Origin of the sequence: Acinetobacter sp. IK31, from assembly GCF_035615195.1 — a bacterium.
GTDB classification, from domain to species: domain Bacteria; phylum Pseudomonadota; class Gammaproteobacteria; order Pseudomonadales; family Moraxellaceae; genus Acinetobacter; species Acinetobacter calcoaceticus_C.
The window spans coordinates 173,015-230,685 of record NZ_JANBOB010000032.1; the positions used below are offsets into that span (position 1 = coordinate 173,015).

Sequence of the window (57,671 nt, forward strand, 5' to 3'; positions counted from 1 at the left end):
ATGAATTCCCCAGTGTAAAAAGCTATAGGTCATGGCATTTCGGGCAGCTTGAATGGTTCCAGCTTCGCCTTCTGGTGGGCGTAAGAAATGATCAACAGGTTCGGCAACACCATAATAAAGTAGCGCAATACCAATCCCTGCCGAAAACAGCATTGAAGTCCATGCCAGATAACCAAACTCAGGTTTGTCGTCGTCTTTTCCTAACGGAATCTGGCCAACTTTTGAAAAAGCGAGCCAAGCCACAAAACCGAGGCACAGCACAATCACCAGCATGTAATACCACCCAAAAAAGTGATTTACCTGCTCTTGTATATAGGTTAACCAGAACTGGCTCTTTTCAGGAAACAGCACAAAAAGTAGACCAAAAATGCCAATACTGATGGCCGAACTCCAAAATACAAAACGATTTAACCGAATATGGTCTGAAGAATATCTATCACTTTTCAACACCATCTTATTGCTCCTTGCAATCGGTGTATTTTCTCAAAATAACGTGATAAGTACTGTACTTATGCGCATCATCCTATCCTTAAGAATCTTTGATTTTACCTCTTTATTTTCAGAGCTAATCTTCAAAAATTCATTGATTTTTACATATCATACTTGTTATTGATTGAACGTTCAATCAATAACAAGTATGATAAAAAAAGTGCTATGATGCTCTGCAAGTTAACATGCTGAATTTAAAGCACCGCTAAAAGTGCTGATGTGGAAAATCATGACAAAACGCAGAGTAAAACCAGAGCACGTGCGACGTGAAGAAATCATGAACGCTGCACTCGACGTAATTTATGAAGTGGGGTTATCCAATACCACCATTGCACAAATTGCAAAAAAAGCCGAGTTGTCGACTGGCATTGTCAGCCATTATTTTGGTGACAAACAAGGGTTGATCAATACCTGTATGCAAGAAATGCTGAATGTTCTGCGTCATAAAACTGAACAGTACAGAGCAGAAGCAGATACGCATCCAGAGAGCCAGATTAAGGCCATTATCGACTCTAACTTTGACATTAGTCAGGTCAATGAAAAAGCAATGCGGGTCTGGTTAGATTTTTGGTCAGCAAGTTTGCATGTACCAGACTTGAGCCGTTTGCAAAAGATTAATGATCAACGCCTATATTCCAACTTGAAGTTTTATTTTCTCAAGTTAATGGATGAAAAACAGGCCGGTGTTGCCGCCCGAGGTTTGGCAGCATTGATTGATGGATTATGGCTACGCGGCAGTTTAAGCCGTCATAACGAATTTGACAGCGAACTTGCCCGTTCCATTGCTTACGATTATGTACAAACGCAATTGCAATTTGCGAACAAGCCTTTGCAGGAGAGACAAAATGAGTGATGTACAAGTTCATCAACTGTATATCCATGGACGCTACGTTAAAGCAACCAGTGGTAAAACATTTAATAGTATTAACCCTGCCAACGGCGAAGTTATCGCGACTCTTCAACAAGCTTCTGAGCAAGATATAGAAGCTGCTGTGCAAAGTGCACAACAAGGTCAAAAAATCTGGGCAGCCATGACCGCCATGGAACGCTCACGTATTTTACGCCGTGCAGTCGACATTTTACGTGAACGTAATGATGAGCTTGCCCGTCTTGAGACACTAGACACAGGTAAAGCTTTTAGCGAAACATCTACCGTCGACATTGTGACTGGTGCAGATGTATTAGAATATTACGCAGGGCTTGCAACAGCCATTCAAGGTGAACAAGTTCCGCTTCGCGAATCAAGTTTCTTTTATACACGCCGTGAACCTTTAGGCGTGGTTGCAGGTATTGGTGCCTGGAATTATCCAATTCAAATCGCTTTATGGAAATCTGCTCCTGCCCTTGCTGCCGGCAATGCCATGATTTTCAAACCAAGTGAAACGACCCCTCTTACTGCATTTAAACTTGCAGAAATCTATACAGAAGCTGGCTTACCAGACGGTGTATTTAACGTCGTTCAAGGGCCAGGCCGTGAAATTGGTCAATGGTTAACTGAACATCCAGTGATTGAGAAAATCTCATTTACAGGTGGTGTTGAAACTGGCAAAAAAGTCATGGCAAGTGCTGCTGGCTCTACACTTAAAGAAGTGACCATGGAACTTGGCGGTAAATCTCCACTGATTATTTGTGAAGATGCCGACCTTAATCGCGCAGCAGATATTGCTGTCATGGCGAACTTCTTTAGTTCAGGCCAAGTTTGTACCAACGGTACACGTGTTTTTGTTCCAAAATCACTTTTAGCCGATTTTGAAAAAGCTATTGTAGAGCGTGTAAAACGTATTCGCATTGGTGACCCAATGGCTGAAGAAACCAACTTCGGTCCGCTCACCAGCTTCCCTCACATGGAAAAAGTGCTGTCTTTCATTGAGTCAGGCAAACAACAAGGCGCTAAAGTTTTAATTGGTGGTGACCGCGCAACAGAGGGTGACCTTGCTAAAGGCGCTTACGTGCTACCAACGGTATTTAGCGACTGCAACGACCAAATGGCCATTGTTCAAGAAGAAATTTTTGGACCTGTCATGAGCATTTTAAGCTACGAGACTGAAGAAGAAGTGATTCGTCGTGCTAACGACACCACTTTTGGTTTAGCTGCTGGCGTTGTCACTCAAGACATTAGCCGCGCTCATCGCATTATTCACCAAATTGAAGCTGGTATTTGCTGGATTAACACTTGGGGCGAATCGCCTGCAGAGATGCCAGTGGGTGGCTACAAGCAATCTGGCGTGGGCCGTGAAAATGGTCTAACCACGCTTGGGCACTATACCCGTATCAAATCTATTCAAGTTGAACTCGGCGACTATCAAAGCATTTTTTAATGCATCAATTGCCTTAAACACTTCAACCTAAATCACATATGCAGAGCAATCTTTATAGATTGCTCAGGCAAACTGTTAGTAAAAAAAGGATAGTTATGAATATTAAAGAATATGATTACATTATCATTGGCGCAGGATCTGCCGGAAATGTACTTGCTGCACGTCTTACTGAAGACAAAGATACCACCGTTTTATTATTAGAAGCTGGCGGTCCAGATTATCGTTTGGATTTTCGTACCCAAATGCCCGCAGCTTTGGCCTTCCCTCTGCAAGGTCGCCGTTATAACTGGGCTTATTTAACTGACCCTGAACCACACATGAATAACCGCCGTATGGAATGTGGCCGCGGTAAAGGTTTAGGTGGCTCATCTTTAATTAATGGTATGTGCTATATCCGCGGTAACGCGATGGATCTAGAACAATGGGCAACCCATAAAGGCCTAGAAAACTGGTCTTATGCCGATTGTTTGCCATACTACAAAAAAGCAGAAACCCGTGACATTGGTGAAAATGACTACCATGGCGGCAATGGCCCTGTGTCAGTTGCAACACCAAAAAATGGCAATAATGTCTTGTTTCATGCCATGGTTGAAGCTGGTGTACAAGCCGGTTATCCACGTACCGATGACTTAAACGGTTACCAACAAGAAGGCTTTGGTCCAATGGACCGTACAGTTACGCCTAAAGGTCGCCGCTCAAGTACCGCACGTGGTTATCTGGATATGGCAAAAGGTCGTCCTAACCTCACCATTTTGACTCATGCAACCACCAATAAAATCTTGTTTAACCAAAAACAAGCCGTGGGTGTTGAGTACATTATCGGGGCTGATCAAAACAACTTGCAACGCGCCTTGGTTAAACGCGAAGTCTTACTGTGCGCGGGTGCAATTGCTTCTCCACAAATTTTACAGCGCTCAGGTGTAGGTCAAAGTACCTTCTTAAAATCAATGGACATTGATGTTGTTCATGATTTACCGGGTGTAGGTGAAAACCTGCAAGACCACTTGGAAATGTACTTGCAATATAAATGTAAGCAACCTGTTTCTTTATACCCTGCCTTGAAATGGTATAACCAACCTGCCATCGGTGCCGAGTGGTTATTTAACGGTACAGGTGTTGGTGCAAGTAACCAATTTGAAGCAGGCGGATTTATTCGTAGTTCAGATGAGTTCAAATGGCCAAACATTCAGTACCACTTCTTGCCAGTTGCTATTAACTACAATGGTAGTAATGCAGTGAAAGAACATGGTTTTCAGGCACACGTTGGTTCAATGCGTTCGCCTTCACGTGGCCGTATTAGACTTAAATCAAAAGATCCGTTTGAGCATCCAAGCATCTTGTTTAACTATATGTCGAGTGAACAAGACTGGCGTGAGTTCCGTGACGCGATTCGTATCACCCGAGAAATTATGCAGCAACCTGCTCTTGACCCATATCGCGGTGAAGAAATTAGTCCGGGCAAACATTTACAAACAGATGCAGAGCTTGACGACTTTGTTCGTAACCATGCCGAAACAGCTTACCACCCTTCTTGTAGCTGTAAGATGGGTGAAGATGAAATGGCTGTCGTGGATGGTCAAGGCCGAGTCCATGGTATGCAAAGCTTACGTGTGGTTGATGCCTCAATCATGCCGCTGATTATTACCGGTAACTTAAATGCAACCACCATTATGATTGCCGAGAAAATTGCAGACCAAATTCGTGGGCGTGAAGCGTTACCACGTTCAACTGCACCGTTCTATGTAGCGTCATAAAACATCAAAGGGTATATTTCTTATGCAGAGATATACCCTTATTTTATTATCACCAGATGGTCATTAATAAGAACTTTGTATTAGTCCAATCTAGAAAACTAACGACAAATAATAACTTTACTCACTTTTTCTTATTATGTATTTCTTCAACTGGTTCACCTTTAATCAATTTATAATTATATTTTTAAATTCAATAGCATAATCATAAAAATCAACTTAAAACCGTATATTAAAAGCTTAAAATGATTAAATATAAATCACATTTATGAGTTTGATGGGTCCCATTTATTATAAAAATTGTCTTGTCAATGCAAAATTAGTCTAAAATATAGAGTGTTTGCGATAATCCCAAGTAATTTTATTTTTTTATAAGTTCTCAAATTTTGAGAATTTACTTTCGCATTTATATCCATTTTGTCTGGATACGCTGTCTAGGTTTCCTCACACCTTAAGTGACTCAAATAACTTATTTTAAGGTCCCCCTTACATGAAAAAGTTTTTGAAATACCTTCTGGTATTAATCATTCTTATTTTAATTGCAGGAATTGTTTTCTTGTTTAGACCGACTGCGTCAAAACAAGTAGAAACTGCAAAAGATGACCCAGTTGTTGATGCTGTTCTTGTTGGCGGCGGCATCATGAGTGCCACTCTTGGTACTTATCTCACCGAGCTTGAACCGAACTGGCAAATTCGTATGTATGAACGTCTTGACCAAGTTGCTCAAGAAAGTTCAAACGGCTTTAACAATGCCGGAACAGGCCATTCTGGCTTTATGGAAATGAACTATACCGAAGAAAAAAACGGTAAGATGGAAATTGTCAAAGCTGAAAAAGTTGCTTCTCAATTTGAAGTCGCTAAACAGTTTTGGTCATATCAGGTAAAACAAGGCGTTTTAGCTGAACCAAAATCATTCATTAACCCAGTTCCGCACATTGCTTTCGTTTGGGGCGATAACGTTCAATTCTTAGAAAAACGTTATGCTGCCATGATTCAAAGCCCGTTGTTCAAAGGTATGAAATTTACTGAAGACCCAGCTGTAATTAAACAATGGGCACCTTTAGTAATGAACGATCGTGATCCTAGCCAAAAAGTTGCAGCGACCCGTATGGATGTTGGCTCTGACGTAAACTATGGTTCTATCACTAAGCAATTGGTGAATCGTTTAGATCAAAACCCGAATTTCAAATTACAGACTTCAACCGAAGTGTCTGGTATCAGCCAAAATGATGACAAAACTTGGACTGTGTCTTTCAAAAATTTGAAAACTGGTAAAGTAGATCACGTTAAAACACGTTTTGTATTTATTGGTGCAGGTGGTGCAGCAGTTAAATTATTACAACTCACTGGCTTACCAGAAGCGAAACAATATGCAGGCTTCCCTGTCGGTGGTGAGTTCTTAATTACTGACAATCCAAAAATTACTGCAGAACACACAGCAAAAGTTTATGGCCGTGCTGAATTAGGTGCGCCTCCAATGTCTGTGCCGCATATTGATACACGTTATATCGACGGTAAAAAATATGTATTGTTTGGACCATTTGCAACGTATTCAAACAAGTTCCTGAAAAATGGTTCTCAGATGGACTTGCTTGCCTCAACGAACAAAAACAACGTTTTACCAATGACCACTGTTGGTTTGGAAAACCTTGATCTTGTTAAATACTTGGTGAGCCAAGTCATGATGTCAGACAAAGACCGTCTTAATGAACTTCGTAAATACTACCCAGATGCGAAAGCTGAAGACTGGCGTTTAAGCCAAGGTGGTCAACGTGTTCAGATCATCAAAAAAGAACCGGGTAAACCAGCTACACTTCAATTCGGTACAGAAATCTTTGCATCTAAAGATGGTGCTGTAACTGCGTTGTTAGGTGCGTCTCCGGGTGCTTCGACTTCTCCATACATCATGCTCAACTTGCTTGAAAAAGCTTTCCCTGAGCAAACTGAAGGTAAATGGAATCAGAAGCTTCATGAAATTGTTGTTTCGTATAAACAAGACCTAAGCAAAGACCCTGTATTACTCGACAAAGTTCGTCAGTACACAAGTTCTACACTTGGCTTGAACTATACATCTCCGTTTAAAGCTGCAAACGATGAAACTGCTGCTGCGCCAGTTGCAAAAGCAAACTAAGTTTGATGATGTATAAGTAAAATTCCAAAAGGATGAATTTCGATTCGTCCTTTTGTTTTTTAAGACCTCAGTTGAGATATTTAGATTAGCTATGACGCCTTTAAACTCATCATCCCGCCTCTTTACATTTTGTTTTAAGCTCGCGCTTGTTTTGCTACTGGCTTATCTTTTGTTAAGCGGTTTTTATATGTGGATGATTGGCGGTACAGCGATTTATGTAAGTTCAGCCGTGTTACTCGCAATGACCGCTTATGCATTTAAGCTCGGTAAATATCGGAAATTATTTTCAATTTTAAATCTACTGTTAAGTGCTGCTGCATTATATTTTAGTACTGCTCATTTATTTTTCTCTTCTGTTCAATTCTTTATATTTTTACCTGCCCTATTTTTTGTACTGTTAGCTTTTGCTCGCCTAGAAAAAGTTCGTGACTTATCTAAAGTTTTAATATTCATGAGCTTATTGATTTGGTCAGGCATACATTTCAGTCAACTTGAGCAACTTAAAGCCTATTATAAAACTCAGCACACTGGGGAGAGTTGGCAACAATATGGCGCACTTTAAGCTTATTTTTTAGGCTATAGCCCTATATAAATAAGTTTTCTTTTTCACATAAAGTTCATCAGTAAAACTGAACATCATCTACAGAATTTCTTTTAAGAAAAAATATTCATAACAATCTAATTTATTTAGAAATATATCGAGCATATTAGCGATTGAACATGTTTCATGTACCCGCTAGATTAGCTGAATTATTTTTCTCCCTTTGTTTTGTAATTTATGAAAATTTTAGATGGCGGTTTAGGCCGTGAACTTGCTCGTCGTGGTGCCCCATTTCGTCAACCAGAGTGGTCTGCGCTCGCACTCATTGAAGCGCCTGAAACAGTAAAAGAAGTACATCTTGATTTTATCAACGCTGGTTCAGAAGTTATTACCACCAATAACTACGCTGTTGTACCGTTTCATATCGGGCAAGAACGCTTTGAAACTGACGGTGTTCGTTTAATTAGAGTTGCGATCGAACAAGCAAAAAATGCAGTTAAAGAAAGCGGCAAAAATGTCAAAATTGCAGGCTGCTTACCACCTTTATTTGGTTCTTACCGTGCAGATCTATTTCAAGTTGAGCAGGCTAAAGACCTTGCTGAACCCATCATTAATACATTGGCACCAGAGGTGGATTTCTGGTTAGCAGAAACTCAATCGTGCTTAAAAGAAGTCGAAACGGTGCATGCGTTATTACCAAAAGATGGTAAGGACTATTGGGTATCGTTTACGCTTCAAGACGAAATTAAACAAGAGCAAGCGCTACTTCGTTCAGGCGAAAACATGCAACAAGTGGCTGAGTTTATAAAACAGTCAAATGCTAACGCGGTTTTGTTTAACTGCTGTCAGCCTGAAGTGATCTTGCAAGCCATTAATGAAATTAAAGGTCTCATTCCAGAGTCTGTACAGATTGGTGCCTATGCCAATGCGTTTCCACCACAAGATGACAACGCAACTGCAAACGATGGTCTTGATGAAGTTCGTAAAGATCTTGATGCTCCAGCTTATCTTGGTTTTGCCAAGCAGTGGCAGCAAGCAGGCGCAAGTTTAGTCGGTGGTTGCTGTGGTATTGGCCCAGAACACATTGCTGAACTTTCTCAATTTTTTAAAGAATAAATACCATGTCTGCTGCCAAAATCGGATTATTGTCTCTTACAGCGCTGGTCTTTAGTTCTATGGTGGGGTCAGGCGTATTTAGCCTTCCCCAAAATATGGCTCAAGTCGCTAACGGCTCTGCCCTTCTTGTTGCATGGCTCATTACCGGAGTCGGCATTATTTTCTTAGCGCTCACGCTATTACATTTAACTCGCCAACGCCCAGATTTAGACGGCGGTATTTATAACTATGCGCGTGAAGGTTTTGGTGACCTGATCGGGTTTTGCTCGGCTTGGGGCTATTGGTTATGTACCACAATTGGTATTGTTGGTTATGTGGTGATTGCCTTTTCGGGCGTTGGTATGTTTACCGACAGCAAAGACCATATTATTTTTGGTGAAGGTAATACGCTCTACGCACTGATTGGTTCAAGCATTTTTGTATGGCTGGTGCATTGGTTGGTCAGTCGAGGCATTAAAGAAGCGGCTATTGTGAATTTACTGGCGACCATTGCCAAAATTATTCCAATGGTGGTGTTTATATTCTTCACTTTTATTGCCTTTAAGTTTGACCTGTTCAAACTCAACTTAAATGACTTTACTTTAAAAGTTCCACTTTGGCAGCAAGTAAAAGACCTGATGCTGATTACCCTTTGGGTCTTTACCGGCATTGAAGGTGCTGTGGTTTTATCATCGCGTGCAAAAAACCGTTATGACATTGGTAAAGCCACTATTTTAGGCGTGCTACTGGCGTTAAGTTTTTACGTGATGGTCACCGTTTTGGCTTATGGTGTAGTGAGTCGTGAAGCACTTGCAGGCATGCATAACCCATCAATGGCAACCATTTTACAGCAGCTCATCGGTTTGCCGGGCACTATCGTTATTACCATCGGCCTTATTATTTCAGTTTCTTCGTCTTATTTAAGCTGGACTTTATTTGCAACTGAAATTCCATATTTAGCTGCAAAAAATGGCGCATTCCCGAAATTATTTTTAAAGAATAATCAGAATAATGTGCCGATTTCATCACTTTGGCTCACCACTCTGGTCGTGCAAGGTGCATTAATTGCGGTGTATTTTTTCAATAAAAACTACACCCAGCTTTTACTGATTTCTTCGGTAATGATTTTGCTGCCTTATTTTCTGGTGTCTGCTTTTTATCTTAAAGAATCGATTCGTCACAAACGCACGCCACATATTGCCATTGCAAGCGTCGCTTCAATCTATGCGCTCTGGTTGCTCTATGCAGCAGGATTAGATTTATTGCTCCTGTCTGTGGTCTTGTATTTGGTCGGCTTGGTTATTTTTTCAATCAGCTACTTTGAACACAAAAAATCGCTTAAACAAAACGAGCTGAATTAATTATTTCAACCACTGTTGACCCATTTCAACAGTGGTTTTCTAAAAATAAAACGCTCTATTTTGAAGGCTGTGACTGCTTAAGATGCAACCGTAAAATACGACGTAATTCTAAAATCGCCTCTGGCGTTGTTTGAATAGAATGCCCACCTTTAATCATCAGCTCCGATTGCTCACCACCTAAATGTGAACTTTGATAAGGCACAATACCATCACTGCTTTTTAACTTATCAGTCGTCCCATCCACGTTACCCATAATCGAGTGATAGACCACGTTAGACGATGGCTGAATGGCCTGCGTAAGCTGCATAAAGTTTGAAGAACGACTTAAATTACTCGCCCCATTTTCAATTAAGCCTTTTCTGAGTTTCGTGTTTTTCTCATCTCTCATTTCGACCGCAATAAAAAAGTCAGCAGGTAAGCGAATAACACGGCGTGCAATTTGGGTAAACCATCGGTCTGCGTAGTCGGTACCATGATGCGGCGACGAAACAAAAACCACGCGTTTAAAATATGGAAGCGCTTTGAACTGAAAACGCTCTTTAATCACTGGATTTTCTTTTAAACGATTTAACTGCGCGTCATTCATTTTTTGCATGGCTAAATCGGAAACATCGGCATTACTGACTAATAAACGACTAATGACGCCGCCCATACTATGCCCGACCAATACTGCATCGTGTGCAGCATAGCTATCTTTGGCAATGTTTTGAAAAGCCTGATTGAGCAATGAATAAATCTGAAAACGACTTTCAAAAATAGGCATATTGGTTGAATAAAACACCTGCCAAACTTGGTAATTTTGTCTTAATTCGGCATCGCCCATAATGTCATTGGTCAGACTCACCCAAGCTTCTGGGCTACTTGCCAAGCCATGAACAAACACAATGATTTTTTTATTAGGGTTAAAGGGTTCCAGCATATATAAATGCGGCATGATTAAATTGGTTTCTTTATTAATTAAAGACCAATAACCCGCTGCACCTAAATTATATTTTGACAGCCAAAGCCCATAGGGCGCCGAATAGTTGGCTGTGAGCGGATAGTCCACACCTTCAACCTTTACACGGCTTTGTCTGTATGGATCGAACATCGCGATTTCTAACTCTGCCCCAGCAATCACCTGATCGGCTGTTGCTGTTTGTTTAGGATAGGCAATGGCAGTGACCGGAAAGAACCGAGGCAAATGAATATTAGGATTGATCTGATGAGCGTAAAAAGCATCGGGGTCTAAAATGAAGCCATGATTCACATCATTTTCTTTACGCCCGACAATAAACTCTGCCCCTAAACCATCCTTACGGTTGACGGTGTTAAAACCAGAAAAATTCATGTTATAGCTGGAGCGAAAAGTATCGACTTCAATCTTTTGTACATCTACTGCATGATCAAAATTAACATGATATTGATGCCCATCTGCTTTCAGTAGAGACGGAAAATAATGCGTATTTAAATGATTAAAATACGTGGTCATGAGCTTCGACAAAGCGACGTTATAAAAAATACGCACCTGATTTTGCCGATGGTCAAACACTCGATCGAATGGTGACTCTTCAGAGTCAAATAAATAGACATAACTATAGCGCAAGCTTTTATCGAACAAAGCTAACTCTTGCTCAACGCAACTGTTACTTTTATTAATGACATTACACTGATTGCTACGCCCAACATCTAAAGCCTTGGCTAAATAAATTTCACTCAGTGCAGCATAACGCTCTTCTCGGCTCGTATTTTCGGAGAGACTCTGAATTTTATTTAAACAATCATCAAAATTTTGCAGGCAAGACTTTTCATCTTCTTTGACCAAATACAGTAAGTTTTGGGTTTGATGACTTAAAGTGTTGTCGGTCAGAATACTTTCATTCTTACTTTTTAAAGCATTGCTTAAATTACTTTCTTTTAAATGAATGACCTGACAACCGCTGAGCAGACCCATTATTGTTATCATTAAATAATGGCAAGACTTTGTCATTATGCATTCCCTTAGCGAATGTATTTCCCCATCAGGTCATTATGCCTGCAAAGTCATAGCTGAACAATTTGAATACGCATTTTTAGTTGGCAAACTGAAGCCCATAAAAAAGCCCGAACTCAATTTAATTCGGGCCAATTCATCCACTACCTTAATTAAGCTTGGTTAAATTTTTGCTGCGAAGCTAAATAAGAAAAATATAAAATGGGTAAAATAAACGGCGCTACGCTCCAGAAATCAAAATAGACATACAAAATTGCTCCCAAGAAGGCACCAATCACAAACCCGACAACAATACTGGCACTTTTAAGAAAACTTGCCCGATTGGCTGCATTATTGTTTTTCAGCAAGTTAGCAATATCAATACCGAGCTGCGTGGTATTGCCGGTCATCATGGTGCTTGGGCTAATATTTTTAATGAGTGTTTTGCTTGAAGTATTACGAATAGCTAAGGCAATTAAACCCAGCCCACCTGTTAGTGCAACCGTAATTGCATCGGCATTTTTAAACGGTTCGAAGTAAAGTCCTGCAACCATAAAAGCACACAGAAAGATGGCTTCAAATAAAAATAAATAAGACAGCGTTTTATGCTTCACCTGACTACGGTCAATTAGCAGCTTGGTAATCACAACTGTCAAAATAAATAGTGGAATAGCAGCAAGCTTAATCCATAAACCTGCACCGCCTTTAACCATCGCAGCCCCCGCCAACACCAAGTTTCCAGTCACATGTGCGGTAAAAAAGCCAAACAAAGCAATAAAACCAATGGTATCAATTGCCCCACCAACCATGGTCAATAAAACAGGGTCCCGACATATTGCCCATGTACTTTCTGTCTCTTTTTTAATTGGGATATCTGGCATATGACGTGTCCTATGAAAGTAAAATTTTAAAGTGATCGAATTGTTTAAAAATAATTTTACAATTAAAAATGAATAAAATTAAAACGTTTATGAAAGCAAAAAATGATGTAAAAAAATAGGGTGTGTAATGTCGTAACACTGTCTCTAAAATAGCAACAATCAAAATTGTCTATTTTAAGGACAATAAAACAGTGATCATCTTCAAATCAATTTGACCTCTAAAACAGTTCTAACTATGATGAAGCCGCAAGTTGATATCAACTGATTTTGAACCTGAAAAAGTTATGCCAAAATATGGATAATGAAAAACAACAATCATGAGTAGATATATGTCACTTTATAATTATTCAGTTTTTCTAGGCGGATTATTATTTGTATCCGTTGCTTTCGCTGGTCAAAAAAATAATGCTCAACGTGATTTTTATTTAAAATGTATGGCAGCGGGCCATAGCCGTGCAAGTTGTACGTGCATTTATCATCGTTTAGAACGTCAATATTCACCTAAACTGATGCTTAAACTCGGAAGTTTAAGTTTACAAAGCCCTGAAGTACCACGTGATTTTATAAAAACCATGAAGCGTACTATGCAACAGTGCAAATCTTAAATCTTCAATTTTTTAACCACATCCAAATTAATACCCCAGCCATACATAAAATTGCCGGATAGACAAACCACGGATGTGGAATAGTCCAAATCATAAAAATAGCCGCCAAACTCATACTGAATGTCAAGATATATTTTGCCTTTTTAGGAATACGCCGATGTTCTTGCCACTCGCGAATGAGTGGACCAATATAACGATGATTTCGAAACCATTGATGAAGTTTTTCAGAGCCTCGAGCCGCAAAGAAAACAGTCAAAATTATAAAATCAACGGTAGGTAAACCCGGAATAAAAACACCCAATATGCCAAGTGCAATACACAACCAAGCCAAACCAATAAACACCCAACGCGCCCAAACAGAACGGGCAAGCTTACTGACTGGTTGAGCGGGTGCTAACGACTGCTCATGTTTTACGATCACATTTACTTGATTGAGTTTGTCCATATCGGGTTTTCCCTTTATCCACTTTTTATTATTTCAATTCATCAAGCTGATCAAGCGCCTGACCAAAATATCCAAAGGCATCTAAAGCACCTTGTACAACACGATCTTGCTGGGTCCGGTCGAAACCCGTTTCGTCGAGTGCTTGCACAAAACGTTTCCAGACTTTAGCGCGCCCTTCGGGATAGGCTGCTAAATTACGCGCAGCAAACGTTTCCGAAAACCCTAGATGTTTTTGGGCCTCTTTAAATAAAAATGCAGCCCCTAAGGTTGAACCTTCAGACACATAAATCCAGCCTAAAGCTTCGGGTAGCTGTACGTTTTCACTGTGTAATTGCTGTCCGTTAGGTTGAATACCTAAATCATTTAAATCGGCAAGTGCTTGTTTTGAGCGGCCGCGAATATCGAGGTCCGGAATCAGTCCTGCCACGCCCTCTTTTTCAAAAAGATGTTCAATTTCGCGCTGAAAGTAATATTGAGACAACGTAAATTGTGCGTATTTTTCTTTACTTGAAAACACCTTTGCTTGCGACATTAATTGATGCATACGTTCATGTTCAGCAGCGGTTTCTTGTTTCAAACGTAAAGACAAGCTGTTACTAATGATTTGTTCTGTAGATGAGTTCATCATCTTTCTCCTGCAAAATGGATATGGCTCATCGGTTAACGGCCCCGATTGAGTTTGAGTTGGACTGGAAAATCCACAACAATGGTCACGGCCCGACCATTAATTTTGTGGGGTTTAAATCTGGATTTACGTACAGCTTGCATGACCCGTTCATCAAGGCTTTGAATGCCTGAACTTTGACGTACCTGTATGTCAATCGGTTTACCTTTTTCATTAATACGAATACGCACCTCAACCAAACGATTTTGTTGTTTTAACTCGCGGTCATCATAGTCAAGCCCGCCAAAAATCAGCACATCCACACTACTCACCTGAACAACGTCATCGTGTTCAACTTGAGTACTAGGTGCTTTTGAATATTCTTGCTGCGTTGCAGGTGTTTTGATACCGCCACTTTTGGTTATGCTGCTGATGTTTTGTGGCAGGTGCTCACTTTTCGTTTGTGCAATGTCTGTCGAACTCAACTGTTTGTCTGTATGGGCCGCCAGCCCTTCTGCACTCTGCGCTGGTTGGAGTGAAGCTAAACTGTTTAAATTTGCTTTTGATTGTGCTTGCTGTTTGTCACTTAAATTATTTTGCACCACCTCTTTAGAAGCAGTTTTTGACGCTAATGTTTGAACATTTTTAGGCGAGTTTTTTGATTCTTCAGGTATAGAAGATACCGAACTGTTTAACGTAGATTTAGGCGTTAAACTTTTTTCGATAGGCTTACTTTCAGTCTGGTCATTTGATGGCTTTTTAGCAGGTGCCAGCGACACAAAACTTACTTTTAAGGCATCTACTTTTGGCGATGCCTTGAAAGTGTAAGGTTCAATTAAATGGCTCAGCATCCAAACAGCAAACACATGCAGACCAATCACAACAGCTACGGTTAAGCACTTATAAAAATGCTTCGGCCATTGTGTTAAAGGCAGTTTGACCATTGGCTCATGTGTAGGGAATAAAGATTTTGATTTCATGACTTATTCCCTAAAAACGATGCTCAAGCTTGAGGCTAATGTTGTGTTTATCGTAGGAATACAACCAATCGACATTGCTTTTATTTTGGTTATAGCGATAGGTTAAATTAGGCGTCATGCCATAAAACTCAAAGCGCGGCATTTGCACAACAAAGGTATAGTTCTGTTCGAAATCATGACGACGAGCCAAATAACCTACAGCGTATTTATCAAACTGACGCCAACGGTAAGAACTCAATAAAGTAGTGTTAAAACCAGCACTCCAATTTTTGGTTATACCTAACCGCACACCTTGCTGTTCATAGGCAGCTACATATTTTTCTTGTGCAGAATGATCGACTAAATCTAGACCACCAAAAACAGTCCACTGGTCTGGAAAAATCTTCCAGAAGGTGGCAAAAGCTGAATTTTCTATACCACCAAAGCTTTTATATTTCTGATAATTTAAATCTTTTCTTTCAGCTTCAAGCTTAAAGGCTGTATCGGCCGAGATAAAATGCATCCATTCGGCACGTGCTCCCCACGCACTGTAAAGACCATCGTTATCATAACGTTTATGTTCAAAAAGCGGACTCACCCCAATTTGATTTTTTAAGTCAAAGTAGCTGTAGCCTGCATTAATGTTAATGCTAGATTCATTAAATGCCGCGTGGTCGTTATAGGACTGTCCAAAAGCCAGCACACGTAAAGCCACGCCATGATGGCCTTTAATCGCATAGCGTTTTATAAGACTGGCTTCGTAATCCAAACCCGTTGCTGACTCAGCTTTTTGCTTTTTACTAGTAATTTGCTGCCCTCCAGTAATATTACCGTTCTTATCTGTCTGATAAAACATCAAAGTTTTAGTCTGTTTAGATGCACTATTTAAATTACTGACATAGGTATAACCCGCTGAAACCGAGCCTTGCCAAGAGTCTCGTTTTTTTAATGCCTGAACAAAAGTATTTACTGTTGTTAAAACTCCAGACGGGATTACAGCAGGGTCGCTTTGTTTAAGTTTGTCTTGAATGGAAATAAAAAGGCGTGCTGCTTCCTTATTCTTCTGTTGTTCAAACAGCACGCGCGCTAACTCAAGTTCACAAATTAAATTATGAGGTTGTTGTTTTAGGCTGCTTTGAAATTTTTGTTCAGCCAATTTCAGTTGACCCTGAGAACGTGCAACTGCCCCTTCGGCAAAGTCGGTTAAAGCCCGATCGTAGCCAACATATTTCTTATAATGTTCTAGATAAACCGTGGCTTTGAGCCACTGTTTTTGCATGACTGCCAAATATAATGCCTTGGCAAGATCATTCTGGTTTTGCTCAACACTATATTCTTGTCCATTAATTTGAAGTTTTGGTAATTGAATGGTTCCCTGCTCGTGAAACTGGCGCTGTTCTTGTAAAAGCGTTTGGTCCAAGCTTTGATTGAGACGAAGCTGTGTGTCTTCGTCAGCATATAAAAATGGACAACTCAACAATGTCAGACAGCACAAAAGCGTTCGTTTCATAAAACAATAAACCTGAAGCAACCAAGCAAAAAACCAAAAACAAAAGGAATCTACGTGTGTAGATTCCTTTTGCATTCATTAATTTTTAGCACCGCCAAATGCAGTGTTGTAAGACACGTTATCAAACTGGGCAATACCCGCTAAAGCCGAAGCATTTGCACCAAAGAATTGACCTTGAACCACACCAGAGTTGTCTACCCCAGCCGTACCGTTAGCCGTTGCCAAACCTGCAAAGGCAGCAGTACCCGGGTTAAATGCCACACCATCTAGGCTTAATGATGAAACAGCCGTACCCGTTCCTGTAAGCGTCCCTTCAAGTGTGCCCGCGCCATAGTTTGCCGTGAACGTACCACTTAACAGATTGCTTGCAGAGCCATTAATACCTGCAACGGTATAGGTTGCAGTACCCGCGGTTGGGACAGTGGTATTGGTGTTATCACCCGCGTAGTAAACGGTATGGCTCGCGCTTGCCGGCGTGTTGCCCGCTTTCCACCATTCACCAAAATAGACTTCCTGTGTGCCCACCTGACCAAAGTTAAAATTACCTAATGCACTGTGTGAAGGTGGCATTGCAGACACTGGAATATGCGAAATATTAAAGGTTTTGCTGCCAACTGTTACATTGGTGTTGCTCGTTCCCTGAGCAGCAAAAGCCTGAGCCAAACCTTTTAACGAATTAAAACCTGTAAAAGCGTTATAGGGCGCACCCGCAGCTTGAACCGATACTGCTGCTACACCACCCGGATGGCTCGCATTAGCAGCAGCACCGATTTTGATGTTACTTTCATTACTCGAAATACCATCAATACCTGCATAAGCAAATGCAGTTGAACAAGCAACAAGACCCAAGAACAATTGAGAGATTTTCATTTGTTGTTACTCCATTTTTTTAAAACTAAGTTATTGTTTAATTTAAAATAACGTTTTCGCTATTTTTAGTTTATTGAGTAGGCCCAGTTGCAAACCTACTCGGGCTTTTTTGTAAATAATAATCATTCAATTTTATTATTTACCGTTACCTGACTCCCCTTTTATGTATGTGTAGAGGGAATCAAATTCTGTTTAAAATTTTGTGGTCCAACTGATTTTCATTGTTCGGCCCGGTGCGGCCATGGCGCTTCGGGTTAAAGGATCGATATAAAACTGGTTAGAAAGATTACTGCCGACAAACTCAACGGTGTTGTAGTCATCGACCTGATAACGCGCATAGGCATCAAAAATCCACGTGTCATTCCATGCCAAAGGCACATTGAGGTAATAGCCTTTATTGACGCTAGCATCATTGTTTTTGCGTAGTGGGCTTTCATAAGCTTTATAAAATGTTGCACGCGCGCCGAGCTCTAACTTTTCATCTAAAAAGCGTGCGCCAAGCAAACCGTGAAAACTCAGTTCAGGTGTGGCCATTGTCACTAAGTAGCCATTTGGGAAACCGTCATCGACACAGCGCTGATAGGGTTCACGGAACGCAATACCCTGCTCGGTTTGAACTGTGCCGCCTAAAATCATTTTGTTAATGGCACTATTGGTGTCACACACTTCATTTTTTAAGTTATAAGCCACGCTCAAGTCTGTGAAGAAGCCTCCATTATCAAAACGGCTTTGTAGCTCTAAACCTGATAGTTTTTGTTCATCCATATTGGTAAAAATAAGGTTCTGGTCACGTTCAATCACATTTTTGGTTTTGTTGTAGTAATAGGCGAGCTTAATATCGGCATTGCGTGCTGTACTGAACCAATCGCGCATGTCATAGACATAACCCACTTCGTAGTTAAAAGCGTGTTCAGGTTTGATTACTTGATATGGCAACATGGCAGAAAAACCGACAGTGCTTTCAAACAAACTTGGTAAGCGATATTCCTCTGCATAGCGTGCATAGATTCTGCTGTTTGGCGTGAGGTGAATTGAGGCACCTAACTGCGGTGCCCAGCCGCTATCTTTAACTTTGTCGGCAGACTCAACAGGAACTTGGTCTACCACTGACATAAAGTTCCCGCCAGTTACTACGTACTTTTGTCCAGAGGCATTGAGCTGGTTTAAAGGATTATCGGCAAGCGACAATTGCCCATTAGCATCTGCTTTCCAGCTCAGCGTATTTTTCTGTGACCAGATCATGTTATACAAAGTGCTCTCTGATGCAGGCACAGTGTCGAGCTGCCCATCCCAATCAGGATTTTTTGTGGCATAGCGCTGTTTTAAAACATTGATTAAACGCTGCTGAGTCGAGGTGTAACTCTCGGGCATGGTCTGATATTCAAAGGTATATTCTTTAAGCTTCGCTTTTTTGGTAAACAGCGGATTTAAATTCGGGTCAATCTCGCTCTGCAAAGACTTATTTAAAAAATTATCAACAGCCCAATACGAGCGATAACGCATGCCCGCATCAAAACTTAACCAAGACAGTGGTCGATAATTAAAATTAAAGTCGAACGTTTTTTCCTCACGGCGCCCTGCTCGTGGCAGTGCCTGATAGAGCGAATAACTTGGGCCAAATTCGCCATATATATCGTCGGACGTCAGTTTTTCTTTTAAGAAACTTCCACCGAGCGTCAAGTCAAGCTGGTCTAACAAACGGGCTTTATTACTGACCGTAATGCCTTTACGTGTATTGTCAGAATGGCTTATCGCCGTGTTAATAATGGTGTTATCTCGAAAGTCGATTGTGGTTGGCCACCCACCACGTGTATAGGTCTGGCTTTCGGTGTCGGTTTGCCAAATGTTGGCATAAAAATCAATCCAGCGATTATTCTCAGGCTTAAATTTATATTCGAGGCTATAAGCTTTAGAGTGAATATTGCTTAAAGGCCACTGCGGAACACCCAAGTCAGGCGTAATGCCCCACACAATTCGAGACGGCATAATTTCACCAAAAATATTTTTGGTATCTCGGTAAGTTAGTTTAAGGGTCTGATCATCTGTTGGACGATAGGTCCCTTTTAATAACCACGACTCCATGTGACTTGAAGTGTTGGGAACTTCATCGCCCGGTTGATAGGCATAGGCAAAGTAAGGAATAAAGTCGAGGCTACTGTCTGGTGTCGCTCGTTTATAGTAGCCCGCGCCATGTGTGCCCGAAAAATAATTGCCGCGCTCACGTACTGCATAAACTGCCAGTAAATCGAATTTATCTTGCTTAGTTGCAATTGCCAGTCGGCCCGCCAAGTCGTCGCCCGAAAAATTAGAGTTATCACTTCTGGTCCGGTTCTTTTTATAAATATCAGGGTCGTATTTCGCCCCATTCATGTCGATCCAAGGCGTTGTATCATCGTAATTTTGGCCCACTTTACTCATGTCTGGCAAAGACGGATCGATTGAGTTGGTAGAGCCTTCTACTTTTAACTCAGCACCAAAAGACTTACCCGGACGAACAATGTCATCGGCCTCTAGCGTTTTAACCACCACACCACCACCAACAGAAGTTGTGGTATTACGCTCTAAAGATGGGCCTTTAATGACTTCAATACCCGCAATGAGATTGGGGTCGATATAGTTGCGGTTGTTTACCCCGTTGTAACCACGCCATACGGCAATTGACTGTTCAGTACCATCAATGGTTAATGGCACACGGCCGACGCCCTGCACACCACGTACACTTGGGTCAAGTGCGCCACTGTTACGGGCATCGCCGCTATAGACTCCCACCATGCCTTGTAAAATATCAGCTGGGTTGGTTCCTTTAAAACGCTCGACATAGTCTTTGCCCGCATAGACCGAAGAACGGTTTGCATCATAAACTTTGTTATAGCCTTCTGTGTCACGGTCTTGTTTGCCGTACACCACAATTGGGGTGAGTCGTACCGATGCATCTTCTTCGATTACGGCACTACTTGGCGGTAGGCTAGCGGCCTCAACTTTAGATGAAGTGACCTGTGGTGTAGGTTTTTTACTGAGTGTGTAGCCCTGCCCAACTTTTACAGCACTAAAATCGGTTACTTTTAAAAGCTGCTCAAAACCTTGTTCGACTGCAAAGCTGCCTTTTAAGCCAAGACTATGCAGCCCTTGGAATTGCTGGGCATCCATTGCAATTGAAGTACCCGATTGTTCGGCAAACTGATTCAGTACGTTAGCAAGGCGACCGGCAGGAATGTTATAGCTTTTAACTCCGGCTGTTTCTGCATAGGCCTGCTGCATAGGGAGTGTAACTAACCCGCCCATCGACACAGCATGTATGGCAAACGCCAGTGTTGAGAATCGAAAAATCGATCGATTCTGCTTTTGCCCCGTTCCCGCTTTTTTCATTTGCCCGCCCCAGTAAATAGTAATAAGAATCATTCAATACAACAAATTAAAATGATCCATATTTATTGCTTCTACTTACTATGACGAACGACTTTTAAAAAAGTGGAACCTAAAATTGAAAATAAACTTAATTTTTTATTATTTTAAAGAAATCATGACCACAAATGGCGTGATTTGCTTAATTTTCAGATCTGGAAAAACCGTAGCTAAAAGCTTAAGCGATTCTGTGGTTTGGTCTAAAGGCAATACAGCATTGACCCGCACATGTTGCAGTGCCGCATCATTAAAAATAATTTTGCCTTTGTAGTTGCGGTCTAGCTCTTGTAGCACTTGATTCAGCGGCAGGTTTTCTACCATAAGATGATGCTTTTGCCATTTTTGTTGTTCGTTATAAATATTGAGTGCAGGAAGTCTTTGCACGCCGTTTTGGTCCATTTTAATGGCTTGCCCCGCCTCGACAATAGCCTGACGCGTCGCATGCAATTGGGTCTTTTTAACCTGTGTGGCTTCTACTTTTACCTTTGAGTGGACCATTTTGAGTTCGGTTGCCGAAGGTTCATAACTGACGCTAAAAGCTGTGCCGAGTGCCTGAATTTGTCCATGACTGGTTTTGACCAAAAACGGTCTGGTCTTATCTTTGGCAACATCAACATAAATTTGACCTTGCACCAACTCAACCACTCGCTGGTTGGTTTTAAAATCAAGATTGACTGCACTTTTGCCACGTAAAATTAAACGTGAACCATCTGGCAAGGTTTGCGTGGTCCACTGCCCCGATTGCCCTTGAATGTCGGCAGTAACATAGGCCACTGTAGTATCAGTTAAATAAAATAACGCCCCACTCATGGCAACAAACACGACGGCAAAAGCTGTTCCTGCACGTAAATGTTTATAGGCTTTGCCTGAGCTTAGGCCAGCTTTAAGAGCGACTTTAGTAACTTTTTTATGTCCGCTGGTTTGGGAAAGTTTTTGAATTGAACCGATACACTGTTCTATGTCGGCAGCCACTTGGCGATGTTGCTCACTGTTTTTTTTCCACTCTTCAAATTTTTGTTTGGCGGTTTTTCGCAAGCTTTCATCATCCGAACTCAGTTGAACAATCCAATGCGCGGCTTCTTCAACCAGTTGGTGATGTTTGCTTTTATCCATGGCCATTTAAATGCAAGCGTCCATGTCTTGTCGATTTTGGTAGCATTGAATTAAACAGCTCGCCAAATATTTTTGAATCATTTTGGTCGATACATTTAATTGTGAGGCAATTTCTTTATGAGTATAGCCTTCGAGGTAATGCAAAATAAAGGCTTGCTGTGCTTTTTCAGATACACCTTCGAGTGCTTTGCAAAGCTGGTTAATTGCTTGAATAATTTGCATCTGGTCTTCGGGCGAAGCCACCGCTTCAAGCATATATTCCATTTGACTCAAGCCATCTAAATAAGCCTGTTCAATGCGTTTACGGCGCACTTGGTCAATGAGTAGGTTTTTAGCAATCGAAGTTAAATAGGCGCGTGGTTCCTTAATGCCAAATAACTCGTCTCTGGTTTGTAGCAGTTTAATAAATGTGTCCTGAACCAGATCTGCAGCCTGATCAGTATTACCTAATTTTTGTCTCAACCATTGGTGAAGCCAGCTTTGGTGACTTCTATATAACTGATCTACAAGCAAAGAAGTTTTGTTCACAGCAATTGGACTCAAAACAAGGAACCCACAAATGATAATAATTATCATTTAAACAAGTCAAGCAATAATTCAAGTAAAACTTAAATCACTGTTTAATAAATTGAATTAATTGCTCCCTTACTTTGCTGCACTTCTCTTAAAGCAAATGAGCCAAATTTTTAATTTCTTCCATGACCGCCTTACAAGCAGGCGTTAAATAGCCATGCTTAGAAATAGACAAAGAAATATAACGCTTTAACTCGGGACTCATAATTTTTGCCGCTTGAATTGAGGTGTATTGGCTGGCCTTTTTTAAAGCTTGCGGCCCAAGCATGGTGTAAATGCCAGATTCGGAAACCAAATGGGTTTGTAAACTAATCGAGTCAGCTTCAAACACAATATTCAGCTCTACCCCATTTTCATAAGCCATATGGTCTAAAAAGTTTCGCCAGTTACTTGGTCTGCAAAACGTGACCAGCGGTAACTGATTTATTGCTTTAAAGTCGACTTCATTTGCCTGAGTGAGCGTGTCTCCTTCACAGCCGACCAAGTAGGTATCGGCTTCGGTAAGATAGACATCACCATGTTTAGGCGTCGGATTAAACCGATAGAGTATGGCTAAATCGACGCTACCATCTTCGAGCCATTTTTCTAAATGCACCCCTTGCCCTTCACGCACTGACAGTTTAATTAAGGGATATTTTTGTTGAAGCACTTTGTACAAAGTCGATAACAACGGATGTGCAGTAGACGGCAAACTGGCAATGCGAACCGTCCCGATCGGTGTATCGGTCGAGTGCAAAATTTCATTATTGAGTTGGTCGGTGACGTTCAGCCATGAACGAATTTTAGGAAGTAAATGCTGGCCTAAATCGGTAAGTTCGACGCCGCGTCCAGTTCGGTTAAACAAACGACCGCCACATTGCGCTTCAAGCTCGTTCATTTGCCGACTAATTTGCGGCTGGTTGGTGTTATGCAGCATTGCGACTTTGCTTAAGCTACCGAGTTCCACCGCGTCTAAAAATATTTTCCATAAATCATAATTCATCGATTCTTCCTAAATCGTAAACTAGCACTTTTGAGCTATACATTTTCAGTATAACTGAAATTCAAGAATTGGTAATTCCTACATAGCTCACCTATTTCTATACTCCAATCATGTTCTCTACAACACGATTTAAGTCAGATTAAGAACCAGAGAATATTTAATTACACTGTATAGGAAGTACGATTATGAGTTTAGATTTACGTGGATTAACCCCAGCACCTGTGACTCCTTTTACCCGTGACGGACAAGTAGACCATAATGCAATTCAACGTTTAGGTTCATGGTTAGGCAGTATTGATGGTGTGAAAGGCTTGGTTGTTCTTGGGCATGCAGGTGAAGGAACATTCTTGTCACAAAAAGAACAAATGCAGGTCATCGAAAGCTTTGTTAAATCAGTAGATGACAAAATTCCGGTAATCGCAGGGATTACACTCGAAGGTACTTCGGTTGCAGCAGAAGAAGCAAAACGCGCAGTCAGCGCTGGTGCTTCGGCAGGTTTGATTTACCCTTCACATGGCTGGTTGCGTTTTGGCTATCAAAAAGGCGCACCACAAGACCGCTATAAAGCGATTTATGAAGAAAGTGGTTTGCCATCTATTTTATTTCAATATCCAGATGCAACTAAGGCCACTTACGACCTAGACACCCTACTCGATATTTCTGCACAGCCGGGTGTGTTTGCCATGAAAAATGGTGTGCGTAACATGCGCCGTTGGGATGTTGAAATTCCGATTATTCGCCGTGAACGTCCAGACTTACAGATTTTGACGTGCCACGATGAATATTTGCTTCACACCATGTTTGATGTAGACGGTGCTTTGGTGGGCTATGGCAACATTGCCCCTGAACTGTTAATTGAAATGATTAAAGCAGGTAAAGCCAAAGATTACGCTAAAGCTCGTGCACTTCACGATCAATTATTACCAGTGACTCGCAATGTCTATCACCGTGGTTCACACATGGAAGGCACGGTAGCACTTAAACATGCACTGGTTGCTCGCGGAATTTTGGACCATGCCACTGTGCGTTCGCCACTGCTTCCACTCGCAGATGGTGCTGAGCAAGAAATTCATGATGCGATGCGTCAAGCCGGAATTGGCAAGGTCGATTTAACCCAAGCCGTTGCTTAAATTCTATTCGGGCTAGCATGTACGCTAGCCTTTTTTTCCTGTACGCTGCCTGAGGCCAAACATCGGGCATGTCACTTAAAAACAATAATAAAAAGCATGCAAACTGTGGTGAACAGGTAGTGCGAAATAGAACAAAAAAACTACGAGGAATGTAGTCATAAGGAGATAGAAGATGACAAATCTAGCGGATGTAGAACCAATTAGTCATCATCAAAAAAATGCGGAAATTATTGCAAGACTCGAACGGCTACCCGTCACCGGTCGATTGCAATTTATGCGAATTACCATTGGTATAGCGACCTTTTTTGACGCCTATACCGTTCTTGCGATTGCCTTTGCTTTACCCCAACTCATTACCGAATGGCACCTCACCCCCGCCTATGTCGGTGCGATCATTGCCGCGGGCTATGTCGGGCAACTGGTCGGTGCGATCTTTTTTGGTTCTCTTGCCGAAAAAGTCGGTCGCTTAAAAGTACTGTCTTTTACCATTTTACTGTTTGTGGCAATGGACATTTCTTGTCTGTTTGCTTGGAGCGGAATGTCTCTGTTAATTTTCCGTTTCTTACAAGGCATAGGAACAGGTGGCGAAGTACCTGTTGCGAGTGCCTATATTAATGAGTTTATTGGTGCAGAAAAGCGCGGGAAGTTTTTCTTGCTCTATGAAGTTTTATTCCCGATGGGCCTTATGTTTGCAGGCATGGCAGCATTTTTCCTGATGCCAATTTATGGCTGGAAAGTCATGTTTATTGTGGGCTTAGTTCCATCTTTACTGGTGATTCCTTTACGGTTTTTCTTGCCTGAGTCGCCACGTTGGCTTGCCTCAAAAGGTCGTTTTAAAGAAGCCGATAAAGTTGTCAAAAGTTTTGAAGACGGTGCCATCAAAAGCGGTAAAACTTTGCCTGAACCTGTGGTTAAAGACATTAACCCGCAAGGCATGGCAAAAACCGACTGGCGTGAGCTATTCCAAGGCATTTACCGCAAACGTACCTTTACCCTGTGGGGCATGTGGTTTTGCGTCTATATGATTAACAATGCCATGGTGACTTGGCTGCCAACGCTTTACAAACAACACTTTGGTCTGTCGCTTCAAACCAGTTTAGGTTATGGCTGGATTACTTCGGGCGTAGGTGTGATTGCCTCTATTATCTGTGCATTAATGATTGATAAAGTCGGCCGTCGTCCTTGGTACAGTGCAGCATTTTTCTTGGCAATCATTCCACTCATGAGCCTCTCGATTTTAGGTGCAAAATCGGCAATGGAAGTGGTGATTTTAGCAACGCTGAGCTATGCCATTTTACAGACCATTTCATTCTCTTTATACCTTTACGCTGCCGAACTTTACCCAACTCGCCTACGTGCTATGGGCATTGGCTTTAGTACCGCTTGGTTACGTGCCGGTTCTGCAATTGGACCTGTGATGGTCGGTCTGGTTGTTGGTGGCTACGGCATTCAATATGTGTTTAGTGTGCTGGCGGTTGTGGCGCTGATTGGTGGCCTTGTGACCTTCTTGTTTGCCATTGAAACCAAGGGCCAAGTACTCGAAAAACTCTCTCCTTAATTCATCCATTTCATAAAAAGCTTGCCTAACCTCAGCGTTAGGCAAAGGGCTTATTCATGCTTAAAAAAGGAATTTAAAATGAATAAATATTTGCTATGGGGCTGTATTGGTTTAGGCAGTGTGAGCAATGCGTATGCAGAACTTCCTCAAGAATTTGGCAAGTTAGAATTAAAACTTAACACTCGTTACTGGAACGATGAAGGCACTGCCCACCCTACACTTGCCAATCCTTCTCCTTCGTCGAGTGAATATGAACAAAGTGCGTTAGGGCTTGAGTTAAATTATCAGTCACCTTACCTGTGGGACTGGCTTGGGGTAGATGGTTCACTCTATGCAGTCACCCAGTTGTTTGACTCTGGCAAGCCTAGCGCTCAGCTTTTAGAGGTCGAAAATAACGGCAAGCTCGATCAAAACTTTGCAACTTTAGGTCAGCTCTACATCAAAGCAAAACTCGGCGACAAAGGCGAAATTAAATTAGGCCGCCAGTTGCAAGACTCGCTGTTGCTTAAAAGCACCAATAACCGCGCGGTGCCCGACACTTTTTCGGGTGCGCGTGGTCAGTTTCAACTGAATGATCAGCTACAAACTTACATTGCTTACTATGACCGCTGGAAACCACGCAGCATGGATAGTTTTGAAAAACTGGTGACTGAAAATGACGAACGCATTGATTATGTCGGTTTGCTTGGAGCCAAATATCAGTACAAAAACTGGAGCGTGAATGCTGAATATTTAAATAGCAAAGATTATTTAAAAAAGTACGGGGCGATTGCTCAATATAAGTTGCCGATTCAGGGCTTGGTGTGGACATTTAACACAGGTGCTTTTTTCTCACGTGATGATGGCAAGCTGTTTAAATGCGGTGCCGAAACCGAGCTGGACTGTGTCAAAGGCCAGGACATTAACAACCGTGGGAATGGCTATTTTATCGATTTAAATGTAGCTAAGAATAATGTCGAAGCTGGCATTGCCGTTTCAAAGTTTGATGGTTTTTGGATTGAAGATAACTTTGCCGTGCATTCCGCCCGCAACTCGGTTTTAACGCAAGATCACGGTACAAACCCGTTTCCGACCTCTGCTACCATTGGCCCTGACTTTACCAACAACGATGAAACTGCCGTTGCCCTTCGGTTGAAATATAACTGGAAAGACTATGTGAAAGGCTTAAAAACCGAAGCGAAGTATATTTATGGCTTTGGTGCTCACCAAAGTAACATTAGCAGTGATATTGAGGGTAAAGAGCGTTACTTTGACTTTACGGTGAGTTATGCGTTGCCGTGGGTGAAAAACTTAGATGTGCGTTATTCATTTTTGCATTATAGAGATGTGCGTTATTCATTTTTGCATTATGAGTCAAAGTTTGAAAATGCAAACCTAGGCGAAAAAATAAATGGAATGTCTCGTAAAGATTGGGACCAGCACCGTGTATTTATTAATTACCGCTATACATTTTAAGAGCAGGCTAAACGTTTAGTTTAGCTTTATTATCTTTATTAATTTACCACTTTAAATAGATAAACTTTTGAGTTTAATTAAAATATAAATTTATATTTAAAATTTTTATAATATTTTATTTAAATTGAATTGACCTGTTAAAAACTTATGATTATTATGGTCTCGCTGGCACACATTGCCAGTCGGTTTTAGCAGACCGTAGATCCATGGCGGGTTATAGTTCTACTATAAGTCGTTAGACCCTTGCGTCCCTTTTCTTTGCGGTAGGACGAGAGGGGGACGCGCTTGCGCGTGCTGGTTCCTTGGATCCCAGTCTGCTAACCCCTTTTCGTTCTACCACCATAATCAATTGACGGTGATCTTTGGTGGTAGAGCTCCATAAATTCTAGGAGTTGACCATGCCATTTTTTATATTAATTCCCTATCCTCTCTCGTGATTTTATTTATTTAAAATTTAGGCTTTCTCTCACCTAAAATATTTTAAATTTATAAATAATTTTATTTTAAAATTTTAATCATTTTATTTTCCTGTATTTCAGGCGGGTTAACTATTACCTTTAAAAATGATTTTAATACTTTAAATATAAGCGGCTTATTTTTTATTAATAACTTAGTGAAAATTATCACGAGAATAATATGAAACTTTATAAACCTATTTTGGCTCTAAGCCTTTTAATAGGCGATTACGGTGTTTCTGGTTGCGACATTCACACTCAGCAGGATTTTGAAGAAATTTGCCTGTCTGGTGGGCACACCCAAGCCAGTTGCGACTGTATTTACCAACGGCTTGAACAAGTGTATTCGCATAAGCTTATGCAACGTCTAGAACATGTCAGTTTGCAAAGTCCTGCTCTCCCACAGGACTTTGCCCCTACTTTCTTTAACGTGATGCGGCGGTGCGATAAAGAAGACATGGGCTAAGCGTTTGGCTTAGCTCCCTTATCTCTGTGTCGCAATAGTGGATGACTTTAAATCAGCGCAAAAAATTAAAGTTCTGTTGTGGCACAGGGGCCTTGGGGAATGTGTTCGTTCCAAATAAATTAAGATTAAAAAATTACAGTGAACTCATATTTCCATAACCTATAGATTTTTAATAAATTATATTTCATTATTCATTCTACATTTAACCAAGACGAACTATTACAATAGTCTAGAACAAAAAATTAAATTTATAACACACTATTCTATTTATTGCATAAGCTGCTTTTCTTCCCAATCCTTATAACTGATATTAGGCTGCCCCAAGAGCTTCCAAGTAGATGGCCCTGATGTTGGACGGCCAAATAACATGGCGGCAGGTGTCGAAGTACTTGTAAAAGATACATCTTGAGTAAATTCAATTTTATCATCAACTACTCGGATCATACCTTTATCTATCAAAGACTGACGTTGATTTATTATGAAATTATGTTGAGATGAAGTCTGCTGTTCTTTACCAATAGAACCTTGTCTCACATAAAAAACTCCCTCTTTTATATAAGCTTTTCCATCTACTTTTTTATCACGGCTTAAAATAAAAAATTCTGCTTCTATTGCTTCATCTATAGTAGGGGCGAATTGAGTATTTGATTGGCTTGGGATTTTTACAACTGGTGTAAGTATATTGACTCCTAATGCAGGCAAAACAAAACTTAGGTTATCTAAAAATGTATCCATATCGGAAATATCAGCATCTGATAACTTTCCTGCATAGTTTTTTATTTCTTGTTTGTTTTCAATCTCATAAAGAGTATTCTCTTTAATAAATTTATAGGTTTGGTACTCTAAATATGCACAATGAGTTTTAGTTAAGGTCGTATCCTTACATTGAACTAAAATAACAGTATCCCAAAAGTCTTTATTATAATCATGGTGTTGCATTCGTTGTATTCCATTAACGGTTTCTCCAACATACACATTGTATCTACCCTCTAGTTCTTGGGATTTACTAATAAGAAAGTAAATACCTGAACCATGAGCATCTTCTTTTTCAATTAACTGTTTCAAGCTTGCTCTAGGTGCTGCATAGACATAACCTGTCCAATTCATTAGTTCTGCTCTCACAATACCGTTATGCTGTCCATCTACATAAAACAAACGAATTTGGCGTCCACGTTTTTGCATTGCGTACCTTTTAAATTAGTTAAATATAGTAAATTACATCATTTTTAGTAAACAAATCCATAAATTTATATTAATCAATAATTTAAAAATGTTTCTTTTCTTTTTAAGGTAAATTATTTTTTGTTCATTCCAACTTATTTAAACCTTATCTCTTTATCTCTTTATCTCTTATATCTAAAAAAATTTAAATATTTTTTATATAACAAATACAACAACTTAAATTTTTAAAAAGAGGAAAAAGCGATAAACCTCTGCAATAATACTTTACAGTAGGGTTCTACTATATTGAAAAAGCATAACCAGATGTATATAATTCAAATACACCACACAATAGTAGGAACCTACTACACAAGGAGAACAGTATGAAAAACCACACCGCCTCAAGCTTAAAGCTCGATAAATTCTCACTTATGCTCTTTATGAAGCTTATTCTAATGACATTTAGCTTACAATCCTCTATGAATTATGCTTTTGAAGTAAATATGGGGATAGTTGAATTAAAGCATTCATTTTCAATGAGCGTTAATCTGGATAAGGGAGAGTAATCTCCCAATGAGGTTCTATATGTTTGAATCAATAAAATTAAATGATGTAGCAGAAATTAGATTAGGTTTACCATTTAAGAAAGCAATAAATGATGCTGGAGATCAAGGCACATGCTATCTTATTCAAACTAAAGATATAAGTCCTGATGAAGCTATTGATTTTCAGAATCTTCCTAAGGTTATACCAGAAACTAACCCAGTTCAGCACTTTTTATCAAAAGATGACATTTTGTTAAGATTACGTGGCCCTATTTTTTCAGCCGCTATTATTGATAAAAATATAGACTTCCCTATTATTACTAATAATCAGGTGGCAGTCATTCGGTGTAATGAACAGAAGATTGATCCCTATTATTTACATTGGTTTCTCAATTCTCCAGAAGGTCAGAACATACTAAATCAATTTAGTGAAGGTTCTAATATTAGTAAGATAAATCTTAAAAATGTATCTAGCCTTGAGTGGAAAATCCCCCCAATTGAGCAGCAATTAAATATTAGTAATATTCAAAAAAATTGGTCAACTCAAAGAAAGATCTATAAAAGATTAATCGAAATTAATGACTTATTTTTTAATGAATTATGCAAAAAGATTAATTATGGAGAGTTGAATGATTACAGCAAATGATTTAAACCAATATATATTCCATAAAGATTTATCAGAAAACCTAGATCTCGTAAGGGGAATTATTACATTTGATGATTATAAACCTATATTTTTAGTAATGCTTTTTTTCCGCCTTATTAAAACTATCAAAATGGAAAATAATTCAGATTATAAAATAAAAATAATAGCTGAAGAAGATAATAGTGTTTATTTTGATAAACAAAAAATTATTCTTCCAAAAGAATCTGATTTTGATTACTTATTATCCAAAAGCCATCTAAATAATAATAGTAGTCGCTTTGAAGAAGCTATATATCAGTTTATTTCTAAAAACCATACTCTATTCAAAAATAACAATTTTGGCTTATCTAATAATAAAACTAAATACTTGGAAATAAAAGAAAGTGATTTACTATTTAGAAAACTATTTAATATAGTTGAAAAAATTAATAGCAAACTTAGAAAAGATAAAGTTTCCATTGAAGCTGGTAAAATTTTTGAATCCTATATAAGTTATTTTTCACTAATTGATAGTAGAAATTCTGGTCAATCCTACACTCAAAGCTCATTAAATGAGTTACTAGTAAAATTAATACCCCCAAAAAAATCACAAACAATATATGACCCTGCATGTGGTACAGGATCCTTACTATTAAGCTTTAATAATTATTTTATAGAAAATCATAGAGATGAAGATAATTGCCTATTATTTGGCCAAGAAATAAATGCTAGAACACATGCAATTGCAATTTTAAATATGATTTTGCATGACAATTTATCTCATACACTTGAATTAGGTAATACACTTTTAGACCCTAAATTCATCGATCAAAATAGTAATTTAATACAATTTGATATTGCTATATCAAATCCACCATTTACGTTAAATAACTGGGGGTATGATGAATTAATAAATGATAAATTTAAACGTTTTACATTTGGAATGCCGCCCAAATCTAAAGGTGATTTTGCTTTTATCCTACATATGATTAATTCAATTAATGATAATGGACGTATGGCAATTATAGTTCCTAATGGAGTTTTATTCAGAAGTGGATCTGAAGCTGAAATTCGAAAAAATCTAATTAAAAAAAATCTAATTGATGCAGTCATTGGACTACCTGAAAAACTTATTTTCGGTACAACTATCCCTATTGTTGTATTAATATTGAAAAAAAATAAGAATCATAACAATATAAAGTTTATTGATGCTTCTAAAAAATTTGTATTTGACAAGAATTTAAATTCTTTAAGTAAAGAAAATATTGATGAAATTGTAACTTCTTATAAGCAGGATAATATTATAGATGATTTTGTTTATACTGCCGATATAAATGAGATTCGTGACAATGAATATAACTTAAACATTTCAAGATATATTAAGCATAAAAAAATAAATATTAAAGTTAATTTAGATGCAATTCAAGAAGAGCATCATAATCTAAAAAAAGAATTGCATATCCTTGAAAATGAAATGCAAAGTTATTTAAATGAATGGAGATTAAAGGATAAATAGTTATAAGTTTTAACTATCGCCATTCACAATGATCAAAAAAATAGGCTTGGGAAAATGTAAAAAGACTATGTCTATCAAAATCCTGTCAATAAAAAGCCACTTGCGATAAGTGGCTTATTTATTTAAAATTATTTTGGTAGAAATGGCGCATACCAAACTAATTATTATATTTGATGAAATAAAATTTATATTAATAAGCGATACAGACTAGGATAAAATCATTAGTTCTTACTGTCCTATCCTCTATCTTCACCCTATCCAAATTTTAAATAGAATGAAAATCTTACTTAATTTCAACAGATTCAATCACACCTTCTTTTATCAATCCAACATCAGTAAACATCATCCCGAGGGTCAGACTCGAACCGACATGTCATCTCATTGTTTTTAGATAATTATTATTATCCCTTATCTATAATGGATGTCTTCATGGATGTATGAGAAGAAAAGTTGAATTGTTTGAATAAATATAGATCAAACAATACTTTCAACTGTATTTTCTTCTAATTGGGCTAACTCCTCTGCCAACTGCTCAGCTTGCTCCAAAACTGTTTCAGTAGCTAATAAAGCCATATCAGGGGGATAACCATATTTCTTAAGTAATCGTTTAACGATGACTCGTAATTTAGCTCGTGCAGATTCTTTGATTGTCCAATCCAAGGTAACACTTTTACGAATTGATGCTGTTAGTACAACGGCGAGTTCACGCAGAATTTCTTTCTGCATAAGCTCTTTCGCACTTTCATTCTCAGCAACAGCAGAATAGAAAGCATATTCATATTCAGTTAGCTTTAATTCTTCTGCAAGTTTGTCAGACTCCTGAATTGCTTTAGCCAACTTGATCAGCTCATCAATTACTTCTGCCGCAGTAAGAACTTTATTTTGGTAACTCTTAATAGACGAGTTAAGCATATCTATAAGTTTCTTACCTTGGGTAATACTACGTTGCCCGCGCATTTTGATTTCATCATTCAAGAGCTTTTTCAAAGTTTCTAAAGCAATATTCTTATGCTGATAGTCTTTCATCTCTTGCATGAACTCATCAGAAAGAATTGAAATGTCGGGCTTTTGAATACCTGCGGCATCAAAAATATCTACGACTTTCTCTGTTACCAATGCCTCATCAATAGTCTGCTTAACTTTAGCTTCTAATTGAGCATTACTTAGTCCAGAAATTGATCCCGACCCATCACCAAATTTAGTTAAGCGTGCCTTTACTGCCTGAAAGAAAGCCACTACATGCGCTGATTCCATTGCTGTTGGGTGGGGTGTTGCTAAACCAAAAGCTTGAGACATAGCCGTTACTGCATTGAGAAATCTGTTTTTCCCCTGCCCTTGATCTACACCTAAAATATGATCTTCAGCTTCTAAAATGATATTTAGCTTTTGTGAAGTATTTGCTGTGAAGTACTCTCGATAATCATAACCATGCATAATGCCATCTATGACTTCGAGTTTTTCTTGCAAGATTGTTGCTGCTTCATCTTGTATAAGTGCAGGATCACCTTTACCACCTGCTTCAGAATAAAAGGACAAGGCTTCTTTCAGATCAGAAGCAATACCTAAATAATCAACGACCAATCCACCAATCTTATCCTTATGAACTCGGTTTACTCGTGCAATAGCTTGCATGAGACTATGACCTTTCATTGGTTTGTCGATATAAAGTGTATGCATACTTGGCGCATCAAAACCAGTAAGCCACATATCTCTAACGATAACGAGTTTAAGCTTGTCGTCATCATCTTTCATTCGATTTGCTAATGTTTGGCGTTGCTGTTTAGTTGTATGATGCTTAGCAATGTCCTCTCCATCAGATGCAGATGCAGTCATAACAACTTTGATTACACCATCATTTAAATCGTCGCTGTGCCACTCAGGCTTAATTTTGACAATCTCGTTGTAGAGTTCTACTGCGATACGGCGTGACATACTGACAATCATGCCTTTACCTTGAGTAGCATTTGCAATTAGACGCTGTTCAAAATGCTCAACTATATCTTTCGCAATAGCCTTGATGCGATCTTTGCTGCCAATTAATCCCTCTACTCTCGCCCACTTTGCACGCTCTTTCTGAGTCTGGTTTAGATCGTCTTCACTGAACTGTTCATCAAATTGCTGGATTAACTCTTTGCCTTCATCACTGATTGTAATTTTAGCTAAACGGCTCTCATAGAAGATTCGAACAGTTGCGCCATCTTCTACTGCCTGAGAGATGTCATAAATGTCTACATAGTTACCAAAAACAGCAGGTGTATTTACATCTGTTTTCTCAATTGGTGTGCCTGTAAATCCAAGATAGGTTGCTTTAGGGAGAGCATCACGCATGTATTTAGCAAAACCATACACAGTACGTTTACCAATAACTTTGCCATCACTATCTTTAACATCGACTTCTTTTGCATTGAAACCATACTGAGAGCGATGTGCCTCATCAGCGATAACAACAATGTTTGTCCGATCCGATAGTTCCTCGTAAACACTGCCACCATCTTCTGGTTGGAACTTTTGAATGGTGGTAAAGATCACTCCACCAGAACCAACTTTGAGTAATCCTTTAAGCTCTTCTCGTGATTCAGCTTGTTTTGGTGTTTGTCTGAGCAGTTGGCTTGATGCTGCAAATGTCCCAAATAGTTGATCATCTAAATCATTACGATCAGTAATGACTACGATTGTTGGATTATCTAGGGCAAGAACTACTTTCCCAGTGTAGAAAACCATAGATAAAGATTTACCAGAACCCTGAGTATGCCAAACTACACCTGCTTTTCTATCACCTACAGCTTGTTGCTGCACTAGCTCTAATTTACTTCTTCCTTGCTGCTGCAATGCAATTTCTGCTGATTTAGACTCTGTATTTACAGCAGAGGCTCTGATGGTAGATAGTACAGCGGCATTCACTGCATAGTATTGATGGTAAGCAGCCATCTTCTTAATTGTTTTAATTGTAATTAAGCCATTTGCATCTTCTTGTTTACTAGACTCAAATACGATGAAGTGTCGGATCATATCTAGCAATGTAACTGGATTGAGCAATCCTTGAATTAAAACCTCAAGCTGTGCCTGTGTCTTCTTTGCCTTAGTTTGACCATTTGTAGTCTTCCATGCCATGTATCGACTTAGATCTGCAGAAATAGTCCCTGCTTTCGCCTCTAAGCCATCGGAAATGATATTGAAAGCGTTATATGTAAATAGGGATTGAATCTGGCTTTTATAAGTCTGTATTTGCTTATAAGCTCCTTCAACCGTAGCATTATCATTAGTTGCATTTTTAAGCTCAATTACCACTAATGGCAAACCATTTACATAAATGATCATGTCTGGACGACGAGTCCAACGGTCCTCTCTAATTGTAATTTGATTTACAACATGGAATTCATTATTCATCGGATTATTAAAATCAATAAGCCATGCAAGCTCACCTTGAGTATTACCCTCTTTGGTAATCTCAATATTAATTCCTTCTGTTAATAAACGATGAAAATTCTGATTATTAGAAAGTAAATCTGGGGATTGAATATTAGTAATTCTTTTTAATGCTTCAATACATTTTTCATCACTTATCCTGGGATTCAAGCGTTGCAATGCTTCTAGCACTTTAGACTCTAAAATGACTTGCTTATAACTTCTTAGAGGATTATTAGCTTTAGATTCAATATCAGGACCATATAAATAGCTATAACCTAAAGCCTCAAGTTGTTTTATTGCCATCAGCTCTATGTCTGATTCAATCATTTTAGACATACTTCCCCAGTATATTCTTATAAAGTCATATGCTTACATTATCACAATGTGGTTCCGAATTCAGCCTAATAAGACTTAAGGGTGATTGGTTTTCATTTGCACTTATTAAATGCTGTTCTATATAAATCCATGAAACCATTTTCTGAGGCACTGTGGCATAAACTGTCACCTGAGAAAAAGCTATGTAAACATTATCATGGCTATAACTTTATTCCTAACTTAAGAGCTTTTGAGCAAGCTATCTAAATTTAAGGACTATTCATATGTTAATAGTCCTTAAATTTAATCTTTATTTATTCAGAGAGTCATTTTTCAAGTGGCACGACGATCTTATTAATTTTCCAACTTAAACCATCACGAACCATCATTACTTTGACTTCTTTAGCTTTATCCTGATCTTTAACTACGACCTCAAAATCGTTCATTGATGTATAGCGTGAAATATACTCTGGTTTTGTCTTTTCTTTAGCTTCCGACACTTGATGTTCATCTGAACTATTCGATGTACTTTTTAGGTCTTTGCCTTGTAGCATCAAAGTCATTCCCTCTGGTGTAATAAAAGCATCAATCATTTTATCAACCATTGTTGATGCCATCATCGCTCCTAAAGCTTCCCAACCATCAGCTTTTTTAGATGCCATTTCTTTGAACATATAAGCATTCATTTGATCTTTAAAACTCTGGCGAACACTTGGATAGTCAATGTACTTTGATATCTTTTCACTATCTCCTGCTTGTGCAGCATTCTTAATGCTATTGATGGCAAGATAAGGCGAAGCATATAAGTATCCAAGAATCAAAATGCTTAATCCAAAGATTACCCCTAAAACTTTTTTATTCATGATTAACTCGCTAATTATAAAATGGCGAGGTAAAAAGTAACCTCACCTTAAAGTTATTCAGCATCTACTTTTTTATATTCTACCCGAACTTCACCACTCATCAGTTTAGGAAGTAAAGTATCTCGTATTTTTTCGAGTGTTTGGATTTGCTTTGTATTCGTATAAATTTTACTAAACCATGGTTTAGCTAATTTATTAAACTCAGCTATTCTTTCTAAAGGCGGAATTTGAACCGCGGTGCCTAAAGCGAGATTCCTATTCAAACCAGGAACAGCAGAATCACTATTCATGTTAGCAAAGTCCGATGATTTGAGTAAGTAGTATTCAAAAAGCAAGTTACTTTCAGGAATTTTCGTTTTGATAAAATAGCTTGTATCAATAGGATAAAAGCTATCTTCCATAAAGTAAACTTTACCCAGTGTCCCTTTACGACCTATCACGATACCCGGTCCTTCCACCAGATATTCATTATGAAATCCAACAACTCCACTAGAAGCAACAACAGGATAACCCGAACCCGAACGATTCTCTTGCTTCAATGCTTTGCCATACTTTAGGTCAATTAGGTGCTCTAAAGTTCCTAATTTCCAATCCTCTTTTACTTCCTCAATAAACCATTGGCGAAACAGTGTTTCAGCCATCTCTTCTAAAGTTTTGTTCTGACGAAGGAGTAAGTTAATCTTGTCATCGAGTGATAAAAGAACAGAGGCTATGACTTTTTGTTCAGCTAAACATGGTACAGGAACAAGAATTTTCTTTAAAACAGATGCTTTTATACCAAATACAGTTGTACCCGAAGCACGCGCATCTAACTCATATTGACCATATTCAGATTGAAACCAATACTTTAAGAATCTATTATCCAATCTATCCTTATAGCCTCTTAAAGTGATGATCCTTTGAGCAAGTGCAACATTTTTATCTTTGATCAAAGCAACCTCTCCCAAGGGAGCTTCTGTTGTCAAAACAATATCATCAATTTCAGGATAGCCACGGGTCATCCAATTCTCATAATCTTCTAAAGCTATAAACTCATTAGCATCTAGTAGACGACCATCTTTTACGATCTTTGCTGTAATCAATGGAATGCCATGAGTGGTTTTACTAGGAGTTTTCCCTCTGTAATCAATAAAGTATTCTATAACTTCATCTAAAGGTCTTAGCTCCCAATTCATACAATCACCTTCAGTAAGTTATCAACAATAGCTTTATTGAGCTTTGCCTCCTCAGCAAGCTGTGCTTCAAACTCAGCCTTAAGGGTTATAAAGCGTTCTTTAAAGTCGAACTCATCTTCATCATCAGCTAAACCAACATAACGACCTGGTGTAAGCACATAATCAAGTTCAGCTACTTTCTCTAGGGGCACAGAAGCACAGAAGCCCGCTACATCTTCATACTCACCACCTTTGTTTCGCCAGTTATGGTATGTATCAGTGATCAGCTTGATGTCGTCATCAGAGAGGACTTTGGATCTGCGGTTAATCAAGTGACCTAGGTTACGAGCATCAATGAATAGGATCTCTTTACTACGATCTTGATACTGGGTTGAACCTACACGATCACGACGCATAAACCACAAAGCAGCAGGAATCTGAGTGTTCAGGAATAGTTTTGCAGGTAGATTAACAATACAGTCAATCACATTAGCTTCATTCACTAGAGCCTTACGAATTTCACCCTCACCACTAGTCTTAGAAGTTAATGCACCTTTCGAAAGAACTACACCTGCCTGACCCTTCGGTGACATGTGGTAAAGGAAATGCTGCATCCATGCAAAGTTAGCATTACCCGCAGGCGGTGTACCTAAAGACCAGCGAGCATCACCAATTAATTGTTCACCACTCCAATCTGAAACGTTAAATGGTGGATTGGCAATAATATAATCTGCTTTTAAATCTTTATGTGCATCATTGAGGAATGAACCCTCAGTATTCCATTTCACATGCTCGGAGTTAATACCGCGAATTGCCAAGTTCATCTTAGCCAATCGCCATGTAGTCTGATTACTCTCTTGTCCATAAATAGAGATGTCATCAATTAAACCTTGATGTGACTCAACAAACTTCTCTGATTGAACAAACATCCCCCCCGAACCACAACATGGATCAAAAACACGTCCTTTATATGGCTCTAGCATTTCCACCAAGAGACTTACAATAGATTTAGGCGTATAGAACTGCCCGCCCTGTTTACCTTCAGCTAAGGCGAACTCTCCAAGGAAGTATTCAAATACATGCCCTAACACGTCGGCAGAGCGAGATTTTGCATCGCCTAGTGCAATGTTACCTATTAAGTCAATCAACTCACCTAAGCTCGTAGGATCGAGATTCTGGCGTGCATAAACTTTAGGAAGTACTCCTTTAAGCTGAGGGTTCTCATTCTCAATAGCTTCCATTGCAGCATCAACAATAACTCCAATAGATGGTTGCTTAGCTTGTTCTAATAGATAAGACCATCGGGCTGTCTCAGGAACAAAGAAAACGTTATACGCCGTGTATTCATCACGATCTTCTGGATCAGCCCCATTAAACTCACCTTCACCCGAAACCAGCAAATTATAGTGAGCTTCAAATGAATCAGAGATGTACTTAAGGAAAATTAAACCAAGAACAATATGCTTGTACTCAGCAGCATCAATATTCTTCCGAAGCTTATCTGCCGCTTTCCATAAAACCACCTCTAAAGGTTCTTGTTTCGTTTGTTTAGGAGTGCGAGCCATCAATGATCCTTAATACAACAGACTTACTAATTGGGTGGGAATACTAACAAATGTGAGAAGCTGTGTAAGTAGTTACTTAAATTACCTATCGTATATTTCAAATATTCCAAATTTTCGATAGAACTTAAAAGAAGATGGAGCAGTCCTGTATTATTCTGCAATACTGTTACTTCGAGCTTTTCTATTTGTTGAAGGTTTAGGTAAAGTTAATATAACAGCATAAAAAAAGCCTTAACTACTGATAGTTAAGGCTTTTGGTCTTATATAACATCATACTGAGTTATATAAATTTTAGTATTTGGTGGAGATGGCGGGAGTTGAACCCGCGTCCGCCAGCATTACGCTCGAGAATACTACATGCTTAGATATCGTCTATTGTTTTAACACCTTGTGACCCGACGAACAGGGTACAAGTTGCGATCCTCTAAGTTTGGTATAAAGCCCCGAGGCTTGACTCTATACGGACTTGTGTGCGTGCGCTACGGTCGGGTTCCTAAACCACAAGTATTCTAGGAAGCGGACAAACTGCCCTTAGGCAGCTAGAGCGTAAGTTTCGTCGTTTGCGACTAAAATATGCAAATTTGATTTACGAGAGAAAATGCGCTCTCGGCATGCATCTATGAGTTTCATCACCAGCGTCGAAGCCAATAACATCCCCATGAATGTATGAGCATCATAGCATAACTAAAATAAAATACTGTGCATTTTATCAACAGTCCGCTACTGATAAACATATTTACATAATGGAGAGCCTTTTATTTTTTTCAAGGGTTACATAAAAAAGCTGCCAAAAAAGACAGCTTTTTTTAAAGTGTGGTCTATAAAGCACCATTGCCTAACACAATACCTTCACGGCGTGGGTCTACCCCACCTGCGTATTTACTTTGATTATTAATGTTTACTTTCATAATCGTTGAAATACCGCTGGTTTGCGCAGTGTTGGCAACGCCATGCCCTTTTGCTTTTAAGCCTTCAATCAAATCAAGCAAAGAAAGCTGCACATTCGAGCTATCTACATTGGTGTTTTTGCTATTGGTCGCGCCAAAGTTTACAAGCGAGGTGGCTTGCTGTGCGTTTAAGTTCCAGTCCAGCGCCCCTACCAAAGTTTTAACCACATATTGAATGATGGTACCGCCACCTGGTGAACCTGTTGCCATATAAAACTCATCTGGCGTGGTGCCTTTAAACACTAAGGTTGGCGCCATGGTACTTCGTGGGCGTTTGCCCCCTTCTACGCGGTTGGCAACCAGTGCCCCAGTGCTATCAAGCGGGTTGGCGCTAAAGTCAGTTAACTGGTTCGACAGCAAGAAACCATCCACCATGTGGAATGAACCCATGCTCGATTCAACAGTCGAAGTCATTGAAACCACATTGCCATAGGCATCTACAATCGTGAACTGAGTTGTTCCGTGTTCAACAGTCGTGTCGACACCCGAAGCTGGGTTGAAATTACCTGCTGACGCAACGCCCATACTTTGGTTCGGGTTAATCAGTGCTGCACGTTGTTTTAAGTAATTTTTATCAATAAAGCTTGCAATGCCCTGTGCTGGTAAAGCGACAAAATCAGTGTCTGCTACATATTTGTCACGGTCAGCGTAGGCCAAACGTTCTGCCTCAGACACTAAATGCACACCCATCACATCTGGCACACCGCCTTCATTTTCAGGGTTTTTAGGTGGATACAGCGACATATCAAAGTTTTCTAAAATACCCAGCGTTTGAGCAACTGCAATCCCTCCCGAAGATGGAGGCGGCATGGTACAGACATAGTAACGGTCACGGTACGTCGTACAAATCGGGTCGCGTTTTTTAACCTGATAGTTCGATAAATCCTGCAAGGTCATTAAACTTGGGGTAATTGGAGTTTTTGCTGGGTCATCCCCCATCGTCTGGGCTGCTTTTGCCACAATCGCTTGAGCAATTGGTCCCGTGTGCAGCGCATTTGCGCCTTGCGTGGCAAGTGCTTCTAGGGTTTTTGCATAGGCTTTATTAGTCATAGTCTCACCCACTTTACGAGGTGAACCATCTGGGTAGAAATAGGTTGCCATTGCATTTGCATCAAGCGCTAAGCTGTTTGCATTGATTGCAATTGCATCTGCCAAACGCCCCGGAATACGGAAACCGTTGTCAGCCAAACCAATCGCTTCGCCAAAAAGCTGGTTCCACTTAAGCTTGCCATGTTCTTGTTGTGCTTGTTCAAGCAAACGCATCACACCCGGCACACCAATCGAGCGACCACTACGACGCGCACTTGGTACAGGTGCTGGTGAATTTGGATCATATATATCTTGGCGAATTAAATAATATTCATTGGCTGCGGCTGGTGCAGTTTCACGGCCATCATACGCCGTGACTTTTTTGGTTTTGGCGTCGTAATACATCATAAAACCACTACCCGCAATCGTGCTCGACTGTGGTTCAACCAGACCCAGCACCGCTTGTACCGCAACGGCGGCATCGACTGCACTACCGCCTGCTCTTAAAACATCACAGCCCGCTTTTACTGCAAGTGGCGTGTTTGCCACCACCATATATTTATCTGCGTATTTAACGGTGTTACCGAGTCTATAACCCGATGCACCCTCAGGCGCGGCTGGGTCACCATTTTGATTTGAACCGACCACCACGCTTGAACCGTCTTGTGCCAGTTTGCTACAACTGGTGGGGTCATTATCTACAATTAAATTGGGTGGGGTTGTATTTGAATCATCCTTGGGCTGATCTGACGAGGAGTCATCTCCACATCCTTGTAATAAACCAACTGCTAATAAACTACTGAACAAAAATGAATATCTTTTATTCACGTGATAACTCCAATATATACGCCTGCCTATCCATGCAATTGCTATGCAAGCTTCTTTGTTTTCAGGTATTAAGTTTTTTTAATCTTTGATAAAAATAAGGTTTTATAATATTGAATGTTTCAGGGCGATTTATCCTGTGCCCTATCTTGTGCCTCCTTGCTTGATATCACACTCTTTTATAACTGATTTGCCCGATTCTGGCATGCTTTATTTCGCTAAATACAGGCAAAATCTGCCATTTGCAGATGCAGTTTATTTTTTAAAAGACCTAAAAAAAGCACCTCCGAAGAGATGCTTTTGATGTTTAGTGAGAAGGCATTCCGCCAACGTCCCCTTTGGGTTTTGGACACAGCCAAATGACCAGCCCCGCAAAGACAAACACCATCGCAAACAGTAAAAATACATGGTTTGCCGACATGGTAATGGCTTCTTTATCGACGAGGTTTGAAATGATTCCTAATGTTGAATCAGCCGAAAAACCATTTTGCACAAGGTTATTTTGAACTTCAGCAGTGTTCAGGTTGGACACCATTTCACTACGCGCAACTTTGGCGTGGTCGTCCCACACCGTAACTGCAATTGAAGCACCAATCGCCCCTGCCATGGTTCTTAAAAAGTTCATGAGGCCCGCGGCAGATGCAATTTCTTGCTGCAACACCGAACCCAGTGCAATGTTCGACAATGGAATAAAGAAGAACGGTACGGCAAAGCCTTGCAAGATTTGCGGCCAAGCCAGTGCCATAAAGTCGGCATCTGTGGTCCAGAACGCCCGCATTAAGGTCACAGCACCCAGCAAAATCAGGCCAAAGCTTGCAAGCGCACGTGGGTCATGTTTGGTCGAAAGCTTTGCCACAATCGGTGACATAGTCAAACTACCAAAGCCCATGGTTGCAGTTAAATAGCCGGCCCACGTGGCGGTGTAGGAAAGGTTCATTTGCAGCCACTGCGGAATCAGTACAATACTGCCAAAGAAGGCTCCAAAACCGAGTGACAAGGCCAGTACCGAAATCGCAAAGCCCCTATGCCTGAACACCTTCACATCCACCACGGGGTGCTTGTCGGTCAGCTCCCATATGAGGAACACCACAAACCCAATGGCGGCAGTTAAAGCGAGTACCACAATGCTGGTGCTGTTAAACCAGTCGCGTTCATGCCCTAAATCGAGCATGAGCTGTAGCGCACCAATCCAGAGTATTAACAGACCTAAACCGACGGTGTCGATTCTTAAAGAAATCGTTTCTGTTTCGGCTGGTTTGAGCAAACGGATTGCCGCTAAAACACAAATAATGCCGACCGGAATGTTAATAAAGAAAATCCAGTGCCAAGACAGGTTGTCACTAATCAGACCACCCAAAATTGGTCCTAAAATTGGTCCAACCACTGTGGTCATTGCCCAGAGGCCCATCGCCTGCGCATGTTTTTCTTTAGGGAAAATACGCATGAGCAAAGTTTGGCTGAGTGGCATAAGTGGGCCACCGCATAGACCTTGTCCAATACGGAAAAACACCAGCATGCCTAACGAGTTTGCTAGGCCGCACAAAAAAGAAAAAATGGTAAAACCAATCAGGCCAAAAATAAAGACTCGGACGGTTCCAAAGCGGCCCGCAAGCCAACCCGTTAAAGGTACACAAATCGCTTCTGCAACTGCATAGGAGGTAACAACCCATGTGCCTTGTGTACTTGAAACAGCAAGGTTACCGGTAATGTGTGGTACAGATACGTTGGCAATGGTCGTATCGAGCACGACCATAAAATTCGACAAGGCAATAACAAACGCTGCCAGTAATAAACGGCCACCGCTTAGTTCGGCAAAAGGTGTTTGCGTTTTCATAAGCGTTTACTTCGCAGATAAGTCGACTTTTGCTTCCATCGACAAGCCAACACGCAGTGGGTGTTCAGCAAGTTCTTTCGGGTCAAGTGCAATACGCACTGGTAAGCGTTGAACCACTTTAATCCAGTTACCTGTTGCGTTTTGAGCCGGAATTAAGGCAAAGGCAGAGCCTGTACCACCAGAGAAGCCCATCACTTTGCCGTGATATTCAACGTCATCGCCATATAAATCTGAAGTAAGTGTGACGATTTGACCCGGACGGACTTTTTTCAACTGACTTTCTTTAAAGTTCGCATCTACATATAAATCGTTGAGCGGCACAATCATCATCATGCTGGTGCCGGGCGCAACACGTTGTCCGACTTGAATATTACGACGAGCCACTACGCCATCAACTGGCGCACGGATTACGGTACGGTCCAAATCAAGCTGAGCTTGTTCAACATGAGCTTGTGCAACTTGTACATCAGGTGTTGAAACTTCATTTACACCCTGAATTAAAGCTTCATTTGCAGCTAAGGTGCTTTCGGCAGCTTTACGGCTTGAAGATGCTTGCGCTAAACCTGCTTTTGCAAGCTCTAGCCCTGCTTTGGCTGTTTCAACTGCACTTTGTGCTTTAGTGAGTTCTTCTTTAGACACTGCACCAGACGCGGCAAGTTGCGCACGGCGATTCAGCTCTAAAGCAGCTCTGTCGTAGTCAGCCTGTGCTTGAGCAACTTGCGCTTTAGCACTGTTAATTTCGTCGGCACGCACCACAACTTGAGAGTTTAAAGAGCTACTGTTTGCCGCAGTTTGTTTGTATTGGCGTTTTGCTTTGGCGAGCTCTGCCTCAGCTTGAGCCAGTGCAATTTTGGCATCACGGTCATCAATACGAACCAGCACATCACCACGATGTACCGTTTGGGTGTCTTTTACCACAACCTGAGCGACCTGCCCGCTTACCATTGAGGTGATTTGAGCAGTTTCTGCACCGACATAGGCATTATCCGTACTCACGGAATGATTTAAAAATAATGCCCAGATTGCATATAAAATAGCGGCGATCAATAAAATCAGCGCAAAAAAACCAAGAAATTTTTTGCGCTTGTTTTGATTGTTGTCATCCGAGGCAGATGTTGTTGGCACTGTTTCTTGTACATTGCTTTGTGCATCAGTCATGGTATGTTCCTAAAGATGGGTTGGCTTTGCCATCAATCTCGCACTACATCCTGTTATAGATTTTTATTTTTCTATAAACAAGACATACCGCATTGTCAAAAGGAGCTAATTTTAACGCTAAAACCTCATGATATGAGAATAAAAAATTATAACTAATGCGTTCGTTCTAATTAAATTAATGTTTATCTCAAAGTTTTTATCAAATATTCTTTTTTTTAATTAATAAAAAAAGCGCACATGGCGCTTATAGAAGTAAAAAATAATGAATTAATAGGCGTATGAAGCAATACCCGCAGCAATTGCTTTGCCTTCATCATTAACCATAGTCATGCGCATGGTACAGCCTTTACGACCTAAACGCAGAACTTCGGCACGTGCAATAAAATATTTACCACGCCCCGGCGCCAAATAATCTACACGCATGTCGACTGTTGCCAAGCGGGTTACCTGTTTAATGGTTTCAGTCAAAGTTTCCGGCGTTGAACGGCGATATAGATGTTCCATTGCCACAATACCGCCAATACTGTCGAGCAAAGTTGCCGCGACCCCACCATGCAAAACCTGAAAAGCCAAATTGCCAATCAGGTCGGGTTGCATTTCAACATAGCCTTCAATCTGCCCATCCACCACACGCATAATCATTCCACTATGCTTAAAAAATGGACAGCTATTAAATGCCTTACATAATTGGTTGAGAACCACATTTAGGTCGGTTTTTGCGCCTAATTGTATGTTGCCAGTCCAATTCTTCTTCTCTTCACTCATACGTTGCCTAAATTCAAAAGCATGATAAACACCCATAATTTTGTACAAATCCAACATTATGGGGCTACAATACAGCAGTCGGTTGACAGTAATGGAATATCCGCCAACCTAATCCTAGTGTAATACCGAACATCGAGATTGTTATGACTTATACGTTCAATCGTCCTGCATTTCCAGCCACTCGCATGCGTCGTATCCGTAAAAATGATCAGTTGCGTGCGATGGTTAGCGAAACACAGCTCACCACAAATCATTTGATTTATCCAGTATTTGTATTACCGGGACAAAATCAGACTCAAGATATTCCAAGTATGCCAAACATTCAGCGTTTGTCGGCAGATTTATTACTGAAAAAAGCTGAAAGACTTCTGGAATTGGGTGTATCAAAACTGGCTCTATTTCCAGTCACACCTCAAGAAGATAAAAGCCTAACCGCAGAAGCTGCATGGCATGAAGATGGTTTAGTCCAAACCACGTGCCGTTTACTAAAAAAAGAATTACCAGAAATGGTGTTAATTACTGATGGTGCGCTCGACCCGTACACCACGCATGGTCAAGATGGCATTATTGATGGCACTGGCTATGTGCTCAATGACGAGACTGTAGAATGCTTGATTAAACAAGCATTAAGTCATGCCGAAGCGGGTGCTGAAGTGATTGCACCAAGTGACATGATGGATGGTCGTATTGGCGCTATTCGTCAGGCTTTAGAAGCCAATGGTCACATCTACACCAACATCATGGCCTACTCTGCGAAATATGCGTCTAGCTTCTATGGTCCGTTCCGTGATGCTGTTGGCTCTGCATCCAACCTAAAAGGTGGTAATAAATATAACTACCAGATGGACTTTGCCAACCGTGCCGAAGCATTACATGAAATCGCGCTTGATATTCAAGAAGGCGCCGACATGGTGATTGTAAAACCGGGCATGCCATATCTGGATGTGGTACGTGAAGTGAAAGATACTTTTGGTGTTCCGACATTCATTTATCAAGTGAGTGGCGAATACGCGATGTTAGCGGGTGCAATTCAAAATGGCTGGTTATCAGAATCAGTGATTTTAGAATCACTCATGTGCTGCCGCCGTGCAGGTGCAGATGGGATCTGGACCTACTTTGCAGAAACTGCTGCTCAAAAACTCAAGGAAATGAACTAAGTTCGCAGAGAAAGGATAACACTGCATGCATATTGCAATCATTGGCGCGGGCATAAGTGGATTGATGTCTGCGCTAGAGTTGGTTGAACAAGGCTGTACCGTCAGCATTTTTGATCAACAACAAGCGGGACAAGCAGCCTCTTGGGCTGGTGGAGGAATTCTTTCTCCGATGTACCCTTGGCGCTATGTGCATGCAGTGAATCAAATTGCTCAATTTGGTAAAGCGTCTTATCAAGCATGGAATCAAAGACTCTCCCCTGTTACAGGTATTGATTTTGAAATTCATGACACAGGCATGTTGATTTTTGATGAGGAAGATTTTGACATCGGACTTTCCTACGCAAATCAACATCAAGAACCCATGCAACGCTGCGAATATTTACAGCGAGATGCCTTAGAGCAAGTCAATCCACATATTTCCGCTCAGTTTCAACAAGCCATTTATTTTCCTGAACTTTCTAATATTCGTAACCCGCGTGTATTACAATCACTCATTGTCTATTTAAAAAAACATCCAAATGTTGAGTTTTTTGAACACTCTGCTGTCAAAAAACTAATTCAATATGGCGATGTTATACAAGCCTTACAAACCGAAGATGGTCGCAAACATACAGCAGATCATTTTGTAATAACTTCGGGTGCTTGGAGCCATTACTGGAACTCACAATTACAACTCGAAATTCCAGTCGAACCTGTTCAAGGACAAATGTTATTATTTAAAACCCCAGCGAACTGGTTACCCACCATGTGTATGAATCGGGTGATGTATTTGATTCCCCGTATGGACGGTCATATCGTGTGTGGTTCTAGCATGGCACATCGTGGTTTTGACACCGCTACCGATGAAACCACCCAGCACAATATTTTAGAAGCGTGTCTGGACATGGTTCCTGAACTGGCAGATTTCCCGATCGTACAGCGCTGGGCAGGTCTCAGACCAAGTTCACCAAATGGTGTTCCATACATTGGCAAAATGCCTGAAATGGACAACCTATGGGCAAACTTTGGTCACTTTAGAAATGGGTTATGCATGGGCGCAGGCTCTGCACAATTGCTTCGTCAGCTTATGCTGGATCAACCAACTTTAGTTGATGCAAAAGCATATTCCCCAGAGCGTTTGAAAATCACTTCAACAGCATAACTTGAATAAAGTGTGTACCCTAAAAACATCATATAAAATCAATTATCTAAGGTACGTGTGCTAAAAGTCACTCACAGCCTGCCCACACTTCAAATAGATATTGTTTTTGCAATTAATTCACTATCTTCTCTGCCATACGCTGTGCCTGTTTTCCATAAAACCAATAGGTAATTAAATAAAGTGGGATCGCTAACATTAAAAGCATAATGAGCATAATGCTTAAAAACTGAGGCTGTTTCAGGTAAAGCATAAAGTTTTGCAAAATCTCTGGGTCTTTTCTTGCAAATAAAAACAAGCCAAATAAAACACCACACAAGTTATAGCCCCAAAAAATCAGGGTAAAACCTAAAGTAAATTTCTTTTTTTCTTGTACAGTCGGTGCACGGCGTTCTTTCTTTAAAAATTTAAACAGGACAAAAATCATTGCACCTAAATATGGAACGGCTGTTAAAATACCACCTACACTCGCTGGTAATAGTGCTGCAACTACACCTACAATTAAGGTGAGTCCTATACATAAAGCAAAAAACCAGAGAAAGTAAAAGCGTAATTTGGTCATCTTTTTGCCTAATTTATGGGTTCAAAAATTAATTATAAATTTTTTTCGATTTTTTTTCATTTTTCTGTCAACCAATTCTAATCTCTTGACGTTATATAGGGTAATAAGGTCGCAGCAACCGAATACTTCCTTTGCACGGCATCCGCAAAATTGTTTCGGTGACCTTTCATTACGACTCTTTCTTACCTTCGGATTTGGTTTTGTTAGCAGCCTAAACCCTTGATGAAGTTTTTGACCGACGATTCTCTCATCACTCGAATCGTCGGTTTTTATTTTCTGGTACTTTCATTTATTTTACGCTCTGCATACACAATAAGTCTTTCTTGGTGATAAGCGCTATGCGTATACTTTTTACACCATAAAAATATGATTTAAATAATATGAACAGCATTGCCTATTTTGAAATTCAGTCTTCAAACCCAGCCCGAGATGCAGAGTTTTATCATATTGTATTTGGCTGGCAATTTAAACTAGATGAAAATTTACCCATTGAATATTACCGTATAGAAACACCCTCAATTATGGGTGGTCTCTTAAAACGCCCTGCTCAAACTCCTCCAATGGAATATGGCACCAATGCATTTACCTGCTCCATTCAGGTCGAAAATTTTGATGAAGTTGCCGCAAAAATTTTAGCGCAAGGTGGCATTGTCGCAATGGATAAATTCGCCATTCCCGGTCGTGCTTGGCATGGTTACTTTGTCGATTTAGACCACAACGTTTTTGGTATTTTCCAAGTTGATGAAAATGCTGCTTAAAAATCTTATTTAACAAATTTATTTATTTTCTAATTTATAGCCACCGCCTTTTTATCGGTGGCTATTTACTATTTATTCTTCGGCAAAGCTAAAACTGGCTTCACAAGTAATTGGAAAATTAACCGAGTTGGCAATCATACATTCATGATGCGCCTCTTCATGCAATTTTGCTGCAAGCGTTTGGTCTGCACCTTTTTCTAAAACAATCTCAGGCCTTAAAATAATTTGGGTAAAGTGACCACGTTTAACTGGATCTGCATCTTCCATAAAGCCAAGTGCATGATCGACATAACTCAGCACATGAATATGATTGACTGCGCATAGGTGTAAATACCAAAGTTTATGACAAGCTGAAGCAGAAGCCACCAGTAAATCTTCTGGGTTCCATCTGGTCATATCACCTAAATAAGCTGGGTCTGATGAACCTTGAATGGTGATCTTTTGCGGATGTTGAATACTAAAGTCCCGTTTATATGAGCGATAAGATGAAGTTCCTGTTCCTGTGTTGCCTTCCCATTGTATTTTTACTTCGTACTCATGAATGGTCATTTTTGTCTCAAAGTTATTTATTTGAGTTGATATTAACAAAACAAAAATTGGAATAATAAAATTAATTTAGATTGAATTTGAGGCTTAAATATCGAACGCTTTAAAATGTCTTTATAAAATCTCCTGCTAATTTATGCTAACGTATCTGTGTTTATCTTGGCTTGATGTCTGTTTCTATGTCCGTACATTTTCTACATACTTCTGACTGGCATTTGGGGCAGTTTTTTTATAATCATTCACGACATTACGAACACCAACAATTTTTAAGGTGGTTGCTCACTCAAATTCAAGAAAAACAACCGCATGCCCTGCTCATTGCCGGCGATATTTTTGATGTGATTAATCCAGGCTCGCAAGCCCAAAAACAACTCTACCAATTTTTAGCAGATGCACATCGCCTTGCACCACACATGCAAACCCTCATGATTGCGGGTAATCATGACTCAGGCTACCGTATTGAACAAGTCGAGCCACTTTTAGAAAAATACAATGCAAAAACCGTGGGCGTGGTTCGCTGGAATGAAGATAAAACTCTAGATCTCGATCGTCTGCTTTTACCTATTTATAATCAAAATCAAGATATTGTGGCGTGGTGCCTTGCCCTACCTTTTTTACGCTCGGCTGAAATTACGGGCTTTAATGAACATACCACCAATAGCAAAAATGCGATTGCCTATTTACATGAGCAACTGATTGCTGAAGCTAAACGTCGTAAAACACCAGAGCAAGCGCTGATTTTGATGTCGCATGCGCATATGCAAGGTGGCGAAACTTCTGACTCTGAACGTCCAATTATTATTGGTAATGAAGAGGCGCTTTCAACGACTTTGTTTGAAGGTGCAATTGATTATGTGGCTTTAGGGCATTTGCATAAACCACAAAAAGTGGGTCAGCCGCACATTCGTTATAGCGGCTCACCTATTCCACTTTCTTTTAGTGAAATTAACTATAAACACCAAGTAGTTGAGGTCAAAATTGACCCTACTCAAGACACAGATAACCGTTTGCAATTTGAAGCTGTAGAAATTCCACGTTGTATTCAGTTACACCGTATTCGTGGTGAATTAAACGATGTGCTGCAACAACTCAAAGCTTTGCCAAACGGTGTTATTGAAAATATTGACCACCGTGAATATGTTGATATTGAATATTATAGTTTAACGCCGCCACAGCCTAATTTACGCCAACAGTTTGAAGCTGCATTGCCACCTGATCGCTACCGTTTAGTGCGTATTTCACGTCAATATGTGAGCCAAGATGCTTCGGACACCGGTACCAATCAGCAAATCGTACTTGAACCACCCACACCAGAAAAGCTCTTTCAAAATATATGGGAAAAACAAGGCTACAGCGCAGATGATGCAGTATTGAAAGATTTTCTGAGCCTAGTACAAGAAGCACAAAAACATCTTGAAAATGATTCAAGCCATTAAGGACATGTCATGAAAATTTTATCTATTCGTATAAAAAATCTGGCATCTCTTTCTGACGAGCACTTTATTGATTTTGAAAGCGCGCCTCTAGCTCACGCAGGCTTAATTGCCATTGTCGGGAAAACTGGTGCTGGTAAATCAACCATTTTAGATGCCATGTGCCTGGCCCTGTTTAATCGTGTCCCTCGCCTTAAAGACAGCGATGGCAAATTAAAAGATGTTGATGGTTCAGAGTTACTCACCAATTCGCCTTTAACTGTTTTACGCCGTGGTACGGGGCATGGTTTTGCTGAACTTTGCTTTATTGCACAAGATCAAAAACGCTATTTAGCACGCTGGGAAATCAAACGAGCACGTGAAAACCCAAGTGGTAAATTACAAAGCGTGCAACGCCACTTAAAATGCCTGACCGATGGTGTAGTGCTTGCTGACAAAGCCAAAGCAGTGGATGAAAAAGTTAAACAAATTACCCAGCTTTCATTTGAACAATTTACTCGTGCTGTGTTACTCGCCCAGTCAGAAGTCACGGCGTTTTTAAAAGCACGAGACAGCGAACGCGGTGAATTACTTGAGTACCTGACAAACTCGAGTATTTTCGCCAAAATCGGTGAGCTGGCTTTTCGTAAAACAGCAGATATTGCTAAACAGCGTAAACAGCTTGAAGAATTTTTAGGCCACATTGAAATTTTGTCTGATGAAGAGATTGCTTCCTTAACCGAGCAATATCAGCAAGCTGAACAAAATCATCAACAGTTAGAACAACAAAAAAATTTTTTAGACAAACAACAACAATGGTTTGAGCGTAAAGCCAAACTTGAAGTTGAAGTTCAAACCAAACAACAGCAATTTCAAAATCAGCAAAACCATCATCAACAACTTGCTGGTGAACGTGAGCAATTAAAACGGCTGGAAGTTTTCTCTGAAATACGCCCACAGGTCTTTCAGCAGACTCAAAATTTACAAACCCTACAACAACTTGAGCCGCAAATTCAGCAAGCTCAAATTAAGTTTAATGATTTGGTTCAAATTTTTGAAACTGGACAAAAACAATATCAATCAGCAGAACAAGAACTTAAGCAAACGCTAGACTTTGAGCAACAACATCAACAGGCATTAAATCAAGTTCGGCAGTCTATTCAAGAACGTTCATTTATTGCAGATGAATATAAAAAGTGCAAAGAAAAAAGAAATGCGCTAGAACAAAAACTAAATCCATTACAACAACAGCAAAACACAGTTCAACAACACATTGCACAGCTTCAACAAAGCCAAACTCATCTCCAACAGCAGCTTAACCAAACTCAGCAATACGCCGTATTAGATAAAGGCCTTTCAGCACATTTGCATCAACTTGGGCAATTTATTCAAAACTATGAAGTAATTGAACAACAGCTTGGAAACCCTACTCTTGCTCGTCAAAAGCTATTAGAAACTAAAAATGAACTTGAACACCTGACGGTTTCTGTGGGGACAGTTGAACAAATTGAGTCAAAACTTGAACAACAGCGTAAAGATAAAGAACAAAAACTTGCTCAAATTACTCAGCTAGATCTTATTCAACAGAAAATTAAAATTTATCATGAGCTATATGCTGAACTTCAACAATTTTCTGAAAAACATATACAAGCCTCAAATCAAGAACAGCAGCTTAAAACCGTTTGCCAATTGGCTGAGCAAGACTACCAAACAGCAAAAACAGAGCGAGAAAAATTACAGCGTATCTTGCAACAGCAACGTTTATTACATACAGAAAATATTGAACAGTTACGGGCCAATCTTAAAGAAGATGAAGCTTGTTTAGTCTGTGGAAGTACACATCATCCCTATCGTAGTGATGACAGCGCAGTTTCCAAGGCTTTGTTCGATCTGCAACAGCAGCAAGAACAGCAGGCTGTGGCGCTAGAGCAAACTCAATTTAATGCATGGCAAAGCCAACAACAAACACTCACTCAATGTCGTGCCGAGCTTGAACAAGTTCAAAAATATCTAGCTCAACTTAAAGCAAAACAGGCGAGTTTACAACAAGATCTTGTTCAACAAGTAAGCCTCAACCAATTGCACATTGAGCTTGATCAGGCTCCAGAACAAATCTTACAAACACTTAGCGAATTGAGATTAGCCGCACAAACTGCGATAAGTTCATTCGACTCAGAAAATGTGCGTTTAACCCAAGCGATTAAACAACAGAACCAGTTGGTTCAACATGTTCAGCGTAGTGAAAGCTTGCTCAATACTGCACAGCAATGGCAACAGCAAGTTCAGCATATTGTTCAGTGCCTATCTGAGTCTGAGCAGCGCGCATGGCAGCAGTCGAGTAGCCAAACGGCTAAGCAGACTTGGTCTATTCTTGATGCACGTGCTAAGCAACTTGAACAACAAGAACAGCTTTCACAGCGTTTTGAACAGCAACAACAAGAACTTAAAATGCTGACAGCTAACCTTGAGCAAATGACCAAACAAATTAATGAGATCGACCAAAATCTCAAAGAGATTACGCTCAAGGGTCAACAAAACAATGAAAAAGCAGTATCGCTTATTCAACAAATGACTGGCCTTTCAGACATTAAACCTTATGAATGGTTAATTGAGCACGATGCCAAACGCCAGCATCAACAAACTGCTTATCACGAAGCTAAACAACGTTTCGAACAAACCAGACAGCACTTTGAGCAGCAAAAACAAGCGCTAGATCAACTTAAACATCAACATCAACACACCGAGCAACATCAACAGCAGATTAATGCGCAAATTGAAGACTGGTTAAAAGCCCATGCTGATTTTCAAGCATCTGATCTTACGGCGCTCATACAGATTAATTCAGCCCAAGAGCAAGATATTCGTAACCGTCTTAATCAAGCAGAACGCCTATTAAGTGAAACCTATTCTGCACTCAAAACCATGCAAGAGCAGCTCACCGAACATTTGCAAACGCAACCTGATATTGAACATGAAAAACTTTTGGACCTTATTCAGGAAAATATTGCAAAGCTCAAAGCCCAACTCGAATTGCGTGACCAGCTTAAGCTTAAGCTCGAAGTACATCAGCAGAACTTAGCCAAACAACAGAAATACGCTCAGCAAATTCAAAATATTCAACAGGAAGAACATCGCTGGAGTAAAATTTCAGGTCTGATTGGCGATGCCAAAGGCAAAGAATTCCGTGACTATGCCCAGCAATATCATTTAGATATTTTAGTGGAACATGCTAACCAGCAACTGGCGATGCTCTCTCAACGCTATACATTAAAACGACTTGACCAATCTTTAAGTCTCGCCATTATCGACCACGATATGGACGGAGAAATGCGTTCTGTTTCATCTTTATCAGGCGGTGAATCCTTCTTAACTGCCCTCGCCTTATCTTTAGCCATTGCGAATATGGCCTCAGGTTCAATGAAAATTGAATCTCTGTTTATTGATGAAGGTTTTGGAACTTTAGATGCATCTTCTTTGCACATGGTGATGAATGCTTTAGATCAATTACAAAATCAGGGCCGCCAAGTCATTCTCATTTCACACATTCAAGAAATGCATGAGCGTATTCCTGTACAAATTCAGGTGAAACCACTTGGTGCTGGCGCAAGTACGATTGAAGTCGTAGGTTAAAACTAAAAAGCCCCGACATCCTGTCGGGGCTTTTTTAGAATCTGTGTTGGTATAACTCCTGTCGTACCTGCTGCATCCATTCATCACTGTTTATTGTTATTCTTAGAAACATCCTGTTCCCTGATGAATTCATAATAAGTGAAAACCACTTCCCGCCATAGCCGCAAAAGGCCGCAATGAACGTACGAAATAGCGTACATCATCCTTTTTTCGAATAATCTCTAGCACCGAACAAAGCTGTTCCTACACGGACCATAGTTGAACCTGCGGCAATTGCAGCGTCTAAATCACTCGACATTCCCATACTTAAAGTATCCCAGTCTTCAGGGTGAGCATGCTTTTCTTTCACCACATCAAACAAACGCTTAGCATCTGCAAAAGTGGCAGTATTGTCAGGTGCTGGAATCACCATCAAACCACGTAATTTGATTTTTGGTAATTGACTAATTTGAGCAACTAACTCGGCAACCTCATCTGGTGAGCAGCCATCTTTACTGTCTTGCCCATCAATATTCACTTGCAAACAAATATTAAGTTCCGTTTGAGCGTCACCACGTTGATTAGACAGTCGCTCTGCAATAATCAATCGGTCTACCCCATGTACCCAATCAAACTTTTCAGCCAAATTTTTAGTCTTGTTGCGTTGAACATGACCAATAAAGTGCCATTCAATTTCTAGATCTTGTAAAGCTTCAATTTTTTCTAAAGCTTCTTGCAGATAGTTTTCGCCAAATGCGCTTTGCCCTGCTGCATACATTTCACGCAAACTTTCACTTGGATGTGTTTTCGATACGGCTAAAAGTTGCACAGCTTCAGGCGCACGTTGAGCATGTTCACAAGCACGTCGGATTTGCTGTAATACGTGCTGTCGCGCATCTTGCAGGTAATTCATTGACAAGGTTCTCATTTTCAAAAAACTTTTTTGCTTTTCACCTAAAGCGAAGTGTTGGTAAGCCTCGGTGAAAGCCGTATATTATTCTACAAAATAATGACATATTTTGATTTAATTGGGGAAATTATGGATATTACAGAGCTACTCGCTTTCTCTGTGAAAAACGGCGCGTCCGATTTACATTTGTCTGCTGGCATGCCACCAATGATTCGCGTGGATGGCGAAGTTCGCCGCATTAACCTTCCAGCTCTAGACCATAAAGATGTTCACCGTCTGGTCTATGACATCATGAATGATAAACAGCGCCGTGACTATGAAGAAAAGCTCGAAACAGACTTTTCTTTTGAAGTGCCAAATGTTGCGCGTTTTCGTGTCAATGCATTTAACCAAAACCGTGGTGCCGGCGCAGTATTTCGTACCATTCCATCAAAAGTACTCACCATGGAAGATTTAGGCTTAGGGCAAATCTTTAAAGATATTTGTGATTACCCACGTGGCATTGTGTTAGTTACAGGGCCAACAGGTTCAGGTAAATCAACCACGCTTGCAGCGATGATGGACTATATTAACGAAAACCGTTATGACCATATTTTAACGGTTGAAGACCCAATCGAATTTGTCCATCAGTCTAAAAAATGTCTGATTAACCAACGTGAAGTACACCGCGACACGCATGGCTTTAACGAAGCACTACGCTCAGCACTGCGTGAAGACCCAGATATTATTCTGGTCGGTGAGATGCGTGACCTTGAAACCATTCGTTTAGCACTTACCGCTGCTGAAACTGGTCACTTGGTGTTTGGTACGCTCCATACGACTTCTGCTGCAAAAACCATTGACCGTGTGATTGATGTATTCCCTGCCGAAGAAAAAGACATGGTTCGTGCCATGTTGTCAGAATCTTTACAGGCTGTTATTTCTCAAACTCTACTTAAAAAGAATGGCGGTGGGCGTGTCGCAGCACATGAAATCATGATTGGTATTCCTGCCATTCGTAACTTAATTCGTGAAAACAAAGTTGCCCAAATGTATTCATCAATTCAGACGGGCGCTAATCATGGCATGACCACGCTCGACCAAAGCTTAAAAGGTCTAGTTGCTCGTGGGGTGATTAGCCCACAAACGGCACGTACTGCCGCAAAACAACCTGAATCATTCCTATAAAAATAATTAGAGAATAAATATGGATTTTAACGACCTACTCAACCTCATGGTTGAAAA

At 40.1% G+C, this 57,671-nt stretch carries 46 protein-coding genes and 1 other RNA gene (2 of these 47 running past the window's edge); 22 read left to right on the forward strand and 25 right to left on the reverse strand.

Features of this window, described 5'->3' with window-relative positions:
- Nucleotides 1-453, reverse strand: the 5' end (the start) of a protein-coding gene (locus MSG66_RS16410) for a BCCT family transporter (RefSeq protein WP_324654633.1). Its footprint begins 1,170 nt before the window's first position; the window shows 453 of its 1,623 coding nt (coding positions 1-453); its start codon is at nt 451-453; its stop codon lies beyond the left edge, outside the window.
- Between the two features lie 265 nt (nt 454-718).
- On the opposite strand from MSG66_RS16410, the gene betI reads away from it, so the two are divergent.
- From betI to MSG66_RS16445, 7 genes are all read left to right on the forward strand, one after another.
- Nucleotides 719-1,342 (forward strand): transcriptional regulator BetI, encoded by a 624-nt coding sequence (gene betI, locus MSG66_RS16415; protein ID WP_075431283.1) that lies wholly within the window; start codon nt 719-721, stop codon nt 1,340-1,342.
- Complete coding sequence (betB, locus tag MSG66_RS16420) at nt 1,335-2,807, forward strand: betaine-aldehyde dehydrogenase (RefSeq protein WP_324654634.1); 1,473 nt, start codon at nt 1,335-1,337, stop codon at nt 2,805-2,807. The genes betI and betB overlap by 8 nt, the downstream gene beginning before the upstream one ends.
- 95 nt (nt 2,808-2,902) lie before the next feature.
- The gene (gene betA / locus MSG66_RS16425) at nt 2,903-4,561 is read left to right on the forward strand and encodes a choline dehydrogenase (RefSeq protein ID WP_324654635.1); all 1,659 of its coding nucleotides are present in this window, start codon (nt 2,903-2,905) and stop codon (nt 4,559-4,561) included.
- A 487-nt stretch (nt 4,562-5,048) separates the two neighbouring features.
- Entirely contained in the window at nt 5,049-6,689 is a 1,641-nt protein-coding gene (gene mqo / locus MSG66_RS16430) for a malate dehydrogenase (quinone) (RefSeq protein ID WP_324654636.1), read from the forward strand.
- 91 nt (nt 6,690-6,780) lie between these two features.
- On the forward strand, nt 6,781-7,251 hold the full coding sequence (locus tag MSG66_RS16435; RefSeq protein WP_324654637.1) for a hypothetical protein: 471 nt from the start codon (nt 6,781-6,783) through the stop codon (nt 7,249-7,251).
- A gap of 216 nt (nt 7,252-7,467) precedes the next feature.
- The gene (locus MSG66_RS16440) at nt 7,468-8,346 is read left to right on the forward strand and encodes a homocysteine S-methyltransferase family protein (protein ID WP_324654638.1); all 879 of its coding nucleotides are present in this window, start codon (nt 7,468-7,470) and stop codon (nt 8,344-8,346) included.
- 5 nt (nt 8,347-8,351) lie between these two features.
- A complete protein-coding gene (locus MSG66_RS16445) occupies nt 8,352-9,686 on the forward strand; it encodes a basic amino acid/polyamine antiporter (protein ID WP_133974946.1) in 1,335 nt (444 codons plus the stop codon).
- Between the two features lie 55 nt (nt 9,687-9,741).
- Here the strand turns inward: MSG66_RS16445 and MSG66_RS16450 are convergent, their stop codons facing one another.
- Together MSG66_RS16450 and MSG66_RS16455 are read right to left on the reverse strand one after the other, a co-directional pair.
- On the reverse strand, nt 9,742-11,655 hold the full coding sequence (locus MSG66_RS16450; RefSeq protein WP_324654639.1) for an esterase/lipase family protein: 1,914 nt from the start codon (nt 11,653-11,655) through the stop codon (nt 9,742-9,744).
- A 155-nt stretch (nt 11,656-11,810) separates the two neighbouring features.
- A complete protein-coding gene (locus tag MSG66_RS16455) occupies nt 11,811-12,518 on the reverse strand; it encodes a YoaK family protein (protein WP_133974950.1) in 708 nt (235 codons plus the stop codon).
- Between the two features lie 329 nt (nt 12,519-12,847).
- Between MSG66_RS16455 and MSG66_RS16460 the strand changes: the two genes are divergently transcribed.
- Nucleotides 12,848-13,123 (forward strand): hypothetical protein, encoded by a 276-nt coding sequence (locus MSG66_RS16460; RefSeq protein ID WP_262472814.1) that lies wholly within the window; start codon nt 12,848-12,850, stop codon nt 13,121-13,123.
- Between the two features lie 4 nt (nt 13,124-13,127).
- Here MSG66_RS16460 and MSG66_RS16465 read toward each other — a convergent pair whose 3' ends face one another.
- The 9 genes from MSG66_RS16465 to MSG66_RS16505 form a co-directional block, all read right to left on the reverse strand.
- A complete protein-coding gene (locus MSG66_RS16465) occupies nt 13,128-13,568 on the reverse strand; it encodes a YbaN family protein (protein WP_324654640.1) in 441 nt (146 codons plus the stop codon).
- Between the two features lie 28 nt (nt 13,569-13,596).
- Entirely contained in the window at nt 13,597-14,196 is a 600-nt protein-coding gene (locus MSG66_RS16470; protein WP_133974956.1) for a biliverdin-producing heme oxygenase, read from the reverse strand.
- A 32-nt stretch (nt 14,197-14,228) separates the two neighbouring features.
- Complete coding sequence (locus MSG66_RS16475; protein WP_324654641.1) at nt 14,229-15,152, reverse strand: energy transducer TonB; 924 nt, start codon at nt 15,150-15,152, stop codon at nt 14,229-14,231.
- A 10-nt stretch (nt 15,153-15,162) separates the two neighbouring features.
- On the reverse strand, nt 15,163-16,617 hold the full coding sequence (locus tag MSG66_RS16480) for a porin family protein (RefSeq protein ID WP_324654677.1): 1,455 nt from the start codon (nt 16,615-16,617) through the stop codon (nt 15,163-15,165).
- Between the two features lie 102 nt (nt 16,618-16,719).
- Nucleotides 16,720-17,511, reverse strand: a complete 792-nt coding sequence (locus MSG66_RS16485) for a Slam-dependent surface lipoprotein (protein ID WP_324654642.1) — start codon at nt 17,509-17,511, stop codon at nt 16,720-16,722.
- 192 nt (nt 17,512-17,703) lie between these two features.
- The gene (locus MSG66_RS16490) at nt 17,704-20,877 is read right to left on the reverse strand and encodes a TonB-dependent receptor (RefSeq protein ID WP_324654643.1); all 3,174 of its coding nucleotides are present in this window, start codon (nt 20,875-20,877) and stop codon (nt 17,704-17,706) included.
- 138 nt (nt 20,878-21,015) lie between these two features.
- Nucleotides 21,016-22,032 carry a FecR family protein gene (locus MSG66_RS16495; RefSeq protein WP_324654644.1) on the reverse strand — a complete coding sequence of 339 codons (1,017 nt, stop codon included), beginning with the start codon at nt 22,030-22,032 and terminating at the stop codon, nt 21,016-21,018.
- Nucleotides 22,033-22,554 carry a sigma-70 family RNA polymerase sigma factor gene (locus tag MSG66_RS16500; protein ID WP_127494039.1) on the reverse strand — a complete coding sequence of 174 codons (522 nt, stop codon included), beginning with the start codon at nt 22,552-22,554 and terminating at the stop codon, nt 22,033-22,035.
- A gap of 136 nt (nt 22,555-22,690) precedes the next feature.
- Nucleotides 22,691-23,581, reverse strand: coding sequence for a LysR family transcriptional regulator (locus tag MSG66_RS16505; RefSeq protein WP_133974962.1), 891 nt, complete (start codon nt 23,579-23,581; stop codon nt 22,691-22,693).
- Nucleotides 23,582-23,766: 185 nt separating this feature from the next.
- Here MSG66_RS16505 and MSG66_RS16510 point away from each other — a divergent pair, with 185 nt between their 5' ends.
- The 4 genes from MSG66_RS16510 (at nt 23,767) to MSG66_RS16525 (ending at nt 28,645) form a co-directional block, all read left to right on the forward strand.
- Complete coding sequence (locus tag MSG66_RS16510; RefSeq protein ID WP_192836569.1) at nt 23,767-24,711, forward strand: dihydrodipicolinate synthase family protein; 945 nt, start codon at nt 23,767-23,769, stop codon at nt 24,709-24,711.
- 172 nt (nt 24,712-24,883) lie between these two features.
- On the forward strand, nt 24,884-26,269 hold the full coding sequence (locus MSG66_RS16515; protein WP_202742712.1) for an MFS transporter: 1,386 nt from the start codon (nt 24,884-24,886) through the stop codon (nt 26,267-26,269).
- A 78-nt stretch (nt 26,270-26,347) separates the two neighbouring features.
- Nucleotides 26,348-27,724 carry an OprD family outer membrane porin gene (locus tag MSG66_RS16520; RefSeq protein ID WP_324654645.1) on the forward strand — a complete coding sequence of 459 codons (1,377 nt, stop codon included), beginning with the start codon at nt 26,348-26,350 and terminating at the stop codon, nt 27,722-27,724.
- A 636-nt stretch (nt 27,725-28,360) separates the two neighbouring features.
- On the forward strand, nt 28,361-28,645 hold the full coding sequence (locus MSG66_RS16525; RefSeq protein ID WP_108011879.1) for a hypothetical protein: 285 nt from the start codon (nt 28,361-28,363) through the stop codon (nt 28,643-28,645).
- Between the two features lie 267 nt (nt 28,646-28,912).
- Here the strand turns inward: MSG66_RS16525 and MSG66_RS16530 are convergent, their stop codons facing one another.
- Nucleotides 28,913-29,827, reverse strand: coding sequence for a GIY-YIG nuclease family protein (locus MSG66_RS16530; protein WP_150205199.1), 915 nt, complete (start codon nt 29,825-29,827; stop codon nt 28,913-28,915).
- 362 nt (nt 29,828-30,189) lie between these two features.
- Here MSG66_RS16530 and MSG66_RS16535 point away from each other — a divergent pair, with 362 nt between their 5' ends.
- Genes MSG66_RS16535 through MSG66_RS16545 form a run of 3 tightly spaced genes read left to right on the forward strand, consistent with a single transcriptional unit; the run spans nt 30,190 to nt 32,492 of the window.
- Nucleotides 30,190-30,372 carry a hypothetical protein gene (locus MSG66_RS16535; protein ID WP_324654646.1) on the forward strand — a complete coding sequence of 61 codons (183 nt, stop codon included), beginning with the start codon at nt 30,190-30,192 and terminating at the stop codon, nt 30,370-30,372.
- A gap of 19 nt (nt 30,373-30,391) precedes the next feature.
- Nucleotides 30,392-30,997, forward strand: a complete 606-nt coding sequence (locus MSG66_RS16540; protein WP_324654647.1) for a restriction endonuclease subunit S — start codon at nt 30,392-30,394, stop codon at nt 30,995-30,997.
- Nucleotides 30,981-32,492, forward strand: a complete 1,512-nt coding sequence (locus MSG66_RS16545; RefSeq protein WP_324654648.1) for an N-6 DNA methylase — start codon at nt 30,981-30,983, stop codon at nt 32,490-32,492. The genes MSG66_RS16540 and MSG66_RS16545 overlap by 17 nt, the downstream gene beginning before the upstream one ends.
- Nucleotides 32,493-32,966: 474 nt before the next feature.
- Here the strand turns inward: MSG66_RS16545 and MSG66_RS16550 are convergent, their stop codons facing one another.
- From MSG66_RS16550 to MSG66_RS16590, 9 genes are all read right to left on the reverse strand, one after another.
- On the reverse strand, nt 32,967-36,236 hold the full coding sequence (locus MSG66_RS16550) for a type I restriction endonuclease subunit R (protein ID WP_324654649.1): 3,270 nt from the start codon (nt 36,234-36,236) through the stop codon (nt 32,967-32,969).
- 305 nt (nt 36,237-36,541) lie between these two features.
- Nucleotides 36,542-37,078, reverse strand: a complete 537-nt coding sequence (locus tag MSG66_RS16555; RefSeq protein WP_324654650.1) for a DUF2939 domain-containing protein — start codon at nt 37,076-37,078, stop codon at nt 36,542-36,544.
- Between the two features lie 53 nt (nt 37,079-37,131).
- Entirely contained in the window at nt 37,132-38,253 is a 1,122-nt protein-coding gene (locus tag MSG66_RS16560) for a restriction endonuclease subunit S (protein WP_324654652.1), read from the reverse strand.
- On the reverse strand, nt 38,250-39,797 hold the full coding sequence (locus MSG66_RS16565; protein WP_324654653.1) for a class I SAM-dependent DNA methyltransferase: 1,548 nt from the start codon (nt 39,795-39,797) through the stop codon (nt 38,250-38,252). Before MSG66_RS16565 ends, MSG66_RS16560 begins: the two co-directional genes overlap by 4 nt.
- A gap of 299 nt (nt 39,798-40,096) precedes the next feature.
- Nucleotides 40,097-40,455, reverse strand: a transfer-messenger RNA (tmRNA) gene (gene ssrA / locus MSG66_RS16570).
- Between the two features lie 160 nt (nt 40,456-40,615).
- Entirely contained in the window at nt 40,616-42,601 is a 1,986-nt protein-coding gene (gene ggt / locus MSG66_RS16575) for a gamma-glutamyltransferase (protein ID WP_324654654.1), read from the reverse strand.
- A 304-nt stretch (nt 42,602-42,905) separates the two neighbouring features.
- The gene (locus tag MSG66_RS16580; protein ID WP_324654655.1) at nt 42,906-44,432 is read right to left on the reverse strand and encodes a DHA2 family efflux MFS transporter permease subunit; all 1,527 of its coding nucleotides are present in this window, start codon (nt 44,430-44,432) and stop codon (nt 42,906-42,908) included.
- Between the two features lie 6 nt (nt 44,433-44,438).
- Nucleotides 44,439-45,590 carry an EmrA/EmrK family multidrug efflux transporter periplasmic adaptor subunit gene (locus MSG66_RS16585; protein WP_324654656.1) on the reverse strand — a complete coding sequence of 384 codons (1,152 nt, stop codon included), beginning with the start codon at nt 45,588-45,590 and terminating at the stop codon, nt 44,439-44,441.
- Nucleotides 45,591-45,857: 267 nt separating this feature from the next.
- The gene (locus tag MSG66_RS16590) at nt 45,858-46,355 is read right to left on the reverse strand and encodes a thioesterase family protein (RefSeq protein ID WP_324654678.1); all 498 of its coding nucleotides are present in this window, start codon (nt 46,353-46,355) and stop codon (nt 45,858-45,860) included.
- Between the two features lie 143 nt (nt 46,356-46,498).
- Here MSG66_RS16590 and hemB point away from each other — a divergent pair, with 143 nt between their 5' ends.
- Together hemB and MSG66_RS16600 are read left to right on the forward strand one after the other, a co-directional pair.
- Entirely contained in the window at nt 46,499-47,512 is a 1,014-nt protein-coding gene (gene hemB, locus MSG66_RS16595; RefSeq protein ID WP_324654657.1) for a porphobilinogen synthase, read from the forward strand.
- Between the two features lie 25 nt (nt 47,513-47,537).
- Nucleotides 47,538-48,653 carry an NAD(P)/FAD-dependent oxidoreductase gene (locus tag MSG66_RS16600; protein WP_133975005.1) on the forward strand — a complete coding sequence of 372 codons (1,116 nt, stop codon included), beginning with the start codon at nt 47,538-47,540 and terminating at the stop codon, nt 48,651-48,653.
- A 112-nt stretch (nt 48,654-48,765) separates the two neighbouring features.
- Here the strand turns inward: MSG66_RS16600 and MSG66_RS16605 are convergent, their stop codons facing one another.
- Nucleotides 48,766-49,212 (reverse strand): ABZJ_00895 family protein, encoded by a 447-nt coding sequence (locus MSG66_RS16605; RefSeq protein ID WP_324654658.1) that lies wholly within the window; start codon nt 49,210-49,212, stop codon nt 48,766-48,768.
- A 380-nt stretch (nt 49,213-49,592) separates the two neighbouring features.
- On the opposite strand from MSG66_RS16605, the gene MSG66_RS16610 reads away from it, so the two are divergent.
- On the forward strand, nt 49,593-49,970 hold the full coding sequence (locus tag MSG66_RS16610) for a VOC family protein (protein ID WP_133975009.1): 378 nt from the start codon (nt 49,593-49,595) through the stop codon (nt 49,968-49,970).
- Nucleotides 49,971-50,042: 72 nt separating this feature from the next.
- On the opposite strand, the gene MSG66_RS16615 is transcribed toward MSG66_RS16610, so the two are convergent.
- The gene (locus MSG66_RS16615; protein WP_324654659.1) at nt 50,043-50,519 is read right to left on the reverse strand and encodes an OsmC family protein; all 477 of its coding nucleotides are present in this window, start codon (nt 50,517-50,519) and stop codon (nt 50,043-50,045) included.
- A 164-nt stretch (nt 50,520-50,683) separates the two neighbouring features.
- On the opposite strand from MSG66_RS16615, the gene MSG66_RS16620 reads away from it, so the two are divergent.
- Both MSG66_RS16620 and MSG66_RS16625 read left to right on the forward strand, forming a co-directional pair.
- Nucleotides 50,684-51,952, forward strand: coding sequence for an exonuclease SbcCD subunit D (locus tag MSG66_RS16620; protein ID WP_324654660.1), 1,269 nt, complete (start codon nt 50,684-50,686; stop codon nt 51,950-51,952).
- 9 nt (nt 51,953-51,961) lie between these two features.
- Entirely contained in the window at nt 51,962-55,558 is a 3,597-nt protein-coding gene (locus MSG66_RS16625; protein ID WP_324654661.1) for an AAA family ATPase, read from the forward strand.
- A 199-nt stretch (nt 55,559-55,757) separates the two neighbouring features.
- Here the strand turns inward: MSG66_RS16625 and MSG66_RS16630 are convergent, their stop codons facing one another.
- Nucleotides 55,758-56,450, reverse strand: coding sequence for a YggS family pyridoxal phosphate-dependent enzyme (locus MSG66_RS16630; protein ID WP_324654662.1), 693 nt, complete (start codon nt 56,448-56,450; stop codon nt 55,758-55,760).
- 126 nt (nt 56,451-56,576) lie between these two features.
- On the opposite strand from MSG66_RS16630, the gene MSG66_RS16635 reads away from it, so the two are divergent.
- Nucleotides 56,577-57,614, forward strand: a complete 1,038-nt coding sequence (locus MSG66_RS16635) for a type IV pilus twitching motility protein PilT (protein ID WP_009390483.1) — start codon at nt 56,577-56,579, stop codon at nt 57,612-57,614.
- Nucleotides 57,615-57,633: 19 nt separating this feature from the next.
- Nucleotides 57,634-57,671, forward strand: the start of a protein-coding gene (locus MSG66_RS16640; protein WP_324654664.1) for a PilT/PilU family type 4a pilus ATPase. The gene runs 1,081 nt beyond the window's last position; the window shows 38 of its 1,119 coding nt (coding positions 1-38); it begins with the start codon at nt 57,634-57,636; its stop codon lies off the right edge, out of view.

Excerpts from the sequence above, each read along its gene's own strand:
- betI (WP_075431283.1), top strand. The coding sequence starts at position 719 with ATGACAAAACGCAGAGTAAAACCAGAGCACGTGCGACGTGAAGAAATC.
- betB (WP_324654634.1), top strand. The coding sequence starts at position 1,335 with ATGAGTGATGTACAAGTTCATCAACTGTATATCCATGGACGCTACGTT.
- betA (WP_324654635.1), top strand. The coding sequence starts at position 2,903 with ATGAATATTAAAGAATATGATTACATTATCATTGGCGCAGGATCTGCC.
- mqo (WP_324654636.1), top strand. The coding sequence starts at position 5,049 with ATGAAAAAGTTTTTGAAATACCTTCTGGTATTAATCATTCTTATTTTA.
- MSG66_RS16435 (WP_324654637.1), top strand. The coding sequence starts at position 6,781 with ATGACGCCTTTAAACTCATCATCCCGCCTCTTTACATTTTGTTTTAAG.
- MSG66_RS16440 (WP_324654638.1), top strand. The coding sequence starts at position 7,468 with ATGAAAATTTTAGATGGCGGTTTAGGCCGTGAACTTGCTCGTCGTGGT.
- MSG66_RS16445 (WP_133974946.1), top strand. The coding sequence starts at position 8,352 with ATGTCTGCTGCCAAAATCGGATTATTGTCTCTTACAGCGCTGGTCTTT.
- MSG66_RS16450 (WP_324654639.1), bottom strand. The coding sequence starts at position 11,655 with ATGACAAAGTCTTGCCATTATTTAATGATAACAATAATGGGTCTGCTC.
- MSG66_RS16455 (WP_133974950.1), bottom strand. The coding sequence starts at position 12,518 with ATGCCAGATATCCCAATTAAAAAAGAGACAGAAAGTACATGGGCAATA.
- MSG66_RS16460 (WP_262472814.1), top strand. The coding sequence starts at position 12,848 with ATGTCACTTTATAATTATTCAGTTTTTCTAGGCGGATTATTATTTGTA.
- MSG66_RS16465 (WP_324654640.1), bottom strand. The coding sequence starts at position 13,568 with ATGGACAAACTCAATCAAGTAAATGTGATCGTAAAACATGAGCAGTCG.
- MSG66_RS16470 (WP_133974956.1), bottom strand. The coding sequence starts at position 14,196 with ATGATGAACTCATCTACAGAACAAATCATTAGTAACAGCTTGTCTTTA.
- MSG66_RS16475 (WP_324654641.1), bottom strand. The coding sequence starts at position 15,152 with ATGAAATCAAAATCTTTATTCCCTACACATGAGCCAATGGTCAAACTG.
- MSG66_RS16485 (WP_324654642.1), bottom strand. The coding sequence starts at position 17,511 with ATGAAAATCTCTCAATTGTTCTTGGGTCTTGTTGCTTGTTCAACTGCA.
- MSG66_RS16490 (WP_324654643.1), bottom strand. The coding sequence starts at position 20,877 with ATGAAAAAAGCGGGAACGGGGCAAAAGCAGAATCGATCGATTTTTCGA.
- MSG66_RS16495 (WP_324654644.1), bottom strand. The coding sequence starts at position 22,032 with ATGGCCATGGATAAAAGCAAACATCACCAACTGGTTGAAGAAGCCGCG.
- MSG66_RS16505 (WP_133974962.1), bottom strand. The coding sequence starts at position 23,581 with ATGAATTATGATTTATGGAAAATATTTTTAGACGCGGTGGAACTCGGT.
- MSG66_RS16510 (WP_192836569.1), top strand. The coding sequence starts at position 23,767 with ATGAGTTTAGATTTACGTGGATTAACCCCAGCACCTGTGACTCCTTTT.
- MSG66_RS16515 (WP_202742712.1), top strand. The coding sequence starts at position 24,884 with ATGACAAATCTAGCGGATGTAGAACCAATTAGTCATCATCAAAAAAAT.
- MSG66_RS16520 (WP_324654645.1), top strand. The coding sequence starts at position 26,348 with ATGAATAAATATTTGCTATGGGGCTGTATTGGTTTAGGCAGTGTGAGC.
- MSG66_RS16525 (WP_108011879.1), top strand. The coding sequence starts at position 28,361 with ATGAAACTTTATAAACCTATTTTGGCTCTAAGCCTTTTAATAGGCGAT.
- MSG66_RS16530 (WP_150205199.1), bottom strand. The coding sequence starts at position 29,827 with ATGCAAAAACGTGGACGCCAAATTCGTTTGTTTTATGTAGATGGACAG.
- MSG66_RS16535 (WP_324654646.1), top strand. The coding sequence starts at position 30,190 with ATGAAAAACCACACCGCCTCAAGCTTAAAGCTCGATAAATTCTCACTT.
- MSG66_RS16540 (WP_324654647.1), top strand. The coding sequence starts at position 30,392 with ATGTTTGAATCAATAAAATTAAATGATGTAGCAGAAATTAGATTAGGT.
- MSG66_RS16545 (WP_324654648.1), top strand. The coding sequence starts at position 30,981 with ATGATTACAGCAAATGATTTAAACCAATATATATTCCATAAAGATTTA.
- MSG66_RS16550 (WP_324654649.1), bottom strand. The coding sequence starts at position 36,236 with ATGTCTAAAATGATTGAATCAGACATAGAGCTGATGGCAATAAAACAA.
- MSG66_RS16555 (WP_324654650.1), bottom strand. The coding sequence starts at position 37,078 with ATGAATAAAAAAGTTTTAGGGGTAATCTTTGGATTAAGCATTTTGATT.
- MSG66_RS16560 (WP_324654652.1), bottom strand. The coding sequence starts at position 38,253 with ATGAATTGGGAGCTAAGACCTTTAGATGAAGTTATAGAATACTTTATT.
- MSG66_RS16565 (WP_324654653.1), bottom strand. The coding sequence starts at position 39,797 with ATGGCTCGCACTCCTAAACAAACGAAACAAGAACCTTTAGAGGTGGTT.
- MSG66_RS16580 (WP_324654655.1), bottom strand. The coding sequence starts at position 44,432 with ATGAAAACGCAAACACCTTTTGCCGAACTAAGCGGTGGCCGTTTATTA.
- MSG66_RS16585 (WP_324654656.1), bottom strand. The coding sequence starts at position 45,590 with ATGACTGATGCACAAAGCAATGTACAAGAAACAGTGCCAACAACATCT.
- MSG66_RS16590 (WP_324654678.1), bottom strand. The coding sequence starts at position 46,355 with ATGAGTGAAGAGAAGAAGAATTGGACTGGCAACATACAATTAGGCGCA.
- hemB (WP_324654657.1), top strand. The coding sequence starts at position 46,499 with ATGACTTATACGTTCAATCGTCCTGCATTTCCAGCCACTCGCATGCGT.
- MSG66_RS16600 (WP_133975005.1), top strand. The coding sequence starts at position 47,538 with ATGCATATTGCAATCATTGGCGCGGGCATAAGTGGATTGATGTCTGCG.
- MSG66_RS16605 (WP_324654658.1), bottom strand. The coding sequence starts at position 49,212 with ATGACCAAATTACGCTTTTACTTTCTCTGGTTTTTTGCTTTATGTATA.
- MSG66_RS16610 (WP_133975009.1), top strand. The coding sequence starts at position 49,593 with ATGAACAGCATTGCCTATTTTGAAATTCAGTCTTCAAACCCAGCCCGA.
- MSG66_RS16615 (WP_324654659.1), bottom strand. The coding sequence starts at position 50,519 with ATGACCATTCATGAGTACGAAGTAAAAATACAATGGGAAGGCAACACA.
- MSG66_RS16620 (WP_324654660.1), top strand. The coding sequence starts at position 50,684 with ATGTCTGTTTCTATGTCCGTACATTTTCTACATACTTCTGACTGGCAT.
- MSG66_RS16625 (WP_324654661.1), top strand. The coding sequence starts at position 51,962 with ATGAAAATTTTATCTATTCGTATAAAAAATCTGGCATCTCTTTCTGAC.
- MSG66_RS16630 (WP_324654662.1), bottom strand. The coding sequence starts at position 56,450 with ATGAATTACCTGCAAGATGCGCGACAGCACGTATTACAGCAAATCCGA.
- MSG66_RS16635 (WP_009390483.1), top strand. The coding sequence starts at position 56,577 with ATGGATATTACAGAGCTACTCGCTTTCTCTGTGAAAAACGGCGCGTCC.